The organism is Thiomicrorhabdus sp. zzn3 (genome assembly GCF_029767755.1).
Classification (GTDB): Bacteria; Pseudomonadota; Gammaproteobacteria; order Thiomicrospirales; family Thiomicrospiraceae; genus Thiomicrorhabdus.
In genome coordinates this window covers 1-57,671 of the sequence record NZ_JARUQS010000003.1, presented here as the reverse complement: position 1 = coordinate 57,671, position 57,671 = coordinate 1, and the positions used below count along the sequence as shown (strand labels likewise).

Genomic DNA, 57,671 nt, shown 5'->3' with positions numbered 1-57,671 from the left:
ATTTTATCCGCACATCCTTGGTACTTGACGGTCAGCTTGCCGCGACTTGCACTGCTTTGATAAGGAATTTTCAGGGTGGCTTGATGGACATAGACTTCGGTTTTACCAAACAGCGGATCGTCAGTCTGTTTGGCTTTTGAGTATTGGGTGTCGCCAAGAGAGAGGTCTTCAGAGGTGACCGAAATTTTGTCTTTGTAGAGTTTGTAGTCGTCGGCAATTTTCCATTCTACAAGGATTTTACCGTCAACGACTTTGGCGTCCTGCAATTGAAACGCATCATCCACATCCAAAAGATCATTGGCTTTCACCATGCCTGTCGCAGTCAACAGTATCAGTGAGCTAATGATCCATTTAAACAGGGGGTTCTGAGTCCATCTCATCTTTGTGATCTCCTCGGATCGTTTTGTAAGGGGCGGCTAGCGAACTTGAAAGTGCCGCGAAAAGCCCCATAACCTTTGTAACGTGTTTACAATAGTGTTTGGTGCAGAGCTGAACACTAGGTGTAAAGTTTTCTATTTCAGCCAATCAAGAGATTCTATCTTACTTTTATCTGCTTCGGCCACCGAATAAGTCTGAATCTATTATGAAGTTTTAGTCTGGGTGAGTATGTAAATAATGGTGTCCTCAATATGGAGTTGTCATGAAGGTTTTTCTGCTGTTTTTTATTTTAATTCCGCTGCTTGAGCTGTATTTGTTAATCCAGGTGGGTGGCGTTATTGGCGCTTTGCCGACGGTGCTGTTGACTGTCGCCACGGCCGTGATTGGGGTGTGGCTGATGAGAAGTCAGGGGGTGAAGGTGCTGCAGGACGCTCAGCTGGCGATGACACAAGGGGAGGCGCCGCAAACCGCGATGATGGAAGGGGTGTTTATCTTTCTGGGCGGTGTGCTGTTATTGGTGCCCGGGTTAATGACCGATGCGTTGGGATTGTTGTTTTTGATCCCCTGGGTGCGTCAAACGATGATTCGTCAAAGCTTGAAAGGGTTGCAGATGCGCGGGCATTACCGTTATCAGAATTCACGTGGCGATTATTTTGAAGGTGAGTGGCGCGAAGCAGAAGAAAAACCGGCATCACGTCTGCAACACCGGAACGTGATTGACGGGGAGTTTGAAGAGCCTAAAAAAGACAGTAAAGAGTGAATAGGCCTGTTCAAGGTGTATTGGACGATGCGCCATTCTATTTTGAATGGCGTCAGAACACGTTAAATGAGTTCGATATAGCCGTCTTGATAGGATGGGTATTGAAAATTGTAGCCGGTAGCGCGGATTTTGGCATTGGAGAGCCGTTTGTTACTGCGCATTAAGCGACTGTTCTCGGTCGGTTCTAAATGCTCAATATAGCCGGCGTTAAGTTGTTCGGCCAGCCATTCGTAAACCTCGCAGGAAGGAGTCGGTTGATCATCAACCCCAATATACAGCGAGTCCACTTTTTCTGGGGATTGCATATCCAGATTCATTAGGTGCGACAGCATGCCGACGCAGTCAGCCGAGTGAATACGGTTGCTGTAGACATCTTCCATGCAGTGAGCTTTGCCCTGTTGCACCAAATCAATTAAATGAGTGCGTCCCGGTCCGTAAATGCCACCAAAGCGGACGATCGTGCTAGGAAAGGGAGATTGATTGATCAACTCTTCTCCTTCCAGTAAGCGTTTGGTCGAGAAATTGTTGCCAGATACCGGACTCTCTTCGGTGACCCATTCACCTTCATTTTGTCCAAATACGGAAGAGCTAGAGATAAAGAACAGCCGTTTAAGGTTCTGCCCTTCAAGATTGTGCAGGCTGTGTTTAACGCCGGAGACATAGGCTTGGTAGTAAGCGACATCTTTATGTTTGCCGGCGGAGGCCGTATAGAACACATAATCCAGATTTTCCGGGAAGGGTAGGCTGGTGTGAGACAAGTCGGCTTCAATCGGCTCAATCCCTTCGGGGATTTCACTGATATCACGGCGCAATCCGTAGACGTGATGCCCTTGTTCTTTCAGTGTGAGAGCCAGTTCGCAGCCAATTCCGCCGCAGCCGATAATCAAAACGTTCGCCATTGCAATATCGCCTCAAATTTTTCGCATAGTATGCACAAAAACAGTGAAACAAAAAAGAGGCGTAAAGTAAAAAATAAATGAATTTATTTTGAACAGGCCTGCTCAGTCCTTAAGCGATAAAAACGGGTGTTTCTAAAACAAAAAAGCCGCTTAAAAGCGGCTTTTTAATGACGAACTTTTAAATTAAGATTAGAAGTTCATGCGTAGAGATAATGTATAACCAATTTGTGAGTGAGTGACTTCATGTTCTGAAGAAGCTGCGACAGCTCCTCCACCCATTCCCATTGAGTAAGCTGTTGCAAACCCACTAGAGATAGTAGAAGTGTCAACTGTCTTCTTAACTTCTGGAGCATATACAACAGCTGCGTCTAGCGCCATGTTTTGAGTGATTTTGTATCCACCACCTAGTGTAAAGTGGCGGTCTACCACACCTGGGAAGAAGTGATTGTTGAACATGTCAACCGCTTGGCCGTCAAAAGACCCATCATTAATTTTATCGATTGGATCTGAACCTACGTTATAGCCAGCGCCTACCCAGTAACCATTGCCTGTGTATTTTGCACCGATGCCAAAGACATTTTGATCTTCCCAGTTGAAGTCTTTATAGCCCTCAGCTTCAGACCATCTGATTTGTTTGGCATCGGCTGTGAACATCCAGTTTCCAGTTGAGTATGCTGCACCAATTTTGATTTCAGCAGGTTGTTCAAGTTTATCGCTCATTGTTAGACCAAATGCATTAGCGGCAACTGAGATTTGATCCTTATATTTCATGGAAACTGCTGATTGGTAAGCTGCAGCAACGGTTAACTCTTTAGTAATATCAAAATAAGCACCTAAGTTATAGCCGTAACCTAGATCTGTGGACATTCCATTACCGATATTTTCTGCGCTCATATCGAAGTCCGTATCTGCATAAAAGTTGATGTCCAGAGCACCGTATTGAATTACCGGAGCAAACCCGATACCAAAGTTTCCATCGTTATAGGCCAAGCTAGGAGCAAACTTCATGATTTGTAGGTTGCTGTATCCGTTGAACAGTTCATCAGTATCTCGGTAATCAACCCCCATACCAGCTGAACCAAAAATGCCTAAGCCAAAAGTCCAGTTATCGTTAATACGTGTTGACAGGGAAACTTCAGGAATGATGTTGGTGTCATTGTCGCTCGTTTGTGAAACGGGAGCATCTGTTCCCATGCCTAGGGCTGAATAAACAGCTGTTTGTGTGTTTGCTGACACCTTAACATTCGGTTTAAAGATAGTTCCGCCGATCGCAAACTCAGTCCCTTGTGATTTACCTAATAGGGCAGGGTTGGTTAGCGCGTTTTCAGATCCAAAAAATGCAGCTGTACCGGTGCCGCCCAGAGCGCGTGCTTGAGCACCAAGTCCAATCAGTACGTCACCGTTTGTTGCTAATACGGGCGTGGAAATCATAGCTGAAGTTGCAATGGCTAGAGCTAATTTGGTTTTTTTCATGAGTTTACTCTCTTTTGTTGTTTTCGTTATGTTGCGGAGCAGGGCTCCTTACTAAGTCGGGAACCTACTATGCATTAATTTTTTTAGCGAGAACAATTAAAAGATTTTTATTAGCTATCAGTAGGATTGATTATTTAAGTGCGTAATAAATACACCTAATGGACCAATAATTTAAGTTTAAAATGATATTCTTTAACTATTTGAAATATAAAGGAAATATTGCCATTTTTTCTGATTTTTTGGTTTTAAGGATTTGCTAATATTAGTTAATGTTTATGATGGTAAAAGAAAATTTAGTTCAAGGCGGGAAGTGCGAATTTAGATGGGGTGTGTGAGTTTTGTTTTAAGTTGTATTGCTTATAGGAGTAAAGAGGAGGGTGAGGAGGATATGGTGGGCAGAAACTAAAAAAGCCGCTAATCGATAGCGGCTTTTAAGGTTAGGCTTCAAGTGTTCTGGGCTTAGAATTCGCCTTTTGAACCTTTTTGTAGCATTTCCCACATAGTGTCACGAACTTGCATGGTGGCTTCTTTTAACTCTGGAGGCATTTTGCGACCCATTTTGATGGCCATATCCATGTTCATGGTGTAGATGTATAGACCATCTTCCTTCTCGATGATATTTACGCGACATGGTAGGAAGCCGCCCATCGCAGGTGAGAAGTCAATCATCTTGCGTGCTGTTTCTGGGTTACAGAAAGACATAACGTGAACCACGCCAGACTCGATTCCACGCGCTTTTAGTTCTTCAGAAAGTGGAAGTTCTCCCACGTTTTTAATGTTGCGGTTAATCCCCACGTTGTTGATCGCATCAATGACGTCAGCCAGTTCAACGCCTTCTTCTACTTTTACTTGCCACATGGTCGCTTCAGCGATATCCCCTTCAGCATCAACCCATTTGTCCCAAATGTCCATAAAGGTTTCGCCGGCACCATCTTCCAAGTTTCCGATGGCGTTCATGGTTCCGCAACCTGACAGAGTTGTTAGGGCGGTAGCCAGTAGGGCTGCTTTAATTGCGCTTGCGAATTTCATTGATTTGTACTCCGTTTTTTATTGGTGTGTTGAGTCTTCAACTAAGTCGGGTATGTAGATTACTCCTTAGGGGTATAAAAGAAAATACTAATTTTTTTGTTCCCGAATAACTTAATTTTATTAAGAAATGCTAATACTCTAATATGGGGCGTTTAGATGGGGGTAAAACCTAATGAAATTAATAGGTTGTTAAATTTTTTATCGCCAGTTTTGTAAAATTTATGACGTTTCCACTCATAATATATTGGGTAATTTCTACGATAGGATTCGTATTTATTATAGAGATTTTCTATTTCCGCATCCCGAATCGCCCGGTCGTCTACTCTTGGATTATGGGTCTGTATTAGGGTATTAAATAACCGGGTTTGCACAGAGCTGTTTAATGGTGGAGTGATCGGTTCAGGAGGTGGAGGAAGTTGTTGTTGCCAGTTGTCTGTAATTGGCTCGTCCCAGAATCGGCATAGCTGTTCATAAACCATGCGCCCACCATCAACCTTGGCGTCCAGGGAATGCCCGGCAATGTGGGGTGTCGCCAAATAAGCCAGTGAATACAATTGCGGGTTGATAAAGGGTTCATTTTCCCAACAGTCGATAATGTTGGCTAAAGTCTGGGTATTAATCCAGGCTTGTTCGTCAATAATTCCGCCGCGAGCGGCATTGACCAAAATTTGCTGCGGACGAATTTGCTGTAATTTTTCCGCGCTGATCAGGTGGTGTGTCGGGTGCTTCCCTGTTTGTGTCAGCGGGGTGTGTACAGTAATGATGTCTGCTTGCAGTGCCTGATCCAAGCTCACATATTGGTCTGCCATTTCTGGATGGCGTTCCACTTTTGGCGGATCATTGAGTAGACATTGAATGCCTAACTGTTCCGCCTTGTGGTGCACTAAAGAGCCGACATGGCCTACTCCGATAATGCCTAGGGTTTTTTGGCTCAGGTCAAAGCCTTTGTCTTCTGCAAGTTCTAGCAGGCTGGTGATGACAAATTCCGCGACCGAATTGGCGTTGCAGCCCTGTGCGGAATAAAAATGGATGTTGTTTTGTTTTAACCAGGCCTGATCAATATGATCCAAGCCCACTACGGTGCTACCGACAAAGGAAATGGCGCTGTTTTCAAGTAGTGCTTGGTTGACTTGGGTTCGAGAACGGACAATAAGTGCATCGGCATTCCGTACGCTATCGGGGGTAATGTTGCGTCCGGGTATTAAAACCACTTCTCCCAATGGTGAAAACATGGACTCTGCGTAGGGCACGGCATCATCAATCACGATTTTTTTATGAGCAGTGGAGCGGTTTTTCATTCTGGTAGCCTATTAACTAAAATAAGACACATTATATATAAGTCTGTTTCTTTTCTGTGGCGGTGAAATAAGACGCTATGAAATTGGTTTATACAATGTGTTTAATTTTCCTATAGATTTAACAAAAGAGTCATTGTGATGCGTAAAAATAGTCAAGTTTTGACCATAGAAGGCCCGGCCGGGTTGATAGAGGTTCGTCTGACGGAGTCCCAGCTGAGGAAAAGTGGGCAAAATGAAAAAGCAAACTCGGCAGGCCTGGTGGTGATCAGTCATCCGCATCCACAGTTTGGCGGCACGATGAATAATAAGGTGGTGACAACCATTGAGCGTACGCTGCAAGCTCAAGGTTATACCACACTGGCTTATAACTTCCGTGGCGTGGGTCAAAGTGAAGGCGAATATGATCAGGGGCAAGGTGAGCAGGATGATTTGCGGGCGGTCGTGCATTGGGCCAGACAATCGTTAGAGTTTGAAGAGTTGGTGTTGGCCGGATTTTCCTTCGGGGGCTATGTCACCCTTTCTGCGCAAACCAAGTTGGCGGCAGACAGGTTGTTAATTGTGGCGCCTCCGGTGGGGCTTTATGATTTTTCCAATATTGCTGAGGTGACGGTTCCATGGGAGGTGGTCATTGGTTTGGAAGATGAAGTGGTTGATGTTAAGGAGATGATGGATTGGGTGATGTCTAGATTACACTCGCCGAGTTTGTACTGTCGCGCCGGTGCCAGCCATTTTATGCATGGCGAGCTGGTGTGGCTGAAAAAAATTCTACTCTCTCAATATTAGGATTTACTTATATTTTTGTTTCTCTATAATATTATGAAATTCTTATATGTTAATAAGCTTGAGTTATGGCGTGAAACTCGCTAAGGTTGAGTAAGTTTGCTTATCTCGGTTCCGGGCAAAGATGCGAATTTCGATGTTGCACAGCGGCAACGAAGAAAAAGGGTGTTGTAGACACCCTTTTTCGTGGAAGGGTAAACAAAGAATGATTAAGGTGCGAGTTTCACAAACTAATTCGGTTTAAATATTTGGCAAGCGGAGTCATTATGAAACAACAGTATGAAAAGGGATGGAAACTAAAGCGCCTGGCAATGGCTTTGGCGGTTGCACTGCCGATAGCTGGATTTGCTCAAAGTGCAGCGGCGGAAACCTTAGAGTTTAAACGTTGTGTTGAACTGACCTTGAATCAAAATCCGGAAACGGCGGTCAGTGCCTTTAGAATCGAGCAGGCTAAATCGGCCTACCAGGAAGCGTCTAGCAGTCGCTTGCCACAGATTACCGCCTCCTTTACCGCCTCCAATTCGGACAATCCTCTAAATGTATTTGGGATGAAGTTACAGCAGCGTGACGCCTCGTTTGCAGATTTTGGATTTGCCGAGTTCGATTCAACTAATCCAAACTTGCTTAATGTCGTGCCAGATGATTTGAATCATCCTGATGCCCGTACGGATTTCAATACCCGTTTGGAAATGTTGATTCCGGTGTATAACGGCGGAAAAATCAGCAGCTATCAAAAGCAAGCCAAATCGATGATTGACGCTGCGCAACATGGTGATGAAGCGGTGCGTCAAATGCTGACGTTTAATGTTTATAAGGCTTATGAAGCGGTGCATACCGCGCGCGCTTATATTGAAGTGGCGCAAAAAGCGGTCTTGGCCGCCGACTCTTATGTGAAAACCACCGCGAATCTGGTTGAGCAGGGCGTATTGGTGCGTTCTGAGTTGCTGAGTGCCAAGGTCAACCAGTCCAATGCGCGCATGGCCTTGGAAAAAGCTCAGAATCAGGAAAAAGTCGCCCTGGAAAGCTTGAAGATGCTGATGGCGATGGATTCGGTGCAAACATTAGACATCGGTAAGCGTGTGGATATGGAGATGCCGGCCGATAATCTGGATGACATGATCGCCATGGCGCTGGCGAAAAACCCTCAATTGGAAGCGAAGCGCTATCAGGTGAACTCCAGTTACGCCGCCGTAGGGGCGAGTAAGGCCGGTTTGTACCCGAGTTTTAATGTGATGGCGCGCCAGGATTGGAATGACGATCAGGTCGGTTTCAATAACGCCTCCTATACCGTTGCCGGAGTGGTTTCCTGGAAAATTACCGATTTTGGGGTCACCTCAAGCGGCGTGGATAAAGCCAATGCAGCGGCCAAAGCAGAAGAGTATCAGTTGCGCTCGCAAGAAAACCAGGTGCGTCTGAATTTGATTACTGCCTGGAATAATCTGGATGTGGCGAAAAAACAGGTGCATGTGAATCAGCTGGCGGTTGAGCAGGCGGAAGAAGCGCAGCGCTTGGTTTTGAAACGTTATAAAAACGGGGTGGCGACGATGACGGAAGTCCTGGCTAGCCAGGCTCTGTTGGATAAGGCGCGTGCCGAAGTGGTTGCAGCGACTTACGAAAAAAATATCCAGACGGCGACCCTGCGTTTGCAGACCGGTACCATGCAGTTGGAATTGCTTTAATTAAATTGAACAGGCCTGGTTAAAAGGCCCAAATGACAGAATTTATATGAGTGTTTGAGGTTAGAAATGAAACAGTTCTATCAAGTATTAACCCTTTCCGTTCTGGCGTCAGCCTTGGCGCTGACTGGGTGTGGTGAGCAGGATGAGCATGTGGCCAAGCAGGAATCGCATCAGACGATTGAAGCCACTTTAACTACGGTGCAATTGGGCAGTGTGCCGATGAAGTCGGTTGTCCCTGGAACGGTGGTCTCAGATCAGAAAGCGCAGATCGCATCGCGTCTGATCGGTTATATCAAGGATCTGAACGTCAAAGAGGGACAGCAGGTTAAGCGTGGTGAGATTCTGTTCCGCATCGATTCCACCGATATTAAGAGCCAGATCGCCCAGGCCAATTCAGCTTATCAGCAAGCGATTGCGGCATTGGATGACGCCAAGTTGGATTACGACCGTTTTACTAAGTTGTATAAGGAAGATTCAGTCTCCAAGCAGCAATATGACAAGATTCGTTTGCAATATAGTGTGGCGCAAGAAAACCTGTCCGCGGCCAAATCCGCTTTGGATCAGGCTAAATCGCAGCTGAACTATGCCAACGTAAAAGCGCCATTTGACGGCATCGTGGTGCAGAAAATGGCTGAAGCGGGTGCCTTGGCTTCTCCTGGGCAACCAGTGGTGGTGATTGAAAACCTGCAAAGCATCAGCGTGCAAACCGAAGTTGCAGGTGATTTGTACGCCGCTCTGCATCCAGGAGACGAGGCTACAGTATTGATTGACGGCCAGGAAAAGCCCGTAACCGGGACGATTTATACCCTGGTGGGGGCGGCTAACCCTAAAACACGTACGCATACGGTCAAGTTAAGCCTGCCTTCCATTTCAGGCGTGAATACAGGTACCTTTGCCCGTGTCAGCTTTACCCGCGGTGAGCGTCAAACTGTCATGATTCCTGAGTCCGCTTTGGTGACGCGAGCCGGTATTGAGGGTGTGTTTGTGGTGCGTGATGGCAAGGCGTATTTCACCATGGTACGTACCGGTATGAAACTCAACGGTCAGGTCGAAATCCAAGCCGGCCTGGATTTGGGTGAAAAGATCGTAGTGGACAACAACCAGAGTCTGCTTAACGGCGATTTGGTCAAGGCGTCCAATCAAGCAAACCAGGGAGCGTAAGCGATGGCTGGTACACAACACGATTCAGACAAACAGCTTAATATTGCCGGTAAGCTGGCAAAAGGGTTTATTCACTCCAAAATTACGATGATGATCATGATCGCTGTCATGTTGGCAGGGATCATGGCTTATCTGATTACGCCTCGTGAATATAACCCCCAGATTGTGGTGCCGGCGGCCAATATTATCGTGCCTAAAGGCGGTGCGACGCCTGAAGAAGTGTCCAATATGGTGGTCAAGCCACTGGAAGCGATTATGAATGCGTTGCCGGGAGTAGATCACACTTTTGGATTTGCGGCCAACGATTTCGGTGTGGTGACGGTTCAGTTTGAGGTGGGAGAAAACCAGGTCGACAGTCTGGTAAAACTCTATAACCAGCTGATGCAGAATATGGACAAGATGCCGCCGGATACGCAACAGCCGCTGATTCGTCCGATCAATGTGGATGACGTGCCGATTATGACGTTGGCGCTGACCTCCAGTGAGCTGTCAGGTTATGATCTGCGCGATCTTTCCTTAAAGTTGGTTGAAAATCTGCGCAATGTGCCAGGTGTCTCCTTTACCGAAGTGGTTGGCGGTGAGCGTCGTGCGATCAATGTCTGGTTGGATGCGCAGAAAATTGCTTTGGCAGGCCTGACTCTGGAACAGGTCAGTGACATGCTGAAAGGCAGTAACGTCTCTATGCCGGTGGGTTCACTGGTTAACAACAATAAGAATCAATTGGTGCGTGTTAACGGCTATTTAGGGAATGCCAAAGAGGTCGGTGACATCATTATCGGTGCCGATATGGGGCGTCCGATCTATCTGCGTGACATTGCAACCATCGAAGACGGCCCGAGCGAAGCGGACTCCTATACGCGTATTGGATTTGGCCCGCAAGGGCCGATTGCTGCTCACGGTGAGCAACCTGCGGTCACCATTTCCATTGCGAAAAAGCCGGGAACCAATGCGGTAGAAGTGGCTAATTCGGTACTGACGAAGCTCGACTTTTTGAAAGCCAGTGTGTTGCCGGCCAATGTGGATGTGGTGGTGACGCGTAATGACGGTGAAAAGGCGAATGCCGCGGTTAATCTGCTGATGGAGCACTTGGGTATTGCCGTCCTTTCGGTGGTGGTGATTCTGGTGATCTTCCTCGGCTGGCGTGAAGCGGGGATTGTAACCTTAACCGTACCGTTGATTTTGTTTGTGGTGCTGTTTGTTGGTTTGATTGCCGATCAGACGATTAACCGCATCACCCTGTTTGCGTTGATTCTTTCGTTGGGGCTGCTGGTGGACGCAGCGATCGTGGTCATAGAAAATATTCACCGGCATATCCATGAAGGGTTTGATCCTGAAAAGTTCGATGACCTCATGGTGAAAGCCACCAATGAAATCGGCAACCCGACTAATGTGGCCACTCTGGCGGTGATTCTGGCTTTTATTCCGATGTTGTTCGTAACCGGTATGATGGGGCCGTTTATGGCGCCGATTCCGTTTAATGTGCCGGTAGCGATGATTGCCTCGCTGGTGATTGCCTATATTCTGGTGCCTTATGTGGCCTATCGCTGGTTAGGTCCTAAAGCGATTAAAGAGATGCAGGCTCGCGAAAGTTTGGAAGCGCATCATGTACATAAAGAAGACTGGATGCAGAGGCTGTATGTGAAGTCGATCAATCCGTTGATCGAAAGCCGTACCAAGCGCAACGTATTCCTGTTTGTGGTGTTGATGGCGTTATTCGCAGCGATGTTGCAGCCCGCTTTGCAGTTTATCCGTGATGACGGTATGAATAACCCTCTGCATCCGGCGGGTGTGGAAGTGAAAATGTTGCCGTATGACAATACCAGTACCTTGTTGGTGCAGATTGACATGCCGGAAGATTCGGCGCTCGAAGCGACCGATCGCGTCGTTCGTTATGTCGGTGCTGAGATTGCTAATACGATTCATGTGACCGACTACAGTGTTTATCTTGGGCGTCCGGCCCCGATCGATTTTGCGGCTTTGGTACGCGGTGACTTGATTAAGCAAGGGCCTAACTTTGCACAGATCCGGGTGAATTTGGTCAATAAGCATGATCGTGACGAGTCTTCCCACGATATTGCTATTTTGCTGGATGAAAAGTTGGATGCGATTCGTAAATCCTTCCCGGAAGCGAAGATCAAGTTGTACGAAACGCCTCCGGGGCCTCCGGTGATGACGCAGATCATGGCCGAGCTGTACGGGCCCGATTATGACAAGTTACGTGAAGCAGCCCTGGAAGTGGATCAGGCCTTTGATGGCATTTACGGCATGATTAACGTCGATGATACAGTCACAGCCGATGTGCGGAGTTATGAGATCAATATCGATCGGGAGCAGGCCAATCTGCTCGGCGTAGCACCGGCTCAGGTGGCGAAGATGTTGCGTGACTACATTAACGGTTACGAGTTGGGTTATATGCACTTGGATAATGTGCGTGAATCTGTCAACATCTTAGTGCGTCTACCTCGTTCAGAACGTACGGTGGCTGAGCAGTTGCTGTCACTGCGTGTGCAGTCGCGTTCCGGCGAAGCGGTTCCCCTGTCTGCTGTGGCTAATATTGAAGAAGTGACGCATGCCAAACCGATTATGGATCGAGATCAGCATCAGATGGTGATGGTCGGTGGTGAACTGCTGCAGTCCAGCCCGGTCTATGCGGTATTGTCTCTGGATAAAATGCTCGATGGCGTAACGCTGCCAAACTCCGGAGTGACATTCCATACCGCGAACCTAGGTTTTGTACAGGCGCAACCCAAAGATGTGATGGATTACACCTTGCTGTGGGGTGGAGAAATGCGTCTAACTTTGGATGTTTTCCGAGACATGGGGTCGGCGTTCATTGTAGCGCTTATCTTTATCTACTTGATTCTAGTTGGGTACTATAAGTCGTTCATGATGCCGGTGATCGTCATGGGTGCGATTCCTCTGACCATGATCGGTGTGTTCCCGGGCCACTGGCTGACCGGCCAGGCGTTTACTGCAACCTCGATGATCGGGGTGATTGCCCTGGCGGGGATTGTGGTGCGTAACTCCCTGTTGCTGATCGACTTTATTTTGGAATATCGTCGTGAAGGTCAGTCACTGAAAGATGCGGTAATTGAGGCTGGTAAGGTGCGTTTTCGTCCAATTCTGCTGACCGCATTGGCGATCATGTTCGGCTCGATGATTATGATTACCGATCCGGTATTTGGAGGTCTGGCGGTATCGTTGATTTTCGGTACGCTCTCTTCAACCTTGTTGACATTGCTGGTGATTCCGTTGCTGTACTATATTTGGCAGTGGCACGGCGGTGTGAAACAGCAGGAAGAGCGTGAGCGCCAAGCCGCTCAATCATAAGCTTTACCTGACACCATATTAAGTGTCTTTGGTACTAAAACGCCCNAGGAAGAGCGTGAGCGCCAAGCCGCTCAATCATAAGCTTTACCTGACACCATATTAAGTGTCTTTGGTACTAAAACGCCCCGAAGAAAATTTTTCGGGGCGTTTTTTTTCTTGAATTATTTTTTTCTATGCTTTAGAAGTTAAATATTGAGCCTTGTATCCAAAATCTTGGCCAGAACACTGGTATATCTGTCAGATAAAACCCTTGTTCTAGTCTTGGAGTGTAACTGCACAAATCTGGAACTATTCCGTAAATAAACGCGAATAGCATGCAAGCCAATATAAGCCTGGCTATCAATAATTGTTTTTTAGAGACTGCAGTGGAAGTTGGGGATGGTTTTGTAGCTGATTTAAAGTGGTTTTGAGGTGATTTGTATAACCCTAGCATCCAACCCGCAAGTAGGAATAAGGTTATTTGGCTAAGCGGCATGACCCACACTCCGCTAAATAGAGCGTGTGTGTTACAGGCGATAAAGGATGTCGTCACGGCAATCACTAAGATTTTATTTTCTTGATCATTAAATGGGTCTGATCGGCAAAATCTAACCCATTTCAATGCGGCATAAATTAACATGAAAAGCAGCGCCATGGTTGCCGGTAAGCCCCATTCGGTTAAAAACTGTATTATGAAATTGTGGGGATGCCCTGGGACGTGATTGAAATAGTTTTCAAAAGCGAAATGCATCGGGCCAATTCCAAAGATGGGGCTTTGCCAAAAGAGCTGCAGTGCGTGACTCCAAATAGCAAATCGTCCGGATGAGCTATCGTTGGTCAAGATTCTCGACAGGCCAAGATTATCTGATAACAGTGAACCTGTACTGATATAGAGTATTCCGATAAGAAGCAGGTACAGTAAAACTCCTGATACAAAAACGATCAGATTGAATTTCCACCATGCGAATCGAATTTTCTTTAGGATCAGGCCGCTCAAAAAAATACCTGTTGCTAATCCAATAATGACTCCTCGACCACCTGAGACAAAAATTGCTAACCATAAAAATGCGCTGACCCCAAAAATAAAAAGACTGGCTCTGGGCGATTCTTTTCTATAGATCAGTGCGGCGGCGATGATGAGAGGAATTGCTGTGCCTTGCCATTGATTTAAAAAACGAGGTTGAGAAAAATTTGGAAAAAGATGTGTAAAGTTTGCTGTTAAATTACCGGATAAAACATGGTAAAGCTGGACCAGAAAGACTGAAAGAATAAGGGTTGCGGCTATTACAAATACTGAAAGCAGGTATTCATTAAACTTTCCACGGTGTTGGTAATATCGTTCTGAAAGATATGTCGACAGTGTTGCCAGCAGAAAAAAGGATGAGACCTCTAGAAAAGCGTTGCTGGGGGACGGGGATAAGGTGGCTGATAGCAATCCTAGTCCAAATAAACCCCATATCGCTGCTTTGACTGATATGGTGAGAGAACTGTATTGGTGTATAGCATTAACCAGAGTGTTTTTTGAAAAAAGTAGCATGACAGACACTAATATGAGTGATGATGCCATAAATAGGCGTTTTTCATCATATGGGTGGATGAAGATAGTCAAATGAAATGCTGGCAACAAAGATAGGCCTAATAGGATGAATATAAAGGGCATGACTTCGGTTTTAAATGTTATAGGTTTCATTGGTTTTAGGTGTGTTTATATAAAGTTTGACTATTCTAGGTGTTTAAAATGCGTAAGGCCGTAAAATTTTTTAATGCAACGATTGAAGTCCTAAGTGGATGTTTGGTTTTCTGTTTGTTCATTTAGAAGAATTTTTTTAAGGAATGCTTAGGAAGTTTATGTTGGTGATATAGTGAGGGTAAATTGGTTTGTTCTAAAGTGTAAGCCGTTTTGGAAGTATTTATTAATTGCAAAATCCTGTTAGAATGAGAATTCTAAATTGCTTAAGTAAGCAGTTGCTTTGACCCTATTGACTCAATTTGAGGAGAAGACAATGTTAAAAAGTAAAATCAAAAAGGGACTTTTAACGCTGGCCGCAGCGACGGTAATGACAACGCCGGTTATGGCAGAAGAACCGATGGCTGTGAATATCCCTCGCTTGTCGATGGATGTGGCGAATACGATTGCAGTAAATACTATCAAGGCTTGCCGTGAAAAAGGTATTCCTGTCAGTGTTACCGTTGTGGACCGAAACGGCATTGTCCAAGCGCAGTTGCGTGATACTATTGCCCCTCCTGTGTCATTGAGCATCAGTAACAAAAAGGCTTATACCGCCGTAATGTTTAACGTAAAAGGATCTCAGCTGGGTGATCGTGCTAACAGTCCGTTGCAAACGATGGGTGAAGGTCTAGCGTTTATGGCAGGTTCTACACCGATTCAGGCTGGCGGAAAATTGTATGGTGCTGTTGGTGTCAGTGGCGCGCCGGATGGTATGGATGATGAAGCGTGTGCGGTTGCGGGAGTTGAGTCAGTCCAAGATGATTTGGAAATGATGTAATTTGCTGCACTTCGTTTCTATCGTTCAAAACTATTGAGCGAATAATGTCTAAAAAATAGCTCCCCTGTGGAGCTATTTTTTTATCTTTAACTTCTTAAAAGTTATCAATCATTCTTCTTAAATTCTCTGATTTTTATCTGCCTAGCACTCTCTTCTCGAAGTTTATTCCATCTATAAGGATATTCTAATTTTCTAATATTAATTGTCCAATATACCCCTAAAAGAAAAATTAAATCATTTTATATCAATGGCTTATTGCCTTTATGGGGGTATTAAATGGCGGTAAGAAACTTTACTTATTAAGAGATTAAAAAATTCACTTATAAAAGATTATAAATTTTATTGAAGGGTACGAATTATTACGATTAAATGGCTTCTCGCCCGAAGTTGGGTAAGTAAATATGAGGATTTAAGATATGATGGATGAAGCAAAAGTTTTGAGAATGATTAAGGCCCAAAAGCAGAAAAAACAAAAAGGGGCTTCAATGATTGAGTATGCGTTATTGATTGCTGGAGTGGCTGCAATTGCAACATTCGTTTTCACTACAGATACAACCGTAAGAGATAGTATTCAAACCAAGATAACATCAGCGATAGGATCATAATTTTTGTGAATAGGAAGTTTAATCAAAAACGGGAAAAAGGTGCTGTTTTGTTAGAAACAGCATATGTTCTTCCCGTTATGATTGGTGTGATTCTATTTTTAATAGAAGCTACTTCCTATGCGTTAAATAGTTTTGCTGCCAACGATGTGCTGACAGATGTGCATGCAGCAATTGTTAGTGAAGTGGAAGCAGTTAGCAATAAAGAGCCGGGACAGACTGTAAGTCCTACCCCGGTTTATGTCTTTTGCGATACCGATAAGGTAGTTATGCTTCCTGATTCCGACGCTATTTTGCAGGCACATGCGAAAGAGGCAATGGAAGCAAAAGGTATTACGTTTGTTGGGCAGCCTACAGCAACCATTAGTTCCAATATAGTGGGTGGCTTTGATGTTTATGTCATTAACTTTACAGGCACTGCAACCCCGTTGGTCTTGCCAGATATGTTTGAGCAGGGGTTGCCGATGGATGTTGATACGATTGTCAGTATTAAAGATAGCTGCACTCCTTAATAATGAACGTCTTATTAGGCGTTTTTCTTTTTAAATCAAGAGTTTTGTGTATGAAAATCCAGCGCAGTGATTTGGTTCTGTATGGCGTTGCGTTTCTGGCTGCCATTTTGGCGGTCGGCATGGTATATGGCTATGTGGAAAACCGAGTGGCTGAAGCCGAAAGTCGCACTGAAATTAAAACCGTCACCGTGGTTGAGAAGCCAGAATTGCGTTCGGTGGTCGTGGCAAACCGAGAAATTTATCGCGGTGAACCAATTGAAGTCGATGACATTAAAGTGTTGATGGTGCCAACCGAAGGCGTCATTGCCAACGGCGTCATCACGCAGCCGGACGCAGTGGTCGGTCATGTGGCCAAGCAGCATATTTTTGCCGGAGAATGGCTGATTGATCAGAAAGTCGGCCTTCAGGAAGAAACGGAAAATGGCGTTGAAGCGTTTTTGGAAAAGGGGATGCGCGCCATTCGCATTCCGGTCTCGGCAGAAAGCGGTCTGTTGGGGATGTTGAATCCGAGCGATCATGTGGATGTGATCAGTGTGTTTGAGAGCGCGGACGGCAAACGCATGATCAGTCGTACCATTTTGCAGAATATTGAAGTGTTGTCGATTGGCCAGACTAATCGAATGGGCAAAATGAAAAAAGAGCAGGAACAGGAGTCGGCCAAAAATAAACAGGGTGAGGCGTTTGTTAAGGCCTCCATGGTGGCGCTTAATGTGAATACCAGGCAGGCCGAGCAGCTTGCATTGGCCATGAATGTGGGGGCGATCCATCTGGCGCTGCGCGGGCCAGCTGATGTGGCGTTGGTGGAAACGGATGGCGTCAATGTCAAAGTGATCGAACGTAGCAAGCAGCGCCCGCCAAAATACAAGCCCAAGCAGAATCGAGAGGTGATTCAGATTATGCAGGGTGACAAGGTACAAGAGGTGATTACACGATGAACGCAACGAAAAGTTTGGCAGGTTGGATTAGACAGGCTTGTCTAAAAACCGCTTTGGTTTCAGGAATCGGTTTGGCTGCGTTGCCTTCAGAATCCTATGCGGCACTGGAAAAGGTCTATCATCTGACGGAAACCGACAGTCAGATCATTAAATTTGATAAATCATTAAAGCGCGCTTTGATCGCCAACCCGGAATTGGCTACGGTCAAGGTGTTGAGTAAAAATGAGTTATTGATTACCGGTAAGGGGGCAGGAAGAACACAGCTGATTGTCACCTATCGCGATAACCCGAATGTAGATCATCAGGTGGTGTTAAATGTGGCGCCGGATCAGTCGCGTCGTGAAGAAATTGAAACAACGTTGACCAATTTGTTGGTCGATTTAAATCCGCAGGGCACGGTTAAATTTGAGTTGAAAAATATCTGGATCAATTCTGAAAGCGCAGTTCGTCGAGAGGTGGATGAAATCGGTAGCCTGTTTGATGATGATGCCATGCTTAAAACAAATAAGCGTCAGGATAAAGAGGTGTTGCAGACTGAGCAGGCCTCTGGAAGCTTGAGTGCTCAGCCGCTGGCTGGAAATTATATGGTGCTGTTGAGTGGGGAGGTCCCCAATAAAGCGCAGAAAAAACGGATTCACTCAGTGATTTCTGCTTTGGGGCTAAGTGTGGTGAATATGGTCAAGGTGACCGGGCCGCAGCAGGTGAAGTTATCGGTGCGCGTTGCAGAAGTGGTTAAGGGTAATCCGTTTAGAAGCGGGATTGCTGCACGTGATAAAAAGGATCGTTACGGGATTTTTCCACCAGGTAATTTAGGCACTACCGCCAGTTTTTTACTGAATGTGGATCAGGTTGCAGCTGGCACACCTGCAAGCATGGTGTTTCCTCATCCGGACGGGTTTCAGATAGGTCTGAATCCTAGTGAGGGGAATTTATTCGGGGTGCTCTCGATTTTGGAAGAAAACAACCTTTCACGAATTTTGGCTAAACCAGAGTTGATTGTGCAATCTGGCGAAACAGCCGAGTTTTTAGTGGGGGGGGAGGTGCCAATCCCGGTCGCGCAGAACGAAAATACGATTACCGTAGAATACAAAGAATTTGGTGTGCGTTTGCGTTTTAGCCCGATAGTGACTGAGTCTGGCGAGATTCAAATGACGGTGGCACCCGAAGTGAGCAATATCGACGAAAGTGCAGGTGCTCAGAGTGGATCGATTGTGGTGCCCGGTTTCCGTTCCCGCAAAGCCACCACCACGATCACGTTAGCTCCAGGACAGAGTTTTGTGATTGGAGGGCTGATTCAGGATAATCTGCGCAGCACCATTTCCAAAATTCCTCTGCTAGGGGATATTCCGATCATTGGTTCATTGTTCCGTTCAACCAGTTATGAAAAGGATCAGTCGGAATTGGCGATTTTAGTTACTCCGGAGTTTGTAAGTCCCATTGATAAGGACGCTAAGGTTGTGTTGCCTGGTGAACGATTAGACAGGCCGAGTGCGGCTGATGGTTTCTGGCTCGGTAAGATTGCCGAAGTCCTGCCGGAAGGAGAGAGTGCTTTACCTAACCTGGATGTCAAAATTGGTTTGGAGAGCCCACAATGAGTTCAATTCAGGCAACATCTATGGCGTTGAAGCAGGCGATCTACCTCGGCGTAGATGATGATTTACGAGAGGCGGTGCGTGTTGCGGTGATGTCCAAGTATGAACTTGAACCTATGAAGGAAGTTCCACATATTTGGCCTGATGAAATCAGTCTGGTTTTGATGGAGTTTGACGGTAATGCCGATGCGGTGCTGGAGCAGGTCAATCAGATTCTGACTTTAGCTAAAGGGGTTCCAGTTTATATACTGCTCAAACAGAAGGACGCAGATTTTATTATTGAGGCCAATCATCAAGGCGTGCAAGGTTTTATCGAATGCCCGAATGAGGTGTTTTCCATTTTGTCCATTCTGCATATGCAGGATAGGCGGCGTCAAGGTAAAAACGGCAATGTCTCTTCGTTGTTTAGCCTTAAGGGTGGAGTCGGTTGCACGGCACTGGCGACAAATTTGGCCTCACATTTGAACGATATTACCGAAGGCCGTACCGTTTTGGTGGATCTGAATATGCCATTAGGGGATACCTCGCTCTATCTGAATATGGAAGGGCAGCGATTATATTCGTTAACCGATTTTATCTACAACCTTAACCGTTTTGATGAAAACCTTATCTATAAATCATTGAGCCGTCATGAATCCGGGCTGTATGTGCTTTCTTTACCTAATGAGGTGGGTGAGCTCGACAGCTTGAATGGTGAAATCATTAAAACCATTATTCAGTCCCTTCGTCGTTATTACGATCACGTGGTGATCGATTGCGCCAGTGATCTGTCGGATATGACTCTGAGCTGCCTGGATGAATCTGACAATATTGTGTTGGTTGCAGAGCCTTCACTCTCTTCGTTCCGTGCGGTGAATACCGTGTTGCAGTTAACGCAAAAGCTCGGATATATGAAAGAGTCGATCAAGCTGGTGGTTAATCGCAGTACCAGTCAGGATGATGAAACTCTGGAAGAAGTGGTTGATGCCTTTAAAGTTGATGCTGTGGCGAGAGTTGCCAATGATTATTTTGGTTTAAATGAATCCTTAAAAGAAGGACGGCTTCTTAAAGAATACAAGCCTGAATCGGTGGTAAATCAGCAACTGTTTAATATAGCCAATATGCTGCATAACGGTAGCATGAGCGTTGAGGTCGCGGAAGCAAACAAACCGGTTAAATCCGCGAAAGGTCTTTTAAAGAGTTTTTTGCAAAAGATGTTTCAAGGGCGTGTTTTTTCTACTGCTTCTCGTGTTGAATCCAAAAAAGTGGTGGTGTCGTAAATGAGTATCCGCGATCGTTTGCGTCAGGTAGAGCAACAACGTCAGTCTATTAGTGAGTTGGAGAAGGTAGCAGACCAAAGTTCGGCAGCGCGAGAATCGATTGGCGAGAAAAACAAGCTGCAAAATTCGAGTTTTTTGGAAATTAAGAGCCGCTGCCAGAAAAAAGCAGCTGAAGATGACGCTTTTTACGAGGCCGACAGCAAAGAAACCCGTCAGGAATTAAGGCCTCGTTTGGAAGGCTTGGTTCGGGAAGTCGCTGCTGATATGGGATATCCGCTTTCTGATATTGAAGTGCGTCAACTGGGTTTGGAACTGTTGGATGAGATTTACGGACTGGGGCCGATCGAACCTTTGCTCGCTGATCCAACGGTTTCCGATATTCTTATTAACGGTTACAAGCAGATTTATGTAGAACGCCGTGGTCAACTTGAATTAACCGATGTGACGTTTATCAGTGAAGAGCACCTGCGCAATAAAGTAGACCGTATGCTCTATACCACTGGTCGCCGGGTAGATGAATCTTCACCTTTAGTCGATGCTAGATTACCGGACGGTTCGCGTATCAATATCATCATTCCTCCTCTTGCCGTTGATGGCATCAGTGTTTCGATTCGTCGCTTTCCAGAACAACATCTGCGTCCAAAAGATTTGATTGCCTTTGGTTCGATGACTGAGGAGATGTTCCAGTTTCTGGATTATGCGGTCAAGGCCGGACTCAATATTCTGGTGTGCGGCGGGACCGGTTCGGGAAAAACCACTACATTGAATATGCTTTCCGGACTGATTCCGGAAAATGAGCGTACGGTGACCATTGAAGACAGTGCCGAGTTACGTATGCAGCAGACGCATGTGGTGCGCTTGGAAACCCGCCCGCCTAATGCCGAAGGGGTAGGTGAAGTGACCCAGCGAGAACTGCTCAAAAATGCGCTGCGTATGCGGCCTGATCGGATAGTGTTGGGCGAGGTGCGCGGTGGCGAGGTACTGGACATGCTGCAGGCGATGAATACCGGTCATGATGGTTCGTTAGCAACATTACATGCCAACAGCCCTCGAGATTGCATTGCCCGTTTGGAGTTGATGATTAATCTCAGTGGTGTGGATATTCCTGCGCCCTCTATTCGTAAACAGATTGCCAGTGCGATTGATCTGATTATCTATGTAAATCGCGGTAAAGATGGTAAGCGCAGAGTGGAGTCGATCACCGAGGTGGTGGGGGTGGAAGAAGATAATGTGGTGTTGCAGGAAATTTTTGTGTTTGAAAACCGTTTGGACAAAACTTCCGGTACGGTGCGGGGTGCTTTTAAAGCCACCGGCATGCGCCCCGGCTGCGGCAAGAAGTGTGAAGCTGTAGGCTACCATTTGCCGTCAGATCTGTTCAATTTTGTCAGGGAAGTGGCTTGATGGATCCCGCTTTTTTATTAGTGGCTCTGGCGATTTTTGTGCCGTTTGGAATTTTGGCATTAGCGCAGACGCGTAAGCGGGAACTGGAGCGCAAACAGCAGTTAGATGCCTTAATGCAACGTATCGGCTTTCCTAATAGTGAACGGGAAACGTTGCAGGATGCCTGGGGGCAGCAGAAAGAAAAGCGCTGGTTTATGTGGTTGAGCGGCAAATTCAAACAGGCCGGGATACACGAACGGCGCGACATTGTAAAAGTGCTGTTGATTCAAGCAGGCCTGCTGTTTTTTAGCGTATTTATAGCGGCGCTTAAATTCTCCGTTCTGACAGACAAAATGGTGCTGCTGTTAATTATGCTTCCGTTTCTGCCCACGGCATATATTTTGATCAAGATTCACCAGCGACAGACGCAGCTACGTAAGGATTTTCCGGAAATGTTGGACGCCATCGTGCGGTCGTTACATTCAGGCTACGGTATCGATGGCGCGATCGCGGCGGTAGGCGAAGACATGCAAGGACCGCTGGCTCAGGAAATGAAAGAGGTCAATAAACAGTTAACCCTGGGGATCAGTATGCGCGATATTCTGCGCGAGTTTCAGCGTCGGGTCAGTTTGCCGGAAGCACAATTTTTTGTCATTACGCTGATCATTCAGCGCGAAACCGGCGGACAGTTGTCGATGATTTTGTCGGAACTGTCCAAGTTGATGCGTCGCCGGGAGCACTTTCAAGCGAAACTGAAAACCTTGACCGCGGAATCGCGTTTTACCGCCTGGTTTATTGGCGGTGCCCCGGTGCTGTATGTGCTCTACAAATATTTCTTTGACCGTGAATCAATGGATTTCTTTTTGAACGACCCACTTGGTTTTAAACTGTTTGTGATTTCGCTAGTACTAATTGTCACCGGAACGATCATTCTCAAACAGATGTTGAAAATGAGGTTTTAAGCATGAATTCATTGCCGTTGCTACTGACTGCTATTGCCTTGATCAGTTTTGTGATCACACTCTTGTTGGTAAAGCATGTGTTGAGTATGCAGGCCGGCCAGTTACAGAAAGAGCGTATTAAGGCGCGTGTCGGATTGGCTAACGATTATGCTAAGCAGCAAAAAAACTACAACGGCTGCTGGTGGTGCTCTCTGGGACGGGCGTTGGGGCCTAAAAGCGCCAAAGAGATCGCGACGGTACAGCATCAGCTGGCCAGCGCCGGTTTTCGCAACGAGCGCCATATTGGCGCCTATTTTTTCATTAAATATGCAGTAGTGCTCGGTTCGGCGCTGTTAATGGCCTTACTGTGGAGCTGGTGGGCGATTTCTCCTGTTTTAGCGATTGCCGTGCCGATCATTTTGCTTTTGGCGCCGGAACGAATCCTGATTTATTTGGGGCAGCGCCGTTTAAACCGTATCAGTGAGCACCTGCCGGATTTTCTGGATATGTGCAATATCTGTATGAATGCCGGGTTAAGTTATCTGGTGGCGGTTAAGCGTGTCGCCCAAGAGCTCAAAGAGATACACCCCGAAGTGTGTTATGAGTTTGAGTACCTGTTGGATCAGATTCAGCTAGGAGTGCCTAGAATTGAGGCGTTGCGCCAGTTTGCCGAACGCAATCCTACGCAGGAGATACAAAGCCTGGTTCAAGTATTGATTCAAAATGAGAAGTTGGGTAGCTCGATCAGTGACGCCATTTCCGCGTTTACCCGCCGCATGTACCAGATTCGTGAAGAAAAAATGGAAGAAAAAGCGGCCAAAACCTCCGCCAAAATGGCCATTGTGATTATGCCGTTTCTGATGGTGCCGTATCTGATTTTGCTGCTGGGTGAAAAAATGGTCGCTCTGGGGCGTGGATTCTGATGTGCATTGAAAAAATAGGATTTGAAAAATGAGCAGGCTTGATCTGTTGAGTTTAAAAAGTGGGATAAAGAACGGTTGCAGAATTGGAGGTGTTTTGGGACTTGTGTTATTGCTTTCTGCCTGCAGCACGGCCACGACTAAAGTGCAAAGCCAGATTGATTACGCCAAATTCTCCAAGCAAGAGGCCCCTCTGGCAACGGAGTTAGGAGAGCAGGAAGAGTATGAATTTGCGTTGGATTTAGCGCGATTTCAGGTGGAGCACCAGCGCTATGCTCAGGCCGAACCGTTATTGCAGAAGTTACGCCGGGAACGCAGCAACGATCTGCGAGTTTACCGCCTATTGGCTAAAGTGTATGAAGGTCAGAAGAAGCTGGATCGTGCCTTGGTCGCGTGGCGAGAAGCCAATAAGATTTCTGGACATTCATTGAGCGATGAGTCGGAATTAGCTAGGCTGGCTTTGATTATGGAGCATTATCAAGAAGCGGAGCGGATTTATCAGTCATGGCTTGCCCGTTCCGATGTAACTACGCAGGTCAGTGCGTTGAATAATTTAGGCTTCAGTGCCTTGTTACAAAAGGATTTTATGGGTGCAAAACGCTTTTTTGAACAGGCGTTACAACAAGATCCGTTGAACAGTAAGGCGTCGAATAACCTTAAGCTGTTGCAAAATCTGGAGGTTTAAGGTGGCTTTTTTACAACACAGCCTGCTGCGTAATCAGAAAGGGGCGATTTCCTTACTGGGGGCGGCCTCTATTGCGTTGTCATTATACACGTTCAATTTAGTGGTCGAATTCGGTAATGCTAAACTGCTGGATCGCCAGCTGGATAACTACGCGAAAACCGCTGCCTATATGGCGTTAAGAACAGAGCTAGCATTGACTGTGAACATGTCGGATGCCGAGAAGGCTGAGGCCCGTTCTCAGATCGATTTGATGCTTAATCAGGTGGGGTTGTATCTGGATGCCGAAGGCAATAATTACAATCTGGATAAATACATCACCTTTGGTAATTTTGATGAAAATGGACAGTTTGTAGCACTAACCGCTAACGCTTCGACGCCAAGAGATGTTGCTGATGGGCAAGCGCCTCCTGACTTCAGTGCAGTGGCTGTTCAATTGGTTAGTGGTGACTCTTTTTTAGGTGTGTTTACGCCACAAGGAAAAGCTCTATTAGGGCTGTCGGTAGATGAACAAAATGCAGATTCTGGCTGCTATTGTAAAAACCGTTATGCCAGCTGCTTAAGTGCAGAGCTTACAGAAGCCGATTTGTCTGCATTAGGCGTTGCGGCGTCGGACGTCAGTGTTGCGAATTCGCAAGCCCGAGAAAAATATTGTCGTTATGGCTGGACCAGTGCAAAAGCCCCAGGAGTGACTAAGTATCCTTACGCAGAATTCAATAATCCTTGGATCGGGAAGCCTGTCAACTCGGGGGATTCGTTTTCTTTTTTTACAACAAGCTATTCGGATATGGATGTTTTTAATGATGTTCTCAATCACAAACCTGTAGAAGTGGTTGATGGTGAGGACGAACTGAATAAATCGAGCAGTGCGTGCTTTTGTATGCCTTCTGGGGGGAGAACAATCTATGGTGAGGACAACGCTTCGGTTGCGTTGGATTATGACAATTCTTATCTAGATGATCGCTCTCAATACAGATGCGAAGATAACTCGTGTTGCAGCTCTGCTCAGGCCTGTTCAGATGCAAGTGGCGGTTCTTTTTGGTCCCCGAAAGAACAGGTGTTTTTTTCCGACGCAGTTTATATTGGCTATGAAGGAACCTGCGTTTCTAATAGCGGCGAAACCTCTGTTCAAAGCTGCCTTTCATACAACGATAGTGGCACAACTCGCTTTGAAAGCTGTCTGGATATCCAACGAAGAGATTCAATGTCGCTAAACTTTTTTGAACGCATGTTGGCTTTTTTCTTTGGCCCGTGGCTGGATTGGGAGCGCTCATACGAGGGCTTGAATTGTGAAATGCAAAAGATGCAATACAAAGGCTGGTGGTTCTGGGGCGGCTGGCAAGAAGTTTAACGGGTTGTTGATGATATGCATGCATTAACAGCGAAATTCTGTAATTAAGCGGATTTCTGTTTGAAAAAAATGCATTCGACCAGTATAATTCGCCATTCCTTCGGAGAGCTGTCTGAGTGGTTGAAGGAGCTCGCCTGGAAAGCGGGTATAGGTTAATCGCCTATCGGGGGTTCGAATCCCCCGCTCTCCGCCATGCGGGTATCGTATATTGGCTATTACCTCGGCCTTCCAAGCCGATGAGGGGGGTTCGATTCCCCCTACCCGCTCCATTTTCTATTCTAACGAGTTAGAAAATTCCAATATGGTGGCTCTATTCGTCTCCCCGCGACGCTAGGTTGGGAACCCCGCCAGGTCCGGAAGGAAGCAACGGTACCTTCTGACGCGTGCGCCGGGGTCGGGCGGGTAGGGTCGCCTCCATTTCTTATGTTTATCTTTTGTGATTCTTGTTGACCAGGCCTGTTGAGTTTTGGGAACGAATTTTCTGACAATCTTCTCTCTTATTTCGATTGAATCACGTTAAAATAACATTCATTCGTTGACTATTTTTGTGTTCGTAAGGCTTGGCGATTTTGCGCCGAGACGAGGTGAATCGATCCTTTATGAGTTATACCGTACTCGCCAGAAAATGGCGTCCAAAAAACTTTTCGGAACTGGTTGGGCAAAGCCATGTTATGCAGGCTTTATCTAATGCGTTAGATCAAAATCGTCTGCATCATGCCTATTTGTTTACGGGTACTCGAGGGGTCGGTAAGACCACGATTGCACGTATTTTTGCCAAAGCATTGAACTGCCAGCAGGGGGTGAGTTCGACCCCGTGCGGTGTATGCGAAAATTGTCGCGCAATTGATGAAGGGCGCTTTATTGATCTGATTGAAGTGGATGCGGCATCCCGCACCAAGGTGGATGATACGCGTGAGATTTTGGATAACGTGCAGTTCGCCCCGACTCAGGGGCGTTACAAAGTTTATCTGATCGATGAAGTCCACATGCTCTCCAAAAGCAGTTTTAATGCGCTGCTTAAAACATTGGAAGAGCCGCCGGAGCACGTCAAATTTCTGTTGGCTACTACCGATCCGCATAAATTGCCGATTACGGTCTTGTCCCGCTGTTTGCAGTTTAATCTGATGCGGTTGACGCAACTGCAGATTCAGGCTCACCTAGAACACATTTTGCAGCAAGAAAACCTGCTTTATGATCCCGCCGCTTTGGCCTTGATTGCTAAAAGTGCAGACGGGTCGGCGCGCGATTCTTTGAGTTTGTTGGATCAGGCGATTGCCTACGGTGGAGGCAATATCGAGTTTGAAGCGGTGCAGACCATGCTTGGCTTGGTGGATCAGCAGTATACTGTGGCCATTTTGCAAGCCCTGGCGGAAGAGTCGCCGCAAGCGGTTAAAGAAGTTATTCAACAGTTGGCTTTAATGGGGGTCGATTATTCAGCCCTGCTGTCACAGCTGATTGAGACCTTACATGCTTTGGCGTTCAATCAGATTTTAGGGTCGATTGAAGAAGGCAGTGCGCTGCCTGCTGAGGTCTTGCGGGCTTTAAGTCAGCAATTGTCACCGGAACGCGTACAGCTGCTGTATCAAATTGCATTGCAGGCCCGCCAGGATATGCTGTTGGCACCGGATATTCGCATCGGTTTTGAAATGACATTATTGCGTATGCTGGCGTTTGAGCCAGTAGCGTCAGGAACAGTGGTTTCTCCTGATATTAGTGTTAATGACACGAGTTCAGAACAGGAGGAAGCTTCCGAAGGTTTAAATCCTCAGGAGGTTTTAGCGGGGCTTTCATCCGCAAGAGCACTAATGGGCAAAAGCCGTGATAATGACATTGCAAGTCCTACTGAGCAGGGAAATCATACTGCTGAACAATCAGTCACTCCTGTGCAAGCAATGCACGTTGAATCGCAGCTGAACGCGGATCCTAGCTTGCAATCAGATGCGTCGATGGCACTCGAGCTTGCATCTCAGCAAACGAAAAGCTCTTCACTGCCCGCTAGTGCAAGTACCTCAAGTGATTCGCCACCATGGGATAATGCTCATGATTCGGTGGCTTCAGCCGCTCCAGCCGCTCCAGCCGCCCCTTTATCTCCAGGCCACGAATCACAACCTCCTGGGGGAAGTGATCACTTGGCGCAGATACGCGAGAGGTTGAAACAGCCGCTGGGAAAGCCTCAGACAATCATTGAACAGCCGTTATCGACGCAGCAGTCTGTAGAGCCCGCTGCTGATTCATTGTTAGCGCAAACAGCAGAGCTTAAAGCGACGCCTTCTCCTGCGTGGCAAGAGAGTGAATCGGTTACGCTTAATCAATCTTTTTCGGAACCGGTTCAACCTGAACCAGCCGCTACTCCGTCATCCGGAGTTTTTATGAATGAAGGCTTGGCCGTACCGAATGCAGAGCAAGGTTCGGTATTGGAACTCCTGCCAACAGAAGCGGCTGAAAGCGATACGTCGCAAGCGTCTTCCGACAGTCGGGTGAATGCATCTTCCACTGCGCTGCAGATCGATTATCAGCCGTTAACCAATGAGAATAGATTGCAGGTTTGGTTGGCGTTATTAGAACAGATTCAGCCTGAAGGGATGGCGGCGGAGTTGGCAAGACAGTGCGTTTTGGTTGAATATTCTCAACAGGCCTGGTCTTTGAGTGTCGATCCTCAGCAGATCTTTGCCAAAACGGATAAGGCGGTAGAGCGTTTGCAGCAGAGTGTGCAAGCTGCACTTGGGGTACCGGTTGAATTGTGTTTTATTGATGGTCTGAAGCAAGGTCTGGAATATGATACGCCGGCAAAACATGAACAACGGCAATCAGAGGCGCGCCAGCAAGCCGCTGAAGTGTCCATTCAACAGGATCCGTTGGTTGCCGCCTTTAAGCAAGAGCTTGGCTTGGAAGTGATTCCGAGTACGGTTGCGCCGTTGGCTCAATAAAACAGTTTAGAAATTCGTATTTAATGATTAATGCAAAATTAAAATAATAGGGAGTCAATCAATATGTTTGGTGGAAAAGGCGGTTTGGGTAACTTGATGAAACAAGCCCAAGAGATGCAGAAAAACATGCAAGCCATGCAAAAAGAGATCGCCGAAATGGAAGTGGTTGGTGAAGCCGGTGGCGGTATGGTTAAGGTGATCATGACAGGTAAGCATGAACTGGTTAAGGTTGATATTGACGACAGCCTGATGGATGACAAGGAAATGTTGGAAGACCTGTTTGCCGCGGCGGTGAACAGTGCTTCACGTCGTGTAGAAGAGGTTTCACAGGAAAAAATGGGCAGTTTGACAGGTGGAATGGACTTGCCGCCTGGAATGAAGATGCCATTCTAAATTGCAGTCTTTTAACCCGTTTGATGACGAAGTAGGTTCACCGTACTCTAGCAAAAAAAACGGTGGATAAAGAAGTGAAACTATTTTATGTATAGCCCTCTTATTTCTGAGCTGATTGAAGCGCTACGTGTTTTGCCTGGAGTGGGGGTGAAATCGGCTCAACGCATGGCGTTCCACTTGCTTGAGCATAATCGAAGTGGAGGAGAACAATTGGCTCATGCCATTGGAGAGGCCGTTGCTAAAGTGCAGCACTGCGAGCAGTGCCGAACTTTTACTGAAGAGTCTATCTGTACTATTTGCGCCTCTTCTTCGCGACATGGTGATGAGCTATGCATCGTTGAATCTCCTTCTGATATGATGGCCATTGAACAGTCCGGCATTTTCCGTGGTAAATACTTTGTTTTGATGGGACACTTGTCACCAATTGACGGCATCGGGCCTCAGGAGCTTGGATTGGATCAACTGGAGACTCGTTTATCCGCAAAAGGGGTGGTAGAATTGATTATAGCTACCAACCCAACTGTTGAGGGTGAAGCTACCGCACACTACATTCAACAGTTGGCAAAAGAGCACAATATCAAGGTGACACGCTTGGCTCAGGGAATACCGATTGGTGGTGAGCTTGAGTATATCGACTCTGGGACCTTGTCGCAGGCGTTCATCTCCAGAAAGGAGGTATAGACCGATGGGTAAGCTGTTAGGATGGTTAGGGCTGAGTTCGCTCCTGATATTATCAGGGTGCGGGGGCAGTGCCGGTGGAGAGAACGCCGACGCTCAGTTTTATGAACCGGGAATCAATCTAGCCATGTCGATCTCTTCAACGGGTGAGTCGACCACGACAATTCCGGCAAATGATAATGCGAAAGTGGATATTGTTTTTCTGGATGAGGGCATGATGCCGGTTGAAAATGAAATCGTCAACCTGTCCGCCACCTCCGGGACGCTTTCGCAAACTTCGGTGTTAACTGATCATACAGGGCGAGCTTCCATTACCATTTATGCCCCGGATATCGATTCCGGAACCGCGCCGGGTACGCTTACCGCGAGTTCTTCTGCTTATGATGGTGATAATTCGACATTAAATTATCAGTTTGCCGCTACGATCAGTGATGATGGTGCCAACACTTCCTCAGCCGGTTCCATTCAGTTTATTTCTGCTGACCCCGAGTTTATGTCTTTAAAGGGTACTGGTGGTGTAGGCTATGGTGAAACTTCACAAGTCAGCTTTAAAGTGGTGGATATATACGGGTCCCCTATTGAAGGGGCAACAGTTAATTTTACCCTTTCAACGACGGTGGGAGGTTTGTCTTTGACCCCGTCCAGTGCAAGCTCAAATTCTTCCGGAATTGTTACGACTACTGTTCAGGCCGGGACGATTTCTACGCCGGTGAGAGTCGGGGCTTCCGTCACCTTGTCGGATGGTCAGTTGATTTATGTGCAATCCGATCTCTTAACCGTGACGACAGGCATTCCTGATCAAAACAGTATTAGTCTGTCGATGGATAGGTTTGCACCGGAAGGCTGGGGGCATGATGGTGAAACAGTGAATGTGACTGTCCGTGTAGGGGATCGGTTCAACAATCCTGTGCCAGATGGAACCGTGATTAATTTTACTACTGAAGGCGGCTTGATTGAGTCGAGTTGTCAAACTTCTGATAGTGTCTGTTCGGTTGTTTGGACGAGCCAAGAGCCAAGGCCAGCTGACCATCGTTCAACCGTAATGGCTTATGCGATTGGCCATGAAACTTTTTATGACTACAATGCGAATGGCGTATTTGATGACGGTGATGTGTTTGATGACCTCGGTGAAGCTTTCCGTGATGATGATGAAACGGGCAGTTATAACCCTGCATCAAACAATGGTTTTAGTGCGGACGAGAAGCTTATTGATTATGATGAGGATGAGGCCTATACAGCAGCAGATGGTGTTTATAACGGGGTGCCGTGTGAGCACACAACGGACTGTCCGACGGATGCGAATAATATTGCAGATCGTTCTAACTTCTTGACGAATGTGCGTGACAGCGGTGTGATTATTATGGCGTCAAGTGCACCCAAGGTTCATCTTTATGAATTAAACGGTACAAATACAAGCTGTTTGGATACGAATGGAAAACTTTCTGTTGGCGGCGGCGGTCAATGTAATATTGTCACTGATTTTGCAGCAGGGACTGATGTTAAAAACTTATGGGTAATGGTGGAAGACACTGCGGCCAAATGTTTAACTGCGGGCGGTGATCGTGTTGTTGGAGTGGTTGATCCAGAAGATGCTGCTTGTATTGTAGCCGTCAGACAATCAGCCCCAACAGGGGCATCGATTTCTGTTAATAGTGATGTTGGTGAATTGTCTACCATTCCCTATTCTGCAATTCCGAACACTACGGGTCACCTTGAATTTAACTTCACTCTGACATCGGCGGGTGATAACGCAGAAGCTGCAACCGGTGCTTTGGAAGTTAAGGTGAGTACTGCAGTTGGTGGTGTGGATGTGTTTAATGCGGTAACCATTACCGATCCAATTAATTAATTGGAATTTCAACTGAGCAGGCCTGCTCAGTTTTAAGCCAATAAAAAAGCCCGCAAATGCGGGCTTTTTTATTTGGAGTAAGTTGCTTGCTTTTACTTGGCCATTAAGAACTCTAAAAGTGCTTTTTGGGCATGAAGCCGGTTTTCGGCCTCGTCCCAGACTACCGAGTCGGGAGCGTCAATGACCTCCGCGGTGACTTCTTCACCGCGGTGTGCCGGAAGACAGTGCATGAACAGGGCGTCGGAATCCGCTTGTTGCATCATCTGCTTGTTAACCTGATAGTCGGCAAACGCTTTTTCGCGCAGCTTCTGTTCTTCCTCTTGTCCCATGCTTGCCCACACGTCTGTAACAATCAAGTCGGCATTTTCAGCGGCATCCATTGGATTGCGCACGATTTCAACTCGATCTTTATTGGCTTCAACCAGGCCGTCATGCGGTTCGTAGCCTTCCGGGCAGGCGATACGGAGTTTGAAGTCATATTGTTTGGCGGCATTGATATAAGAGTGGCACATGTTATTGCCATCGCCTACCCAAACAACGGTCTTGCCTTGAATGCTGCCGCGGTGCTCGTAATAGGTTTGCATGTCGGCTAGCAGTTGGCAGGGATGATAGTCGTCGGTCAGCGCATTAATGATCGGCACGCTGGAATATTTAGCCATGGTTTCGACGATGTCATGTCCGAAAGTACGAATCATAATGCCGTCGACCATGCTTGAGATCACGCGTGCACTGTCTTCAATTGGTTCACCGCGGCCTAGCTGGGTATCATTGGATGACAGGAACAGAGCGTGACCACCTAGTTGCGTCATGCCAGCCTCAAAGGAGATGCGTGTGCGCGTGGACGACTTTTCAAAAATCATCGCCAATGTTTTGTTTTTGAGCGGCTCGAACACCTCACCAGCCTTATGCATGGCTTTGAGTTCGATGCCACGGAGCATCAATTGATTCAGCTCTTTCGAGGTTAAGTCTTTTAGGGTTAAAAAATGTCTAACAGTCATAAAATGACCTCTTAGTTTTTGATTTTGCTTTAGGCGTTGGCAGGTTGGGCCAAAAATGCCTTAATAAGTTGTGTTAATTCGTTGACCAGCTGGTCGGTTTGCTCCGCTGTCATAACAAATGCCGGTAGCAATCGTACTGTATCCGTACGGGTGACATTGATCAGTAGGCCTTTTTGTAAAGCTTGAGTAACGAGTTCACCGCATGGCCGGTCTAGCTGGATGCCGATCATGTATCCTTTGCCGCGTATCTGTACGACGCCATCTATATTTGCGAGAGCCTCTTTAAATCGTTGCAAAAGCAGTTCGCCTTTCTTGGCTACATGGTCGATATGATTGTGGACTGTCATGGCGTTTAATACGGCTAAACCAGCAGCACAAGCGAGGGGGTTGCCTCCAAATGTAGTGCCGTGATTGCCTGGCGCCAATACTTCAGCGGCCTTTCCTTTGGCTAAGCAGGCTCCAATTGGCACACCGTTGCCGAGAGCTTTGGCCAGAGTCATAACATCGGGGGTGATGGATTCATGCTGGAAGGCAAACCATTTTCCGGTACGTCCGATTCCGGTTTGAATCTCATCAATCATCAGTAACCAGTTGTGCGCGTCACAAAGCGCCCTGAGTTCAGTCAGATAGTTGTCTTGAGGAACGTGAACGCCACCTTCGCCTTGCACCGGTTCCACTAAGATAGCCACGATGTTCGTATTTTGGCTGTGTGCTTTAACGGCTTCAATGTCGTCGTAAGGCACGCGGATAAACCCTTCCACTAAAGGGGTAAAGCCCTCGTGCACTTTTGAGTTGCCAGTGGCCGAAAGTGTGGCTAAAGTTCTGCCGTGAAAACTGTTTTCCATCACGATTACGGCGGGATTTTCGATGCCTTGTTCATGGCCGTATTTGCGTGCGATTTTCAATGCCGTTTCATTGGCTTCCGCTCCGGAGTTGCAGAAAAACACACGGTCCATACCTGATAAGTCGGTCAATCTATCCGCTAAGGCCTGTTGATTGGCAACTTGGTACAGGTTGGAGGTATGAATTAACGTTTGGCTCTGCTCGCAGATCGCTTCAGCGACCGCAGGATGAGCATGTCCAAGACTGCATACTGCAATGCCGCTGACTGCATCCAGATAGGTTTTACCGTCTGTATCTTGTAACAGTGAGCCTGCCCCTTTTTCAAAAGTGACGGGCAGTCTGGCATAGGTCTTCATTAGGTGATCAGACATGAGCGTTTATTTCCTCTTAAACATTGTTTTCACGCAACGCTTAAAAACAAAAAAGCAACCATTTAGCCAAGTGATGCGGAGATCATTTGCATAAAAAGACGAAGTGCTTAGTATGACTCGGCTATGAGGTTGCTTTTTCTTGAATTTAAAATTTCAAAAGAATGATTTTATCGTAACTGGATGAAATATCAAGGGGCTGATGAGGGCCAGAGGGATTGCTGTTGAATGCTAAGAGCCATTGTGGCTTGGCTATGACCTGGCCAGAATAAAAAAGAGGTTAATGGGTTTTTAATAGAAAAAATCACTAAATTGATGAAATTATGCGCTTAAATTCAAAGAGAATTAGGATAAAATAAGCGACTTGATTTTAATTTTGTATTCATTTTTTGGAGTGATTTGCATGCAAACGATGGCGGATAGAGACGGTCTCATTTGGTTGGATGGGGAGATGGTACCTTGGCGTGAGGCTAAAGTACACGTGTTGACCCATACACTGCATTATGGAATGGGTGTCTTTGAAGGGGTGCGCGCGTATGAAGCGGAGCAGGGAACCTCAATTTTCCGTCTGGACGCGCATACAGATCGTTTGATTAACTCCTCTAAAATTATGAATATGGCGATGCCATTTGATAAAGAGACTTTGAACGAAGCTCAGCGTGCAGCGGTACGTGAAAATGGTTTGAAATCGGCTTATATTCGACCCATGGCCTTTTATGGTTCGGAAGGGATGGGCTTGCGTGCCGACAATTTGAAAGTTCATGTCATGGTGGCTGCCTGGGAGTGGGGCGCCTATATGGGTGAAGAGAATCTGACTCGCGGCATCAAAATCGCAACATCTTCCTATACGCGTCACCATGTGAATGTGACTATGACCAAAGCCAAATCAAATGGTCAATATATGAACTCCATGCTGGCGTTGCAGGAAGCGGTCAGCCATGGTTGTGATGAAGCGCTGTTGCTGGATGTGGACGGTTATGTGTCTGAAGGGTCGGGGGAAAACTTCTTTATGGTGAAAGATGGTGTGTTGTATACGCCTGAGCTGACTTCATGTTTGGATGGTATTACCCGTAAAACCATTATGCAGTTAGCCAAAGAGCAGGGTATTGAAGTACGCGAGAAGCGTATTACCCGTGATGAAGTCTATATTGCGGATGAAGCCTTCTTTACCGGAACGGCCGCAGAAGTCACACCGATTCGTGAACTGGATAACCGTCCGATCGGTGCCGGTTCCCGTGGGCCGATTACCGAAAAACTGCAAAGTCTCTATTTTGATATTGTTCATGGCCGCTCGCCGGAGCATATGGCGTGGTTGACGACGGTGGCTTAAGTCGCTGAATAAAGGAGAATGAGATGAGCGAACAAAACAGAACCAACTCAGAAAAGCACTGCGAAGTGACCTACGCCGACCTGCCTTTGCATTGTCCGACCCCGGAAATGAGTGTGTGGAACTCGCACCCGCGCGTTTATTTGCCGATTGAAGAGACCGGCAAAGCGAAGTGTCCTTACTGCGGTGCGGAATATGTTTTAAAGGATTGGGATCCGGATCATTCTGCCCACTAACCACAACCGTTTTGACCAGGCCTGTTGGGTTTTAACGGGCCAATAAAAAAGCCGCTGAAGATAATGGCATCTTCAGCGGCTTTTTTATGTCTGTTTACTCAGTTTTTGGTTGAGAAAACGTGAGTTCAATTTAATAGTTTTTTAAATTCCAGCGGTTGTGTACCCACAGATATTGAGCCGGGTTGTGGCGAATTTCCGCTTCGTAAAGCTGATGCAGGCGCAAGGTGTCGGCATAGTCATCTCCAGAGGGGAAATTATCCAAGGCCGGCAAGAATTCCACTTCATAGGTGCCGTTATCCAGGCGGCGGGTAAAGGTCGGTACCACCGCACAGCCGGTCAGCTTGGCAATTTTTGAAGTGGCGGGATTGCTTTTCGCCGCATGGTCGAAAAACGGGACTTCAATATGCCCTTTGGCCCGGTAGCGCTGGTCAGGCAGGAATCCGAGGCTGCCACCCGCTTTCAGAGTTTTGAGCATGCCGCGGGTATTACTGTTGGCAATCGGGACGCCGGCAGGCTGGTTGCTATAGAGAATGGTACGCCCTTTGGCAATTAGATAATCCATTAACGGGTTGTCATGTGGGCGGTACACGGCATTGAAGTGGGTCAAAAAGGAGACAAACAGTCCGGTCAATTCCAAGGTGGTGAAGTGGGGGGAAAGAATCAGTACGCCTTTGCCTCTCGCTTGTGCTTCCCTGAGATGTTCCTCACCCATGTAGCGGACAAGGTTTCGTTCCGCGGCATGGGCATGATCTTTTTTGTGAGCGCCATACCAAGCCAAACTCATTTCCATGAGGCCAATACCGAGCGATTCAAAGTGCTTTTTGACCAGGTCGCGACGTTCATCTTCGTTTTTTTCAGGGAAGCATAAGTCAATATTGGCTTTAGCTAATCGCTTGCGTTTTGCCGCGATCAAGAACAGCAGTTTGCCCAGGGCTTTGCCTGTGTGGAGCTTGAAGGGATACGGTATCAGGCTCAGCAATCTGAGCAGGCCTGCCCCTAACCAGATCCCCCAAAACTGGGGCAATAAAAACCGCTTTTGGAAGTCGGGGCTTTGTGGTGAAGTGGATTGTTTAGCCATTAATCGAATCCCCTTGTTGATAGAGGTTCGCATAGAGCCCGTTTTGTTGCAACAACGCTTGGTGCGATCCGAGCTCAACCAAGTGGCCATGATCCAAAACGGCAATTTGATCCGCGTTCTCTATGGTGCTTAAGCGGTGAGCGATAATAATGACTGTACGGTCTTTGCGTAGTGTTTCCATGGCCTTCTGAATCATCTGTTCACTTTGATTGTCGAGCGCGGAGGTGGCTTCGTCCATAATCAGGATCGGAGCATTTTTCAAGAACGCACGGGCGATGGCGATGCGTTGGCGCTGGCCCCCGGACAGGCTCGCTCCCTGGTCGCCGACGACGCTTTGCAGGCCTTCAGGTAATTTTTCGATGAACTCCCAAGCATGGGCGGCTTTGGCTGCGGCAATAATGTCTGCTTCGGAAACGTCATCACGGCCGTAAGCGATATTGGCGGCAAGCGTGTCATTAAATAGCACCACGTTTTGGCTGACATAGGCGATTTGATCGCGTAGATGGTGAAGCTCGATGTCATTGATCGGTGTGCCGTCCAGGAAAATTTGACCTTTTTGAGGCTGGTAAAACCGCGTGATCAGATTGGCCAAGGTCGATTTGCCGCTACCGGACTGTCCGACGAGTGCGATGGTTTGTTTGGCCGGCAGAGTTAAGCTAAAGCTCGCCAGTGCCGGGGTGTCACTGCCAGCATAATGGAAAGTCACCTCTTTAAACTCTATTTGGCCATTCACTTCGGTCAATACTTTGTGACCCGTATTCGGTTCTTCATCCAAGTCGAGCAGTTCGAAGATACTCTCGGCCGCCGCCATACCTTTCTGAATGGTGGCGTTGATATTGGTGAGGCGGCGGATGGGTTCAAAAATCATCGCCATAGCGGTAATGAAGGCGATGAACTCACCGGGGGTGAAGAGATCCTGTGCCGACATCACCGACGCGGCATAGAGGACACCGGCCAGGGCGATGGCGGCCAGCATTTGCACCATCGGTACATTGGCGGCGGATACCTTGACTACATCCATAGTGTGTTTTCTGAGGGTTTCGGCGGTGTTGTGAAAACGCGCTTGTTCGTAGTGCTCGGCGCCGTAGATCTTGATTTCTTTATGGCCGTTTAGGCCTTCTTCAAGGCGCTGGGTGAGCTCGCCCATGCTGTTTTGCATGGATTTACTGGATTGGCGCATCAAGCGGCTGGCGCGATCGATAATAAAGGCGATGACCGGTCCGATAATCAGCATCAGCAGGGTGAGTTGCCATGAAGTGTAGAGCAGAAAACCGACCAACCCGATAATAATCAGAGTGTCGCGGATGATAATGATCCACGCCTGACTGAGTGAGGCGCCTACCTGCGGGACGTCGTAGGTGATTTTAGAGAGCAGTTTGCCGGTGGTGTAGTCATGGTGAACCTGTTGTGGCAGATTGTTCATTTTGGCAAACATTTCCGCACGAATCGCCAAAATCGCTTTGTGCGCCACCCATTCGCTGGCGACTTTGCTGGCGTATTCGGCGAGTCCTTTAATTACAAACACCAGCATGATCAGTAGGGGAATGGTGGTAATCGCCTGTGGATCCTTGGCGATTAGACTGTCGTCCACCAGAGGTTTGAGCAGGGCAGGCATCATCGGTTCCATCGCGGCAGCCAAGGCTAGGGCAATCAGCGTGACCGAAACCACTTTCCAGTAAGGTTTAATGTAAGTCAGTAGACGTTTGTAGAGGGTTAATGTGTGTTTATCGAGCATGCCGGTTTATTCGCGTCTCAAAATCTTGTTCACCACTATATTAGCCCAACCCGCGCTATGAAAGCGTTTATTGAGTTCCGGTTTGTCATAGTGGTTTTGCAGCCAGTCGAGAAACTCTGTTTCAGGATGGTTGGCACGATAGGCCAAGTACTCGTCAAAAAAGTAATCCAATTTTCCCGTTTCCGCCCAGCGAAAATGCCCGTATTTCATGCTTAGCTGCTGTAAAGCCTCCTCAATCGGTTTATGTTCCATAAACAGTTCGTAGAAAACGCTCATCAGGCCCGCCCGGTCGGCACCGGATTTGCAGTGAATCAGTATGGGGTATTCCGCTGCCTCCAGAATCTGTTTGGCTTGCAGTACTTTTTCGACATCCGGCAGGGAGCGTGATGACATCGGGTGGTTGATTAAGGTGATGCCGTATTTGTCACAAGCTTCTTTTTCCAGTTTGTATTGCCCACTGTCATCAGCACGTCGCAGGCTGATAATGGTTTTGATGCCGTATTTCTGATGCAGTTTTTTAATGAAAGCCGGAGAGGGGTGGTTGCTGCGGTACGCCTTGCCGGAAAGGCGGTAAAAGTTGCGATAGAGGGCGCGCAAAATTTCATGATCAACCAGCCAGGCTTCCAAGTGCGCTTTAAAACGACCCCATTTGCTTTGCAACTGTTCCATATAATGATGATCTACCGGTTGTTCCGAAAGGGAAATAAAGGGCTTATTTTAACCTTTTGGAAGCGCTAAATGATAGAATTCGCGGTGTAATATTTTTGTCATTTGGTCAAAGGATTGCAGTGAGTAGAATATTCCAATCTCATTGGTGGGCGGTATTTTTCATCTTCTTTTTTCCGCTGGTCGTTACCTACAGTTATGTCGAGTTTGTGCGTGGTTCGGAATTGAATGCCCGTCTGGGATGGCTGTTGATGATCGGTGGTTTGGCGTATCTATTTCGTCATACCGTGCTGCAGAAGTTTTTATTGTTTGTCATGTCGCTGATGGCGTTGTCCGGGGCATTTGACATTCTGTATGCAGTCACCTTCGGCGGCGTGTTTACCAGTGCGACCTTTGAAGCAATGGTGCTAACGGATACCCATGAAGCGTTGGAGTTTCTGGTTGCCTATGCGTCGGTGGAAAATGTCCTGTTGTTGGCGTTTTACCTGACAGTAGTCTATTTCTCATTACGCAAGCTGACCTTCAGGGCGATAGAGCGTCGTCGGGAAAAAGTGGTGGCGTTTTTAGGGGTGTTAATGGTGGTGGTCGCTATCCAGCAGATTGTGCAGCGCGACCGGACATTTGATACCATTCCGGGATTTGCCGGCGTAGGCATCGATTATTTTAACAATCGCGACTCGTTGGAAGAGGTGATCCAAGCGCGCCAAAGGCTTTATGAGAATAAAGTATTCACGGCAACAAAAAACAGCGAGTTACCGCAAACCTATGTGGTGGTGATCGGGGAGTCGATGAATCGTAACCATCTCGGTCTGTATGGTTACAGCCGAAATACGACGCCGAACTTGCAACGTTACAGTGATCAACTTCTGAAGTTTGATAACGTGGTCTCTGCGTTTGCGCAGACACGGCCTTCTTTGTCGGTATCATTGACCGAAGCCTCTCTGAGAAACGGTATGCGTGAACAGGAGGCGATCAGTCTGCTCGGTGCGGTTAAGAAAGCCGGCTTTAAAACCTGGTGGATTTCCAATCAACAGCCATTGCGGGTTCCCACCTCGGCGATTGCCTCTTTAGCGGATGAGTCACATTTTATCAGTCATGATTTTCACGGGGTGGAAGACCACCGTTATGACGGTTATCTGTTGCCTTATGTTAAGCGGGCTCTGCAAGATTCGGCAACGCATAAAGTGATTTTTGTGCATTTGATGGGCAGCCATCTTCAGTATCGCAACCGTTATCCGCCAGAATTTTCCGTATTTAATAATGCAGACGGAGCTCGCGGTTATCGAGAGGAATTATCCGACACCGAATTGCAATATATTAATGAGTACGACAACTCAGTGCGCTATACCGACTTTGTACTCGGGGAGATTTTGGCGCAGTTGCAATCGCATTCCGAGGCGGCGGCGTTGAGCTTTTTTGCCGATCACGGCGAAGAAGTTTACGACAGCAAAGACTTTAAAGGCCACGGTCCGGACGGGGTGACCAAAAACATGCTTGAAATTCCGTTTGTGCTCTGGCGTAATGCGGCGTATCAATCTGCATTTGAGGTTTTTGATCGCAGGCTCGGCTCACGTTTGCAACAGCCGTTTATGCTGGACGATTATTTCCATTTTGGTCTCTGTTTTATGCAGGTGGAAAGCAGTTTGAACAGGCCTGTCCACTCGCTGTGTTCTGCGGAATACCAGCCAAGTCCGAGAGTGATTTACGGTAAAGATTACGACAAGGGGTTACAATGAAGTCGCCACACAGTGGTTTGAAGCGTGTTATTTATGCGGCCGGCTACTCTTGGAAGGGGTTTAAATCCACTTGGAAGCACGAGGCGGCGTTTCGCCAGGAAGTGATTTTGGTTGTGGTGTTGGCCCCGTTTGCGTTTTGGTTAGGAGAGACCGCCTCGGAACGCGCCATCCTGCTGGGTGTGTTGTTGATTGTGCTGGTGGTGGAGCTGCTTAATTCGGCGATTGAGTCGGTCGTTGACCGCATTGGTGATGAATACCATAAGCTGTCGGGACGCGCCAAAGATCAAGGATCGGCCGCAGTGTTTCTCTCCTTTTTCGTCGCCATCGTGGTATGGGGCGGGTTTTTGATTTCAAAGTTAATGAATTAACAGTAGTAAAGGTAACAAAATGATTGTAGTGACAGGCGGTGCCGGGTTTATCGGATCGAATATTGTCAAAGCGCTCAACGAAATGGGGCGTACCGATATTCTGGTGGTCGATAACCTCAAAAACGGTAAGAAGTTCATTAACCTGGCCGACTGCGACTTTGCCGATTATCTGGATAAGGAAGATTTTCAAACACGGATTTTTGCTGAAGAAGGCTTGCCTGAGATCGAGTGTGTTTTCCATGAAGGGGCCTGTTCCGCGACCACGGAGTGGGACGGCAAATATATTATGGACAACAACTACGAATATTCCAAAGATCTGTTGAACTATTGCCTGAACCGGAAAATACCGTTTCTGTATGCCTCTTCTGCCGCGGTGTATGGCGACGGGCCGACGTTTATCGAGTCGCGCGAGTATGAAAAGCCGCTGAACGTGTACGGATTTTCCAAATTCCAGTTTGACCAATATGTGCGCCAGATCCTGCCGCACGCGGAGAGTCAGGTAGTCGGTTTTCGTTACTTTAACGTCTATGGCCCGCGCGAGCAGCATAAGGGTGATATGGCGAGTGTGGCCTTCAAACTGCACAATCAGGTGCTGGCCGGCGAAAAGCTGAAGCTGTTCGGCGCTTATGACGGCTATGAAGCGGGGATGCAGAGCCGCGATTTCGTCTATATCGAGGATGTGGTCAAAGTTAACCTGTGGTTTATGCAGAATCCGCAGAAGTCCGGTATTTTCAATCTGGGGCCGGCCCAGGCCGAGCCGTTTAAGAACATTGCCGAGGCGGTTATCGAGTTTCACGGCAAAGGGGAGATCGAGTATATTCCGTTTCCGGAACATCTTAAAGGCGCTTACCAGAGTTTTACCCAGGCGGATAATACGGCTTTGCGCAACGCCGGCTATGACGGTGATTTCCACAGCGTCGCGCAAGGGGTGAAGAAGTATCTGAGTTGGTTGAACGCTCATCCCAAGGTGCTGGATTTTCAATAAATGCGCATTTTGTTGATCAAAATGTCCTCGATGGGGGACGTCTTTCATACCTTTCCCGCCCTGTCGGATGCACAGGCGGCGTTGCCGAATCTGAAAGTGGATTGGGTGGTGGAAAAAGCGTTTGCCGAAATTCCTGCCTGGCATCCGGTCGTGGATAAGATCTATCCGATCGAACTGCGCAAGTGGCGCAAAAGTTTGTTGAGCCGGGAGACGCGTCAGGCGATTAAAGCGTTTTTTGATGAGGTCAATCAAACCCATTACGATCTGGTGCTGGATGCCCAAGGGCTGTATAAAAGTGTTTGGGTCGGGCGCCGCATTCACGGACGCATTGCCGGTTTTGATTTCACCAGCGCCCGAGAGCCGTTGGCCAGTCTGTTTTATCAATATAAAAGCTCTGTGCCGAAGGATCAGCACGCCATTGCGCGTTTGCGTCAACTGTTTGCCAAATCACTGGGGTATAAGCTCGCCGACAATGCGCCGATTGTTTATGGTCTGCAAACTGATGATTGGCCGCGTCCAGAGGTGTTGCCTTGGAGGGAGGAAAACTACCTTGTGTTTCTGCACGGCACCACCTGGACCACCAAATACTGGCCGGAAGATCATTGGGTGGAACTGCTCAATATGGCGCAACAGGCCGATTATAAGGTTGTTTTGCCGTGGGGCAATAATGAGGAACGTGAACGCGCCTTGCGCTTGTCGGCTGCTACCAAAACTGAACAGGTCTGGGTGACGGAACGCATGCTCAGTTTGAACGAGATGGCGCAGGTGCTGAAGAATGCGCAGGGTGTGGTGTCGGTGGATACCGGGCTGTCGCATGTCGCCGCTGCGCTCGAAGTGCCGATGGTGGTGCTGTATCGGGTGACCGATCCGAAACTGGTCGGAGCAGATGGAACCGCGGTGACGCGTTTGCAATCCCCTTGTGCACCGGGTTACATCAAGCAATTCAAGGATTTGCAGCAGGAAGCTCTCTCTTTGCAGGGCTTGGAAAGCGAATCGGTCTGGCAGGCGCTGCTGGCCAAAATGGATAAGCCGTTATGACGGATGAGGCCTCTAAAAAATTGCCGAATTTAGTTCTGTTTGCCGCCAGCCGGGACCAGCGCCGTTATTTTTCGGAACTGGCCAAACATACTCACCTGGGCGCCCGGGTTAAATGGTACAAATCGTTACGCTTGCCGAGTTTGTTTACCTCGTTTCCTGGTGCGGAACTTTGGCGGCAGGCGGCGCTGTTGACGCTTCGCAAGCGGCATAGCCGCAAGGGGAAGCATTATCCGAATTTGTTCTGGCCGTTGTTTAAAGTCTTGTCCTGGCTACAGGCCTGCTGGATTTACGCACAATATGCTCATTGGTTGAAGCGTGAGCGAGCGCCGTTTATTGGGCTGTGGAACGGCAAAAAATTTCGTCAGGCCATTCTAGTGGAAGCGCTTGAGCGCTTTGGCCGCCAGCCGGTCTTTTTTGAAACCGGGCCTTTGCCCGGCGTTTCCGCCATTGACCCCAAGGGGGTGAATGCCTACAGCAGCATTCCGCGAGAAGCCAGTTTTTACCGCGCCTATACTCGGCCCTATACTGAACTCAATTCTGAAAAAACCGACGCCGAAAAAACCGAACCGGCCTGTTCGGTTCGTCCCAAGGATTTACCGGAACATTATATTTTTGTCCCTTTCCAGGTGGTGGAAGACAGCAATATTTACCTGCACTCGCCGTGGATTCGCAGTATGCGTCAATTGTTCACTCTTTGTCAGCGTATGGCAGAGCAGTTGGGAGACAAGACTGTTTTTGTATTTAAACCGCATCCGGCCTGCGATGAGGATTATTCCGACCTGAAAGCGTTGCAGACAGCGCAATTGTGTTTTGTTGAGGATATTCCAACGCCGCAACTGGTTCAGCATGCCGATGCCGTGGTCACGGTCAATTCCACCGTCGGTTTGGAAGGGTTGATGGCTGGCAAGAAAGTGCTGGTGCTGGGCGATGCCCTATTTGCGATAGAGTGCATTAGCTATCCGATTACGGATGAGGCGATGCTGCTGGCTCATTTGCGTAAACTGCAACAACTGCCGTTTGACGCCGATTTGGCAGCGCGCTTTATCGGTTACTTGCAGAACGACTATGCGGTGCCCGGTAATGCGATGCAAAATCCGGGTGCCGTACATTGGGCGGCGGCCGAACAGAAATTGCGTTGGATTTTGCAGTATCGAAATGATCTGGCGTTGGGATTGAGTGAGCAGGCATGAGCGATTTACCAGGCAAAGGCCTTTATCTGCCTTCCACTCCGTTGAATGTATTGGTGTCGGCCGCATTGGCGCTGAATACACGGCAGGCACACGGCGAGAATCAGCAGGCCGAGCTATGGCTGATCGATCAGAGAAATCAGGAAAATAACCCATATTTCAATGCGTTGCAGCAGTGGTCGCAGAGTCCGTTTTCCGGAGTCCGGTTGTTTGGCACGGGAGACGGCGTGCAAAGTAAATGGAAGGTACGCCGACAACTGTTTGTGAAGTTGGATAAGGCATTAGAAAATTATGATCCGGATTTCGTTGCCGTAGGCAGTGACCGACGCATTGAATTTCAGTATGTGATGCATCGCTTGCATCAGCGCGCCAAACAGCCAACGGGTGTTTATATGGATGACGGCCTTTATTCTTACGCCGGGCGTCCTTCGGTGTGGTGGAAAGACCTTGTAAACGCCGGGCTTAAGAAAATGGTTTATGGTAGTTGGTGGGAAGAACCTTCAACTGTTGGCGCGTCCAGTTTAATTGATCAGGCCTGGTTGTTTCGCCCGCACAGTGCGGTCGCAGCGCTGAAAGCCAAAGCGTGTTTTGAACTGCCGGGAGCGTGGTTTACCCAGGATGCGATGTTGGAACTCAGTCGACGGGTGGCCGAAGAGATGGGATTTGATCTTGGTCTGCTGGCCGGATTGGATGACGTGATCTTGATTGCCCATCCGCATAACATTGAGAAAATGCCGGGTTACCGGGAGCGCATGGCGGATTTGGTTCAGCGCTTGGTACAACAGGGCCAGCGCGTCGGCATTAAATACCACCCGCGCAGCGGTTCCGAAGATGTATTGCATCTGTTGGGGGCCGGAGCGGAAGTTGTGATTCCCAGCCAGTTGGCGTTTGAATTTTGTTTGCCGGCGTTTACATCGCAGGGCCGAATCATCGGCGATGTAGGCACCGCATTGTTTACCGGGCGCTGGTTGCGGCCGGATATGGATGTTATTGCTTGGCTCAATCCGCAGGATGCCTTTCAGAAGCGTTTTGTGGATTTAAGCCGTAACATGGGCGTGACCGTTTTAGAAAGGATAGAGACGTTGTGAGTATGCTTCAAATCATCCCTTTTTTGTGGCAAACGAAAAGAGCGGTAAGCGAGTCGGACCGTTTGGTGATGACTATTTTGTGCCGTGATGAAGTGGATATTATCGAAGAAAACATCCGCGTGCATGCGGCGTTGGGGGTTGATGCGTTTGCCGTGATGGACAACGGTTCGACCGACGGCACCCGGGAGAAGTTGGCTGAATTGGCCAAAGAGTTTGAAGTCCATGTGATTGACCAGCCTTCGCAGACCTATCAGCAAGCGAAATGGATGACGCAGCTGGCGCAGTACGCGCGAAAAACGCTCAACGCGCGCTGGGTGATCAGCAACGATGCCGATGAATTCTGGTTGCCGGAGCAGGGAAGCCTGAAAGATTACTTAAAAGCCAGTGATTCGGTGGTGACGGTGCCGCGTAGCAATATGGTGCTGACGGAAGCAGCCTTGGAAAAAGGCTATCACTTTTCGCAAGCGACGCACCGTGTGCTTTACCCGATCTGTTACGACCGTGAGGTGCAGAAGACCGACGATCAAATCTCCATGCTGCTGGTGCCGATCAGTCCGAAGGTGATCGTCAATCCGACAGGCCTGATCAAACTGAGCGGCGGTAATCACCGTGCAAAGCACTGGTGCAAGTGGCTGAGTGCGCGCAACGAACCGGGGATTCGGGTTTATCACTATCCCATCCGTTCCTGGGAGCAGTTTGAAGCCAATATTCAGCACCGTCAGCAACTTCTGAAACTGCCGAATGCGCGCATGGGGGATCATTATCGCCGCTGGGTACGTCTCTATGAAGGTGGCAAACTCTATGAGGAGTTTAAGCGCTTGGTCGCCAATCAAGAGCAGTTGAGTGCTTTGGAACATTTTCGGGTTGCAATAAAAGATTCACGGCCAAGCTCTATAATGCAGCAAACGCTGGAACTTTCTGAGCGTAATAAGCCGATTCAAGATTAGAGGAAGGATGCAGATGAAAATTGCGGTGGCTGGAACCGGTTATGTTGGGCTGTCGTTGGCCGTGCTGTTGGCGCAACATAATGAGGTGGTGGCGTTAGACATTGTTCCCGAAAAAGTCGAGCTGTTGAACCAAAAGCGCTCACCGATTGCCGATCCCGAAATCGAAGCGTTTTTGGCGGATAGGCCGTTAAACTTTACCGCGACACTGGATAAGCAGGCCGCTTATGAAGGTGCTGATTATGTGATTATCGCCACGCCGACCGATTATGACACCGTAACCAACACCTTTAACACCAATTCGGTGGAAGCGGTGATTCGAGATGTGATGGCGATCAATCCACAAGCCTTGATGGTCATCAAGTCAACGGTGCCGGTAGGCTATACGCAACGCATTCGAGAAGAGTTTGGCTGTGATAACTTGATTTTTTCTCCGGAGTTTCTGCGTGAAGGCAAGGCGCTCTACGACAACCTGTATCCGTCGCGGATTATTGTCGGCGAAGATTCGGAGCGCGCCAGAGCTTTTGCCGACTTGCTGGTTCAGGGGGCGCAAAAAGAGTCGATTGAGGTGCTGTTTACCGAAGCGACCGAAGCCGAAGCGGTCAAATTGTTTTCCAATACCTATCTGGCGATGCGCGTAGCTTATTTTAATGAATTGGATAGTTACTGCGAAGCGCATGGTCTGAACAGTCGTCAGGTGATTGAAGGGGTAGGATTGGATCCGCGTATCGGTAATCACTATAACAACCCTTCGTTTGGTTACGGCGGTTATTGCTTGCCGAAAGATACCAAGCAACTGTTAGCAAATTATCAGGAAGTGCCGAATAATTTGATCCGTGCGATTGTCGACGCCAATACCACGCGAAAGGACTTTATTGCCGAGCAGATTATCAAGCGTAACCCTAAGGTCGTGGGTATTTATCGCTTGGTGATGAAACAAGGTTCCGATAATTTCCGCGCCTCCGCCATTCAGGGAGTGATGAAGCGGATTAAGGCGAAAGGAATTGACGTGGTGGTTTATGAACCGGTTTTGCAGGAAGACGAATTTTTCCATTCGAAAGTGATTCGTGATTTGCCGAGTTTCAAGGCTATGTCAGACGTGATTCTGGCAAACCGCTTGACGGACGAAATGAGTGATGTTGTCGAAAAAGTTTACACTCGCGACCTGTTTGGGCAGGACTGATTAAGAAATTAGTAAAGGGATAAGAAAACGCATCATGAAGATTTTGGTAACCGGATCGGCCGGTTTTATCGGGTTTTATACGGTACAGGCTCTGTTGAAGCAGGGACATCAGGTCATTGGCATTGACAACCTGAATGATTATTACGATGTCGCTTTGAAAAAAGCACGTTTATCCGAGCTGGAACGATTTGCGCAAGATTGTGCTGAAAGCGGGCAGTCGTATCAGTTTATAGAAATGGATATTGCCGACAGAAAAGCCATGAGCGAGCTGTTTGCAAAGCACGATTTTGACCGTGTTATTCATCTGGCCGCACAGGCCGGGGTGCGTTATTCTCTGGAAAATCCACACGCTTATGTGGACTCTAATCTGGTGGGGTTTGTTAATGTGCTTGAGGGGTGCCGACAGCAGCAGACACCGCATTTGGTTTATGCTTCGTCCAGCTCGGTTTACGGTATGAATAGCAAAATTCCGTTTTCGACCGATGACCGTGTGGATTTTCCGATCTCCCTGTATGCCGCGACCAAAAAGTCGAATGAACTGATGGCGCATACCTACAGCCATCTGTACAACATCCCGACCACCGGATTACGCTTTTTCACGGTTTACGGCCCTTGGGGGCGCCCGGATATGGCGTATTTTTCGTTCACACGAAAGATTCTGGCGGGTGAAACGATCGATGTGTTTAATCACGGTCAGATGGAGCGTGACTTTACCTATATCGACGACATTGTTGAAGGTGTGGTGCGCGTGATGGATCATGTCCCTCATCCGCAAAGCAGTGAATTCACTCACGCCCAAGCGCCCTACAAGATATACAATATCGGTAATAACCAACCGATTAGCTTGGAGCGTTTCATTAACGCCATTGAGCAAGCAACCGGAAAACAAGCGGTTCGCAACAATCTGCCAATGCAGCCAGGAGATGTGCCCAGAACCTATGCAGATGTCAGTGACTTGATGGTCGATGTTGGCTTTAAACCGGCGACCGAGATTGAAACTGGTATTTCAAAGTTTGTGGATTGGTATCGGCAATATAACCAGTAATGCTGTTGTGGCAAGCCAAGGGTAGGTGACCTTGAATCGACTGATCAGTGATGCATCCGTTTTTGAGCTGACGCTCAAAAAAGTGGAAATGCCAGAAACGCAAAACAGGCTTGTTGAGGCTGTTCAATCGGCATTGAGAAATAAATTGCCGATTATACTACGTGCCGGCGGTACCTCTCTGGCGGGGCAGGCGATCGGTTCGGGCGTGGTGATTGATGTTTCCAAACACCTGACTAACATTGTCGAATACCGTCCCGAGTTCAAAGAAGTGGTGGTGGAGCCGGGGGTGATTCAGGATGATTTGAACGCCTTTGTCAAAGCCGACGGTTTGCGTTTTGCGCCGGACACTTCCACTTCCAACCGCGCCATGATCGGCGGTATGATCGGTAACAATTCCTGCGGTTCCTATTCGGTCTATTACGGCACGACGCGCGAGCACGTCAAGTGGGTGGATGTGATCCTTGCCGACGGTTCCGAAGCGCGTTTTGGTCCCTTATCCGCTGAAGAATTGGAGCAAAAGCGTCACGCGACCAATTTTGAAGGGCAGATCTACCGCACCGTTCTGCATTTGCTGGAAAATCACGGCAAAGCCATTCTGGACCATTTTCCGCATCCAACCATCAAGCGCCGCAACACCGGTTATGCGCTGGACGAACTCTATCGGCATCATCGGCCGTTTAACCCGCATGGTAAACCCTTTAATTTGGCGCCGCTGATCTGCGGCAGCGAAGGCACGCTGGCTGTGATTAAGCAGGCTTGCCTAAATCTGGTGGAACTGCCGAAATGCCGCCAGTTGATGTGTGCGCACTTTGATTCGGTGGAAGCGGCGATGCAGGTGGTGCCGCACCTGCTGGAGTTCGAGCCGGCAGCGATTGAGTTGATCGATAAGCCCACACTGGATGGTACCAAAGCCAATTTGCAGCAACAGCAAAACCGTTTTTGGATTGACGGCGATCCGCAAGCCGTCTTGGTGATCGAGCTGTTTGATGATGATGAAGCGCGCTTGCAGTCGCGTTTGCAAACTCAACAGGCCTGGTTGTTGGCGCACGGAGCTTACGCTGCGCCTTTGATCGAACCGGCCAATTCCGCCAAAGTGTGGGAGGTACGCAAAGCGGGCCTTGGCATGCTGATGGGCAAGGTGACGCGCAAAAAGGCGGTGGCGGTCATCGAAGACGCGGCCGTTCCGGTGCATCGCTTGGTTGATTATTTTCAGGATGTGCAGGCCTTGATGGCGGAGTTGAAGGTGGGTTGTGTCTATTATGGCCATGCTTCGGTCGGTCTGATTCATATCCGTCCTGAACTTGATCTGGCGACTAAGGAGGGCAAACAGCTATTTCAAACGATTGCTGAGCGTAATTCTAAGCTGGTGAAAAAATATCGCGGTGCTTTGTCCGGTGAGCATGGTGACGGCCGATTGCGCGCGCCGTTTTTGCAGGAGCAGGTCGGCGAGACCGTCTATCTCTATCTTCAGGAACTCAAGCGCGCCTTTGATCCGCAGAATTTGCTCAATCCGGGGGTAATTATTGGCGATGCGCCGATTACCCAAAATCTGCGTGCGGATCGCCAGCCGCAAAAAAGGTTGGCTACGGCCTTTGACTGGTCAAAAGACCTTTCGCTGATGGACGCTGTGGAAAAATGCAACGGCGCGGCGGCGTGCCGCAAATCGGCCGGCCTGATGTGTCCATCTTATCAGGCGACGCGTGAGGAAAACTACTCTACCCGCGGGCGCAGTAACCTGCTGCGCTACGCCCTGACCGAGCCCGATCCGCGCAAAGCGTTAAAACAGCATCAGTTGCAGGACGCTTTGGAACTGTGTCTGGGGTGCAAGGGATGCAAAAGCGAATGTCCGGCCAATGTGGATATGGCACGTTTAAAGGCGGAGGTGCTGTATCAAACGCGACGCTGGTTGGATTTGAGCGCTTGGGCGTTAAAACACTATGCAGGCCTGTTGAAAATGGGACAGCGTTTTCCGGTGCTGTTTAACCGAGTGCAAGATCTGGGCATTGCGAAAAAACTCATGGGGGTGGACAGCCGCCGTACCTTGCCGCAAGCGCACGCCTTTGATCTGCAAGCCTGGTGGCAGGGGCAAACCCAGAACAAACCTGATAATGACTCGCTGCCGACATTGTGGGTGTTATGCGATCTGTTCAGTCAGTATCAGGAACCGCAAGTCGGTCAGGCGGCGTTGCGCAGCCTGCAAACTCTGGCACAGCGTGCCGGTTTTAATGTGGAGCCGGTGTGGATGCGGGCATCGCCGCGCGCGTTGATCAGCAAAGGCCTGTTGCCGGAAGCGCGGGAAGCCTTGTTACAGACAATGCATGCACTGCGTGGGTGGCAAGCAGGAGACAAAATCGTCGGTATCGAGCCTTCCGAGCTGTTGGTTTGGCGTGATGAAGCGAAAGATTTATTGGCAAACGCTTCCGCAAAAACTCAACAGGCCTGGTGTGATGCCGTATTAAGTGTGGAAGAGCTAATGTTGGAATGGTCGCAATCGGTTCGATTGCAAGAATTGGCGCCAATCAATCAACGAGTTTGGCTGCATGTGCACTGTCACCAAAAAGCCTTGGCCAAACCGGCGGATACCTTGCAGGCGTTGCAAGCGTTGCCGGGCTTAAGTGTGGAGATGATTCCGTCCGGTTGCTGCGGTATGTCCGGCGAGTTCGGTTATAAGCATTATGAGGTTTCCAAAACCATCGCCAATCAGGTGTTGCTGCCAGCTGTGCAGCAGGCATCACCGGATGATTGGATCGTGGCCACCGGTACCAGTTGCCGGCATCAGATTGCCGATTTAGGCCAGATTCAAGCCATGCATATTGCTCAAGTGCTGGACCGGTTTTTACACGGTCAAGTCAAACACTGAACAGGCCTGCTCAGTTTGCAAAGAATTCCGCTAACGCCTGTTTAAATTTAAGCGGCGTTTCTTCACAAGCGTTCAAAGGCTCATGGCACCAGACCGCGTCGGGCCACACTTCATCGTTCTCTTCTCTAAAAATTAGGTGGATATGCAGGTAGGGGTTTTTATTGCCAATCTTAGCCAGGTTGAAATGGTTGCCGAGGCTGTTTTTTTGCATAAAGCCGATCAAGCGATAAATTTCGCCGTAAAGCTGTGCCGCATAGCCCGGATTTTTTTCGGCATCCAATGATTGTTTGGGCACAATTAAGAACCAGGGAAGCTGGGTTCTTTCAGCCATTAGGGAGAAAAGCGGGTGGTCAAACAGATAAACCGCGTCAAAGGTTTCTTCAAGCTGTTGTCGAGAGTGATCCGTTAAGATAATGTCTAAGGTGTTTTTCATAAAGTTCCACTGTAAAAAAGAACCGGTATAGCGCCCATTTACGCTGTTTACAGGTTAGAATGGCTAAATGATGAACTAAGCGTAAAAATACGATCATAGCAGATTTTTATGGAAGCAGAGCGCGAAGCAAAAAAATTACTGTATCTGGCCTCAGGCTCCCCGCGTCGACAAGAACTGATGCGCCAGTTGAACCTCAATTTTGAAGTGATTGAGGCGCCGGTTGAAGAGGTGGCCCTGCCTAATGAAAGCCCCGAATCTTATGTGCGCCGTATCGCGATTGAAAAGGCATTGGCCGGGTTCAACAAGGTGGCCGGTAAACAAATCTGGGTGGTTGGGGGTGATACGGCAGTGGTGCTAGGTGATAAAGTGTTCGGCAAACCTCGAAGCGAGGCCGATGCCCATGCCATGCTGCGCAGACTTTCCGGCGCCACGCATCGTGTCTTGTCGGGGGTGGCCGTCGTGTATGACGGAGAAGTGTTTTCTCGGTTGAACCAGACCGACGTCACCTTTAGAGCCTTAGAGGATGCAGAAATTCATGAGTACTGGCTGAGTGGCGAACCGCAGGGTAAGGCGGGGAGCTATGCGATCCAAGGTTTAGGTGCGCGTTTTATTGAACGTATCGAAGGCAGTTATTCGGGCGTAATGGGGTTAGCGCTTTATGAGCTCGATCAGCTCTTGCGTGAATCGGCTTACACTAAAGAGTAAAAGGTTTTTTACATGCATAATGAGGAAAAAGTACTCGTCAATGTGACGCCTAATGAAACCCGAGTGGCTTGGGTTGAGAATGGCGTTTTGCAGGAAGTTTGGGTTGAACGCACCAATAAACGTGGCTTGGTTGGTAATATTTATATCGGCAAAGTGGACCGCGTGCTTCCAGGCATGCAGGCTGCATTTGTGAATATTGGTTTGGAAAGAGCCGCGTTTTTGCATGTTTCCGATGTCTGTCAGAAGGCAATCGGGCATGAAGATGAAGAATGCGAGGACATCGCCAAACTGCTGCGCCCTGGTCAGAAGATTATGGTGCAGGTCGTCAAAGATCCTTTGGGAACGAAAGGTGCACGGATTACCATGCAAGTCACGATCCCATCGCGCTTATGTGTTTACATGCCAAATGAAAAGGCGCTCGGGGTTTCGCAAAAAATTGAGCAGCCGGAAGAGCGTGAACGTTTGCGTGAACTGATGAAACAGATTCCCGAATGCAAGGATTCTGAAGGAGGGTTTATTGTCAGAACGGTCGCCGAAGGGGCCGATTTCCATGAGTTGCGTGCGGATGTGATTTTCTTACAGCGTTTATGGAAAGATGTTCAAGAAAGAGCAAAAAATGCGCGTAAACCTTGTGTGATTTATGAAGACCTGCCGCTGTTTTTACGGATTATGCGCGACATCCCGATTGATCGTATTGAGAAGATTCGGGTTGATTCCACGGAAACTCTGCAAAAGATGAAGCAGTTTGTGGACACCTATGTCATGGAGTTGGCAGATCTTCTTGGGCTGTATGCTGGCGAACGCCCTATTTTTGACCTGTATAACATTGAACAGGAAATTCAAGGGGCTTTAGAAAAGCGGGTCAATCTGAAGTCCGGGGGCTATCTGGTGATTGATCAAACTGAAGCAATGACGACGATTGACGTTAATACCGGTGCGTTTGTTGGCCATAAAAATCTCGAAGAAACGATTTATCGCACGAACCTGGAAGCGACTCAGGCGATTGCACGTCAGTTGCGCTTAAGAAATCTGGGCGGGATTATTATTCTGGATTTTATCGATATGGATGCAGAAGAGCACAAGGCACATGTGCTGTCGGCGCTTGAAAAGGAACTCTCCAAGGACCGGGTTAAAACGTCCATTAGCAATATTTCCAATTTGGGTCTGGTGGAAATGACGCGTAAGCGTACCCGAGAAAGCCTAGAGCGCACGCTTTGTGAACCCTGTCCGATGTGTAATGGACGTGGTACGGTGAAAACCGCTGAAACGGTCGCCTATGAGATTTTTAGAGAAATTACCCGTATGGCGCGCTCTTTTGATGCCAAGCAATATCGGGTGATTGCAGCAGAGAGCGTGGTTGCGAGGATAATGGATGAAGAGTCGAGCAGTGTTGCCGAGTTGGAGGCGTTTCTGGATAAGAGTATTCGTTTTCAAGCGGAAAGTACTTATGCACCGGAACAATTTGATGTGGTGATGATGTAGCTAGGGGCGAGAGTAAGAGCGTCACGAGGCACGGGGTAATGGCGGCAGACAAAAATGGTTCAAAGAACGAATAAATTACTTTACTGGCTGTTTGCTTTGTTGGTGGCTTACCTGTTGGTTGTCCGCTTGGTGATTACATGGGCTCAAGTTGCTCCAAGCCAGTTTGGTGGCGTGATTGCCGCGGTCACTGGAAGTGAGGTTGAATTTAAAGATTTGACCATTGAACAAAACTGGCTTGGGGTGACGCTTTATCTTGATGATTTGAAAGTAACCCATCCTAAGATGGCACTGGAAGCAAGCCATTTCAGTGTCGATGTTAATCTCTTTTCCCCTTTGATCCCTAACACCAGTTGGGGTGATTTTCTTGAAATTCGGCATTTAAGATTTTTGGATTTCAGTACGCCTGAACAAGTTCCTGAAAATAAACCTGCAATTGAGCTTCAGGCGTTAAGACAACAGCTTAAAGAGATCAGTCTCAGCCGCCTATGGCGACGGGTTGATGTTCAGGATCTGCAACTCTCTACCTACAGTCGAGGTTATCCATTACAGGTTTATGTGAACACCTTTCAGGCCTTTAAAGGGGCGCATTGGAGTTTGGCTTCGGAATTTGAATTTTCTTATGCGGGTGTACTGCAAAACGAAACATTTCAATTGAAAGCGTCGCTTCAACCCAATGTATGGGGAGGGATTGAAGACGGTGAGTTTACCCTCCACTCGTTTAATCCTCTTAAAATTCAGAATTTAGCTCAGCTTTTGCCTCATAAGTGGCTGCAGGTTCTTCCTCGTGGCGAGTTGACGCTTGAGGCCAAAGGAGAGCTGTCAGATACCTGGTTATCCAACTTAAGTTTGAACTTATATGCGCAAGCACTGAAGTGGCCGGATAAGCAAGCTGTGTTACCTGAGACGTTTGGGGTGAATTTAGAGTGGCAAAATCAGGAACAGTTGCGTGACGAATCGCAGTTAAACTGGCGTTTTGCTGTACGCGAAATGCAGATCGACAATCACTATATACAGACGGTTTCGCCTATAGAGCTTGCTCTGGCAAAAAATCGCAATCTTCATTTTGAAACCACGCAGTTCAATATCGAGCCATTCAAGAATATGGTGCATTCTGTTTTGCGCTATGAAAGTGTGGCGGATTTGTTTAGTTCTGCGGTGGAATTATCGTTACAGAATATTGTGGGCGAACTAGATATTGAAACTTTGGAAATGAATTCACTTTCCATGAAAATCGATAAGCTTGCTGTTCCAGTAACCCATCTCCCCGGTTTAGCCATGGAGAAAGTGTACCTCGATAAAAAAGGGGAACAGTTTCAGTTGATCGCGGATAAGCCGATTTGGCTGATGGAATCTCGTGTACATCCGATTCCGATGAGGGTGCAGTTGTCTAACCGGATTCATGGGCTTTATAAACCTGCCAGTAATGTCTGGCAGCTGAATCCTATCAGTCTGGATTGGGATGGTATTCCTTTGACGTTAAGGGCTGTTGGGGATTTTGATGGGTATGTCGATGCCAACTTGTCTGTGAAACCTGGGAGTATGGCGAAGGTTAAGCAGTATTTGCCGTATTCCTTAATGTCGCAAAAGCTTCAAACATGGTTAAAAACGGCTTTGGTTGACGGCGATTCCATTCAAGGGGATTTTTTTTTCGATGGCAATGTAAATAAGATTTCTTTGTCCGATACGCATGGGGCGCGTTTTGGTGGAGAATTGACGGTTAAAAATGCACAGTTGAAATTTCAGCCAGAGTGGCCGGCCTTAAAAGGCTTTGATGCCAAACTGACTTTTTCGCCTTATCGGTTGCAAATTAACAGTGATGCGATTTCTCTCAATTCAGGGGTCAACGCCACTGCAGTGGATGTATTAATTGATGATCTTAATAAAAAAGACATTGCTGTTCGTGTGAAGGCTAAAGCAGCAGGGGAAAGTGATTTTGTATTGGATTATCTTTTAAATACTCCTTTGCCAAGCAAGGTGTCACTAGAAGGCTTTATTGCGGATAAATCCAAGCTTAATTTAAGCGATTTCTTGAGTGTGGACCTGGATGAGATTTGGATTCCGATTTCTGGCTACGATCAAAAGACTGAACGTGTCAGGGGAAGAGTACATTTAAATGGAAATCATCTGTTGTTATATGACGCCTTTACATTCGATGATATTAAAGGAAGTGTCGAGTTTACTGAAAAAACGGTGAAAAGTGATCTGCTTCAGGCGGTGTTTGAGGATGGTTCTGCTCGCTTGCGCGTGGCTACGGATCTCAAGAATAAGCAGATATTGATTAAGGGAGAGGGGAAGGCTCTACCTGACTATCCGGATATTGTTTCCGGTCCTGCTGAGTGGCAGGCTCAGGTGAGCCTTCCAATGCGCAAATCAGAAAAAACCGGCGTTCAGATCAAAGTGAATGCGGATATGAGTCATGCGAACTGGAAAATGCCGGCGCCTTTTGATAATGCAGGCCTGACAAAGAGCATTCTTTTACAGCTTGATGTTAAAGACGAGCGTGTCTTGGTTGAGGGGGAAGTTGATGGGATAGGGAAAGCCCAGCTTATGCTGTCCGATGCTGGAGATAGAGTGGAGTTGTTAGCAGGCAATTTGTTGTGGGGTCAGTTGGCGGCAACAATGCCTAAACTGGAATCCGGTGTTTTTTCTGTTCAAGGTCAGGTGGCTGAATTGGATCTGGACGCCTGGACTGACTGGCAGAAAAAGGTGTCTGAAAATAACGAATCAACAGGCCTGTTCGGTTTTGATTGGGTTGATGACATGCTGTGGGATAGTTCTAAGCTTACATTTAATAAAGTGAATTTGCTTGGAGAGGCGTACCCGATTCTGGAGTTGGTTTGGCAAAGTACTGATGAGAGAAGGGTCGATATCCGTGGTCAATCAAACTTTCTTGAGTTTGTTGCCAGTCTTTACGATGAGAAAAAGCTAGACGTAGCGGTGAATAAACTGGCATTAGTATGGCAAGGAGGCGACGTTGATGACAAAACGCCTGTTTCAGGAGGCTCAGAAGAAGTTTCATGCAAGTTGGCCAAGGCGTCTAAGATTCCGTGGCCTGAAATAAATTTTCAGGGATCAAATATCCATTTGAATAAAGTGGATGTGCAGGCGGTGACGTTCAATTTGCAGGAGAGTAAAGATGTGTTGCACTTTAAAAATTTGAATGCGCAATTTGCCAATAAAGCCGGGCAGCTAAAAGGTGAGTATTTTTTTCATAAATTTGCCAATCAAAGTAGTACGCGCTTAGAGCTGGAATCCAGTAACGTTAAAAGTCTGACTAAACTATTGGGTTTGAAGCAGGGGTTTAGTGGGAAAAAAGCACAAATGAAAGCTAACCTAGCTTGGACGGGTGGGCCGGAGTGTTTCGGAGTTAAAGCCCTGACTGGGCGAGCCATTTTTGAGATTAAGGACGGTGTAGTTGAGGATGTGGAGCCAGGTTTTGCACGTCTTTTAGGCTTGCTGAATGTCACTTCTGTCGCAAGACGCCTGTCACTGGACTTAAAGGATGTAACCACCAAGGGGATGGTCTATGATGTAATTCAGGGAAGAGCAGTTCTGAAAGCCGGGGATTTGCGGTTAGAGTCATTTAAATTGCAGGCCCCTTCGGCAACGGTTGGTTTGTCTGGTAGAGTGGATCTACAAAATAAGGAATTCGACCTCAATGCAGAGGTGACACCTGCTCTTGGTAGTTCGTTGCCCGCATTGAGCGCTATTACAGGTGTGGCGTCTCCGCTCGGAGCTTTAGCAATCTACGCGCTCATGAAAGTGATACCGGATATTAATGAAGATTTAATTACCTATCGTTATAGCGTGACAGGGCCGTGGGATAAGCCTTCTATTAAAGAGAAAAAGAATAATAAAGAAACTGAATAATTTTTTAGATAAAAATGTTGACACCGAAAAAAACTAAATGCATAATACGCACCTCTTCAAGACGAGGCGCTGACGACAAACGGAAGCGGCGAGTTAAGAAGGGTAGAAGCGGTATTGATTGTGAGTTTGAACGAATTGGTCTGCTGAAAATAATTTGAAAAAATTGTTGACAGTTTGATTGATTGGTCACTATAATACGCGG

Annotated in this window: 48 protein-coding genes, 2 tRNA genes and 1 other RNA gene (1 of these 51 running past the window's edge); 38 read left to right on the top strand and 13 right to left on the bottom strand. The window is 47.8% G+C overall.

All coding sequences use genetic code 11. From position 1 onward, the window contains the following. On the bottom strand, positions 1–380 hold the beginning of the coding sequence (locus QCB44_RS10125; protein ID WP_279409840.1) for a protein-disulfide reductase DsbD. Its footprint begins 1,831 nt before the window's first position; the window shows 380 of its 2,211 coding nt (coding positions 1–380); its start codon is at positions 378–380; the stop codon falls past the left edge of the window. Between the two features lie 260 nt (positions 381–640). On the opposite strand from QCB44_RS10125, the gene QCB44_RS10120 reads away from it, so the two are divergent. Further along, on the top strand, positions 641–1,138 hold the full coding sequence (locus tag QCB44_RS10120; RefSeq protein WP_279409839.1) for an FxsA family protein: 498 nt from the start codon (positions 641–643) through the stop codon (positions 1,136–1,138). A 62-nt stretch (positions 1,139–1,200) separates the two neighbouring features. Here QCB44_RS10120 and QCB44_RS10115 read toward each other — a convergent pair whose 3' ends face one another. The 4 genes from QCB44_RS10115 to QCB44_RS10100 form a co-directional block, all read right to left on the bottom strand. Further along, on the bottom strand, positions 1,201–2,037 hold the full coding sequence (locus QCB44_RS10115) for an NAD-dependent epimerase/dehydratase family protein (RefSeq protein WP_279409838.1): 837 nt from the start codon (positions 2,035–2,037) through the stop codon (positions 1,201–1,203). A 189-nt stretch (positions 2,038–2,226) separates the two neighbouring features. After that, positions 2,227–3,510 carry an outer membrane protein transport protein gene (locus QCB44_RS10110; protein WP_279409837.1) on the bottom strand — a complete coding sequence of 428 codons (1,284 nt, stop codon included), beginning with the start codon at positions 3,508–3,510 and terminating at the stop codon, positions 2,227–2,229. A gap of 459 nt (positions 3,511–3,969) precedes the next feature. After that, positions 3,970–4,539 carry a DUF302 domain-containing protein gene (locus tag QCB44_RS10105; RefSeq protein ID WP_279409836.1) on the bottom strand — a complete coding sequence of 190 codons (570 nt, stop codon included), beginning with the start codon at positions 4,537–4,539 and terminating at the stop codon, positions 3,970–3,972. Between the two features lie 152 nt (positions 4,540–4,691). Next, entirely contained in the window at positions 4,692–5,837 is a 1,146-nt protein-coding gene (locus tag QCB44_RS10100; RefSeq protein WP_279409835.1) for a 4-phosphoerythronate dehydrogenase, read from the bottom strand. Between the two features lie 138 nt (positions 5,838–5,975). Here QCB44_RS10100 and QCB44_RS10095 point away from each other — a divergent pair, with 138 nt between their 5' ends. From QCB44_RS10095 to QCB44_RS10080, 4 genes are all read left to right on the top strand, one after another. Further along, complete coding sequence (locus QCB44_RS10095; RefSeq protein WP_279409834.1) at positions 5,976–6,620, top strand: alpha/beta fold hydrolase; 645 nt, start codon at positions 5,976–5,978, stop codon at positions 6,618–6,620. A gap of 263 nt (positions 6,621–6,883) precedes the next feature. Then, entirely contained in the window at positions 6,884–8,296 is a 1,413-nt protein-coding gene (locus tag QCB44_RS10090) for a TolC family protein (RefSeq protein WP_279409833.1), read from the top strand. Between the two features lie 66 nt (positions 8,297–8,362). After that, on the top strand, positions 8,363–9,457 hold the full coding sequence (locus QCB44_RS10085; RefSeq protein ID WP_279409832.1) for an efflux RND transporter periplasmic adaptor subunit: 1,095 nt from the start codon (positions 8,363–8,365) through the stop codon (positions 9,455–9,457). Between the two features lie 3 nt (positions 9,458–9,460). Next, entirely contained in the window at positions 9,461–12,787 is a 3,327-nt protein-coding gene (locus tag QCB44_RS10080) for an efflux RND transporter permease subunit (protein ID WP_279409831.1), read from the top strand. Positions 12,788–12,965: 178 nt separating this feature from the next. Here the strand turns inward: QCB44_RS10080 and QCB44_RS10075 are convergent, their stop codons facing one another. Next, entirely contained in the window at positions 12,966–14,375 is a 1,410-nt protein-coding gene (locus QCB44_RS10075) for an O-antigen ligase family protein (RefSeq protein WP_279409830.1), read from the bottom strand. A 394-nt stretch (positions 14,376–14,769) separates the two neighbouring features. On the opposite strand from QCB44_RS10075, the gene QCB44_RS10070 reads away from it, so the two are divergent. The 18 genes from QCB44_RS10070 (at position 14,770) to QCB44_RS09985 (ending at position 31,294) form a co-directional block, all read left to right on the top strand. Then, entirely contained in the window at positions 14,770–15,273 is a 504-nt protein-coding gene (locus QCB44_RS10070; RefSeq protein ID WP_279409829.1) for a heme-binding protein, read from the top strand. Between the two features lie 416 nt (positions 15,274–15,689). Further along, positions 15,690–15,878, top strand: coding sequence for a hypothetical protein (locus QCB44_RS10065; RefSeq protein ID WP_279409828.1), 189 nt, complete (start codon positions 15,690–15,692; stop codon positions 15,876–15,878). 5 nt (positions 15,879–15,883) lie between these two features. Continuing rightward, on the top strand, positions 15,884–16,387 hold the full coding sequence (locus QCB44_RS10060) for a hypothetical protein (protein WP_279409827.1): 504 nt from the start codon (positions 15,884–15,886) through the stop codon (positions 16,385–16,387). 50 nt (positions 16,388–16,437) lie between these two features. Continuing rightward, positions 16,438–17,322 carry a Flp pilus assembly protein CpaB gene (cpaB, locus tag QCB44_RS10055; protein ID WP_279409826.1) on the top strand — a complete coding sequence of 295 codons (885 nt, stop codon included), beginning with the start codon at positions 16,438–16,440 and terminating at the stop codon, positions 17,320–17,322. Further along, on the top strand, positions 17,319–18,917 hold the full coding sequence (locus tag QCB44_RS10050; RefSeq protein ID WP_279409825.1) for a pilus assembly protein N-terminal domain-containing protein: 1,599 nt from the start codon (positions 17,319–17,321) through the stop codon (positions 18,915–18,917). The genes cpaB and QCB44_RS10050 overlap by 4 nt, the downstream gene beginning before the upstream one ends. Continuing rightward, positions 18,914–20,173 (top strand): AAA family ATPase, encoded by a 1,260-nt coding sequence (locus QCB44_RS10045; protein ID WP_279409824.1) that lies wholly within the window; start codon positions 18,914–18,916, stop codon positions 20,171–20,173. The genes QCB44_RS10050 and QCB44_RS10045 overlap by 4 nt, the downstream gene beginning before the upstream one ends. Next, a complete protein-coding gene (locus QCB44_RS10040) occupies positions 20,174–21,574 on the top strand; it encodes a CpaF family protein (RefSeq protein WP_279409823.1) in 1,401 nt (466 codons plus the stop codon). Next, complete coding sequence (locus QCB44_RS10035; protein ID WP_279409822.1) at positions 21,574–22,515, top strand: type II secretion system F family protein; 942 nt, start codon at positions 21,574–21,576, stop codon at positions 22,513–22,515. The genes QCB44_RS10040 and QCB44_RS10035 overlap by 1 nt, the downstream gene beginning before the upstream one ends. A 2-nt stretch (positions 22,516–22,517) precedes the next feature. After that, the gene (locus QCB44_RS10030; RefSeq protein ID WP_279409821.1) at positions 22,518–23,417 is read left to right on the top strand and encodes a type II secretion system F family protein; all 900 of its coding nucleotides are present in this window, start codon (positions 22,518–22,520) and stop codon (positions 23,415–23,417) included. Between the two features lie 103 nt (positions 23,418–23,520). Further along, positions 23,521–24,099 carry a tetratricopeptide repeat protein gene (locus tag QCB44_RS10025; protein ID WP_279409973.1) on the top strand — a complete coding sequence of 193 codons (579 nt, stop codon included), beginning with the start codon at positions 23,521–23,523 and terminating at the stop codon, positions 24,097–24,099. Position 24,100: 1 nt separating this feature from the next. Continuing rightward, positions 24,101–25,447 carry a hypothetical protein gene (locus tag QCB44_RS10020; protein WP_279409820.1) on the top strand — a complete coding sequence of 449 codons (1,347 nt, stop codon included), beginning with the start codon at positions 24,101–24,103 and terminating at the stop codon, positions 25,445–25,447. A 102-nt stretch (positions 25,448–25,549) separates the two neighbouring features. Beyond that, positions 25,550–25,640: transfer RNA gene (locus tag QCB44_RS10015), tRNA-Ser, on the top strand. A 1-nt stretch (position 25,641) separates the two neighbouring features. Then, positions 25,642–25,716, top strand: a tRNA-Gly gene (locus QCB44_RS10010). Between the two features lie 42 nt (positions 25,717–25,758). Beyond that, positions 25,759–25,855: signal recognition particle sRNA small type (gene ffs, locus QCB44_RS10005), an RNA gene on the top strand. A gap of 191 nt (positions 25,856–26,046) precedes the next feature. After that, positions 26,047–28,374, top strand: a complete 2,328-nt coding sequence (gene dnaX, locus QCB44_RS10000) for a DNA polymerase III subunit gamma/tau (protein WP_279409819.1) — start codon at positions 26,047–26,049, stop codon at positions 28,372–28,374. A gap of 63 nt (positions 28,375–28,437) precedes the next feature. Next, positions 28,438–28,767: a YbaB/EbfC family nucleoid-associated protein gene (locus tag QCB44_RS09995; RefSeq protein ID WP_279409818.1), complete on the top strand. Its 330-nt coding sequence runs from the start codon at positions 28,438–28,440 to the stop codon at positions 28,765–28,767. 87 nt (positions 28,768–28,854) lie between these two features. Next, entirely contained in the window at positions 28,855–29,448 is a 594-nt protein-coding gene (gene recR / locus QCB44_RS09990; RefSeq protein WP_279409817.1) for a recombination mediator RecR, read from the top strand. 4 nt (positions 29,449–29,452) lie between these two features. Next, a complete protein-coding gene (locus tag QCB44_RS09985; protein WP_279409816.1) occupies positions 29,453–31,294 on the top strand; it encodes a hypothetical protein in 1,842 nt (613 codons plus the stop codon). 92 nt (positions 31,295–31,386) lie between these two features. On the opposite strand, the gene argF is transcribed toward QCB44_RS09985, so the two are convergent. Then, positions 31,387–32,292 carry an ornithine carbamoyltransferase gene (argF, locus tag QCB44_RS09980; protein ID WP_279409815.1) on the bottom strand — a complete coding sequence of 302 codons (906 nt, stop codon included), beginning with the start codon at positions 32,290–32,292 and terminating at the stop codon, positions 31,387–31,389. A 29-nt stretch (positions 32,293–32,321) separates the two neighbouring features. Continuing rightward, on the bottom strand, positions 32,322–33,506 hold the full coding sequence (locus QCB44_RS09975; protein WP_279409814.1) for an aspartate aminotransferase family protein: 1,185 nt from the start codon (positions 33,504–33,506) through the stop codon (positions 32,322–32,324). Positions 33,507–33,906: 400 nt separating this feature from the next. Here QCB44_RS09975 and QCB44_RS09970 point away from each other — a divergent pair, with 400 nt between their 5' ends. Both QCB44_RS09970 and QCB44_RS09965 read left to right on the top strand, forming a co-directional pair. Continuing rightward, complete coding sequence (locus QCB44_RS09970) at positions 33,907–34,833, top strand: branched-chain amino acid transaminase (RefSeq protein ID WP_279409813.1); 927 nt, start codon at positions 33,907–33,909, stop codon at positions 34,831–34,833. A gap of 23 nt (positions 34,834–34,856) precedes the next feature. Beyond that, complete coding sequence (locus QCB44_RS09965) at positions 34,857–35,066, top strand: zinc-finger domain-containing protein (protein WP_279409812.1); 210 nt, start codon at positions 34,857–34,859, stop codon at positions 35,064–35,066. 130 nt (positions 35,067–35,196) lie between these two features. On the opposite strand, the gene QCB44_RS09960 is transcribed toward QCB44_RS09965, so the two are convergent. From QCB44_RS09960 to QCB44_RS09950, 3 genes are read right to left on the bottom strand one after another with little or no spacing between them, the layout of a single operon-like run. Continuing rightward, positions 35,197–36,144 (bottom strand): lipid A biosynthesis acyltransferase, encoded by a 948-nt coding sequence (locus QCB44_RS09960; protein WP_279409811.1) that lies wholly within the window; start codon positions 36,142–36,144, stop codon positions 35,197–35,199. Next, positions 36,137–37,879, bottom strand: a complete 1,743-nt coding sequence (msbA, locus tag QCB44_RS09955; RefSeq protein WP_279409810.1) for a lipid A export permease/ATP-binding protein MsbA — start codon at positions 37,877–37,879, stop codon at positions 36,137–36,139. The genes QCB44_RS09960 and msbA overlap by 8 nt, the downstream gene beginning before the upstream one ends. A gap of 6 nt (positions 37,880–37,885) precedes the next feature. Next, the gene (locus QCB44_RS09950) at positions 37,886–38,548 is read right to left on the bottom strand and encodes a tyrosine-protein phosphatase (protein ID WP_279409809.1); all 663 of its coding nucleotides are present in this window, start codon (positions 38,546–38,548) and stop codon (positions 37,886–37,888) included. A gap of 119 nt (positions 38,549–38,667) precedes the next feature. Between QCB44_RS09950 and QCB44_RS09945 the strand changes: the two genes are divergently transcribed. The 10 genes from QCB44_RS09945 to QCB44_RS09900 are packed head-to-tail and all read left to right on the top strand — an operon-like array spanning position 38,668 to position 50,979. After that, entirely contained in the window at positions 38,668–40,281 is a 1,614-nt protein-coding gene (locus tag QCB44_RS09945) for a phosphoethanolamine transferase (RefSeq protein WP_279409808.1), read from the top strand. Further along, a complete protein-coding gene (locus tag QCB44_RS09940) occupies positions 40,278–40,649 on the top strand; it encodes a diacylglycerol kinase (protein WP_279409807.1) in 372 nt (123 codons plus the stop codon). Before QCB44_RS09945 ends, QCB44_RS09940 begins: the two co-directional genes overlap by 4 nt. Positions 40,650–40,668: 19 nt before the next feature. After that, entirely contained in the window at positions 40,669–41,634 is a 966-nt protein-coding gene (gene rfaD / locus QCB44_RS09935; protein ID WP_279409806.1) for an ADP-glyceromanno-heptose 6-epimerase, read from the top strand. Continuing rightward, entirely contained in the window at positions 41,635–42,672 is a 1,038-nt protein-coding gene (gene waaC, locus QCB44_RS09930) for a lipopolysaccharide heptosyltransferase I (RefSeq protein ID WP_279409805.1), read from the top strand. It abuts the gene before it with no gap. After that, positions 42,669–43,862, top strand: coding sequence for a hypothetical protein (locus QCB44_RS09925; RefSeq protein ID WP_279409804.1), 1,194 nt, complete (start codon positions 42,669–42,671; stop codon positions 43,860–43,862). The genes waaC and QCB44_RS09925 overlap by 4 nt, the downstream gene beginning before the upstream one ends. Continuing rightward, positions 43,859–44,947, top strand: coding sequence for a hypothetical protein (locus tag QCB44_RS09920; protein ID WP_279409803.1), 1,089 nt, complete (start codon positions 43,859–43,861; stop codon positions 44,945–44,947). Before QCB44_RS09925 ends, QCB44_RS09920 begins: the two co-directional genes overlap by 4 nt. A 2-nt stretch (positions 44,948–44,949) precedes the next feature. Continuing rightward, positions 44,950–45,894 carry a glycosyltransferase family 2 protein gene (locus QCB44_RS09915; RefSeq protein WP_279409972.1) on the top strand — a complete coding sequence of 315 codons (945 nt, stop codon included), beginning with the start codon at positions 44,950–44,952 and terminating at the stop codon, positions 45,892–45,894. A gap of 13 nt (positions 45,895–45,907) precedes the next feature. After that, entirely contained in the window at positions 45,908–47,074 is a 1,167-nt protein-coding gene (locus QCB44_RS09910; RefSeq protein ID WP_279409802.1) for a nucleotide sugar dehydrogenase, read from the top strand. A gap of 34 nt (positions 47,075–47,108) precedes the next feature. Next, the gene (locus tag QCB44_RS09905) at positions 47,109–48,119 is read left to right on the top strand and encodes an NAD-dependent epimerase (protein WP_279409801.1); all 1,011 of its coding nucleotides are present in this window, start codon (positions 47,109–47,111) and stop codon (positions 48,117–48,119) included. 31 nt (positions 48,120–48,150) lie between these two features. After that, a complete protein-coding gene (locus tag QCB44_RS09900; protein ID WP_279409800.1) occupies positions 48,151–50,979 on the top strand; it encodes an FAD-binding and (Fe-S)-binding domain-containing protein in 2,829 nt (942 codons plus the stop codon). Positions 50,980–50,989: 10 nt separating this feature from the next. On the opposite strand, the gene QCB44_RS09895 is transcribed toward QCB44_RS09900, so the two are convergent. Continuing rightward, on the bottom strand, positions 50,990–51,412 hold the full coding sequence (locus QCB44_RS09895; protein WP_279409799.1) for a hypothetical protein: 423 nt from the start codon (positions 51,410–51,412) through the stop codon (positions 50,990–50,992). 108 nt (positions 51,413–51,520) lie between these two features. Here QCB44_RS09895 and QCB44_RS09890 point away from each other — a divergent pair, with 108 nt between their 5' ends. From QCB44_RS09890 to QCB44_RS09880, 3 genes are all read left to right on the top strand, one after another. Beyond that, positions 51,521–52,117, top strand: coding sequence for a Maf family protein (locus QCB44_RS09890; protein ID WP_279409798.1), 597 nt, complete (start codon positions 51,521–51,523; stop codon positions 52,115–52,117). Between the two features lie 12 nt (positions 52,118–52,129). Continuing rightward, positions 52,130–53,599: a ribonuclease G gene (rng, locus tag QCB44_RS09885; RefSeq protein ID WP_279409797.1), complete on the top strand. Its 1,470-nt coding sequence runs from the start codon at positions 52,130–52,132 to the stop codon at positions 53,597–53,599. A 102-nt stretch (positions 53,600–53,701) separates the two neighbouring features. Further along, positions 53,702–57,469 (top strand): AsmA-like C-terminal region-containing protein, encoded by a 3,768-nt coding sequence (locus tag QCB44_RS09880; RefSeq protein ID WP_279409796.1) that lies wholly within the window; start codon positions 53,702–53,704, stop codon positions 57,467–57,469. Positions 57,470–57,473: 4 nt separating this feature from the next. On the opposite strand, the gene QCB44_RS09875 is transcribed toward QCB44_RS09880, so the two are convergent. Beyond that, positions 57,474–57,671: hypothetical protein (locus QCB44_RS09875; protein ID WP_279409795.1), on the bottom strand; the 198-nt coding region annotated here is incomplete at its 5' end.

Excerpts from the sequence above, each read along its gene's own strand:
- QCB44_RS09925 (WP_279409804.1), top strand. The coding sequence starts at position 42,669 with ATGACGGATGAGGCCTCTAAAAAATTGCCGAATTTAGTTCTGTTTGCC.
- QCB44_RS09950 (WP_279409809.1), bottom strand. The coding sequence starts at position 38,548 with ATGGAACAGTTGCAAAGCAAATGGGGTCGTTTTAAAGCGCACTTGGAA.
- cpaB (WP_279409826.1), top strand. The coding sequence starts at position 16,438 with ATGAAAATCCAGCGCAGTGATTTGGTTCTGTATGGCGTTGCGTTTCTG.
- QCB44_RS10030 (WP_279409821.1), top strand. The coding sequence starts at position 22,518 with ATGAATTCATTGCCGTTGCTACTGACTGCTATTGCCTTGATCAGTTTT.
- QCB44_RS10120 (WP_279409839.1), top strand. The coding sequence starts at position 641 with ATGAAGGTTTTTCTGCTGTTTTTTATTTTAATTCCGCTGCTTGAGCTG.
- QCB44_RS10115 (WP_279409838.1), bottom strand. The coding sequence starts at position 2,037 with ATGGCGAACGTTTTGATTATCGGCTGCGGCGGAATTGGCTGCGAACTG.
- QCB44_RS09975 (WP_279409814.1), bottom strand. The coding sequence starts at position 33,506 with ATGTCTGATCACCTAATGAAGACCTATGCCAGACTGCCCGTCACTTTT.
- QCB44_RS10070 (WP_279409829.1), top strand. The coding sequence starts at position 14,770 with ATGTTAAAAAGTAAAATCAAAAAGGGACTTTTAACGCTGGCCGCAGCG.
- QCB44_RS09920 (WP_279409803.1), top strand. The coding sequence starts at position 43,859 with ATGAGCGATTTACCAGGCAAAGGCCTTTATCTGCCTTCCACTCCGTTG.
- recR (WP_279409817.1), top strand. The coding sequence starts at position 28,855 with ATGTATAGCCCTCTTATTTCTGAGCTGATTGAAGCGCTACGTGTTTTG.
- QCB44_RS09905 (WP_279409801.1), top strand. The coding sequence starts at position 47,109 with ATGAAGATTTTGGTAACCGGATCGGCCGGTTTTATCGGGTTTTATACG.
- QCB44_RS10045 (WP_279409824.1), top strand. The coding sequence starts at position 18,914 with ATGAGTTCAATTCAGGCAACATCTATGGCGTTGAAGCAGGCGATCTAC.
- QCB44_RS09995 (WP_279409818.1), top strand. The coding sequence starts at position 28,438 with ATGTTTGGTGGAAAAGGCGGTTTGGGTAACTTGATGAAACAAGCCCAA.
- QCB44_RS09965 (WP_279409812.1), top strand. The coding sequence starts at position 34,857 with ATGAGCGAACAAAACAGAACCAACTCAGAAAAGCACTGCGAAGTGACC.
- QCB44_RS09940 (WP_279409807.1), top strand. The coding sequence starts at position 40,278 with ATGAAGTCGCCACACAGTGGTTTGAAGCGTGTTATTTATGCGGCCGGC.
- QCB44_RS09985 (WP_279409816.1), top strand. The coding sequence starts at position 29,453 with ATGGGTAAGCTGTTAGGATGGTTAGGGCTGAGTTCGCTCCTGATATTA.
- rfaD (WP_279409806.1), top strand. The coding sequence starts at position 40,669 with ATGATTGTAGTGACAGGCGGTGCCGGGTTTATCGGATCGAATATTGTC.
- QCB44_RS09960 (WP_279409811.1), bottom strand. The coding sequence starts at position 36,144 with ATGGCTAAACAATCCACTTCACCACAAAGCCCCGACTTCCAAAAGCGG.
- argF (WP_279409815.1), bottom strand. The coding sequence starts at position 32,292 with ATGACTGTTAGACATTTTTTAACCCTAAAAGACTTAACCTCGAAAGAG.
- dnaX (WP_279409819.1), top strand. The coding sequence starts at position 26,047 with ATGAGTTATACCGTACTCGCCAGAAAATGGCGTCCAAAAAACTTTTCG.
- QCB44_RS09915 (WP_279409972.1), top strand. The coding sequence starts at position 44,950 with ATGCTTCAAATCATCCCTTTTTTGTGGCAAACGAAAAGAGCGGTAAGC.
- QCB44_RS10085 (WP_279409832.1), top strand. The coding sequence starts at position 8,363 with ATGAAACAGTTCTATCAAGTATTAACCCTTTCCGTTCTGGCGTCAGCC.
- waaC (WP_279409805.1), top strand. The coding sequence starts at position 41,635 with ATGCGCATTTTGTTGATCAAAATGTCCTCGATGGGGGACGTCTTTCAT.
- QCB44_RS10035 (WP_279409822.1), top strand. The coding sequence starts at position 21,574 with ATGGATCCCGCTTTTTTATTAGTGGCTCTGGCGATTTTTGTGCCGTTT.
- msbA (WP_279409810.1), bottom strand. The coding sequence starts at position 37,879 with ATGCTCGATAAACACACATTAACCCTCTACAAACGTCTACTGACTTAC.
- QCB44_RS10065 (WP_279409828.1), top strand. The coding sequence starts at position 15,690 with ATGATGGATGAAGCAAAAGTTTTGAGAATGATTAAGGCCCAAAAGCAG.
- QCB44_RS10095 (WP_279409834.1), top strand. The coding sequence starts at position 5,976 with ATGCGTAAAAATAGTCAAGTTTTGACCATAGAAGGCCCGGCCGGGTTG.
- QCB44_RS09895 (WP_279409799.1), bottom strand. The coding sequence starts at position 51,412 with ATGAAAAACACCTTAGACATTATCTTAACGGATCACTCTCGACAACAG.
- QCB44_RS10080 (WP_279409831.1), top strand. The coding sequence starts at position 9,461 with ATGGCTGGTACACAACACGATTCAGACAAACAGCTTAATATTGCCGGT.
- QCB44_RS10100 (WP_279409835.1), bottom strand. The coding sequence starts at position 5,837 with ATGAAAAACCGCTCCACTGCTCATAAAAAAATCGTGATTGATGATGCC.
- QCB44_RS09970 (WP_279409813.1), top strand. The coding sequence starts at position 33,907 with ATGCAAACGATGGCGGATAGAGACGGTCTCATTTGGTTGGATGGGGAG.
- QCB44_RS09890 (WP_279409798.1), top strand. The coding sequence starts at position 51,521 with ATGGAAGCAGAGCGCGAAGCAAAAAAATTACTGTATCTGGCCTCAGGC.
- rng (WP_279409797.1), top strand. The coding sequence starts at position 52,130 with ATGCATAATGAGGAAAAAGTACTCGTCAATGTGACGCCTAATGAAACC.
- QCB44_RS10110 (WP_279409837.1), bottom strand. The coding sequence starts at position 3,510 with ATGAAAAAAACCAAATTAGCTCTAGCCATTGCAACTTCAGCTATGATT.
- QCB44_RS10105 (WP_279409836.1), bottom strand. The coding sequence starts at position 4,539 with ATGAAATTCGCAAGCGCAATTAAAGCAGCCCTACTGGCTACCGCCCTA.
- QCB44_RS09910 (WP_279409802.1), top strand. The coding sequence starts at position 45,908 with ATGAAAATTGCGGTGGCTGGAACCGGTTATGTTGGGCTGTCGTTGGCC.
- QCB44_RS10090 (WP_279409833.1), top strand. The coding sequence starts at position 6,884 with ATGAAACAACAGTATGAAAAGGGATGGAAACTAAAGCGCCTGGCAATG.
- QCB44_RS10040 (WP_279409823.1), top strand. The coding sequence starts at position 20,174 with ATGAGTATCCGCGATCGTTTGCGTCAGGTAGAGCAACAACGTCAGTCT.
- QCB44_RS10050 (WP_279409825.1), top strand. The coding sequence starts at position 17,319 with ATGAACGCAACGAAAAGTTTGGCAGGTTGGATTAGACAGGCTTGTCTA.